General features: G+C 66.6%; 48 protein-coding genes (2 of these 48 cut by a window edge). 16 read left to right on the forward strand and 32 right to left on the reverse strand.

Annotated elements, in window-relative coordinates:
• On the forward strand, window positions 1-415 hold the 3' portion of the coding sequence (locus tag ACQ260_RS04310) for an oligosaccharide flippase family protein (RefSeq protein ID WP_432558152.1). The gene continues 1187 nt to the left of window position 1, outside the view; 415 of the gene's 1602 nt are visible here — the last part of the coding sequence; its start codon lies off the left edge, out of view; the stop codon is at window positions 413-415.
• Window positions 416-433: 18 nt separating this feature from the next.
• Here ACQ260_RS04310 and ACQ260_RS04315 read toward each other — a convergent pair whose 3' ends face one another.
• Entirely contained in the window at window positions 434-937 is a 504-nt protein-coding gene (locus ACQ260_RS04315; protein WP_432558153.1) for a serine O-acetyltransferase, read from the reverse strand.
• A 166-nt stretch (window positions 938-1103) separates the two neighbouring features.
• On the opposite strand from ACQ260_RS04315, the gene ACQ260_RS04320 reads away from it, so the two are divergent.
• The 4 genes from ACQ260_RS04320 to ACQ260_RS04335 all read left to right on the forward strand — a co-directional run bounded on the left by ACQ260_RS04320 (window position 1104) and on the right by ACQ260_RS04335 (window position 5582).
• Complete coding sequence (locus ACQ260_RS04320) at window positions 1104-1949, forward strand: glycosyltransferase family 2 protein (protein ID WP_432558154.1); 846 nt, start codon at window positions 1104-1106, stop codon at window positions 1947-1949.
• Window positions 1950-2051: 102 nt separating this feature from the next.
• Window positions 2052-3251: a glycosyltransferase family 4 protein gene (locus tag ACQ260_RS04325; RefSeq protein ID WP_432558155.1), complete on the forward strand. Its 1200-nt coding sequence runs from the start codon at window positions 2052-2054 to the stop codon at window positions 3249-3251.
• Between the two features lie 95 nt (window positions 3252-3346).
• Complete coding sequence (locus tag ACQ260_RS04330) at window positions 3347-4201, forward strand: hypothetical protein (RefSeq protein ID WP_432558156.1); 855 nt, start codon at window positions 3347-3349, stop codon at window positions 4199-4201.
• Window position 4202: 1 nt separating this feature from the next.
• Window positions 4203-5582 carry an O-antigen ligase family protein gene (locus ACQ260_RS04335; RefSeq protein WP_432558157.1) on the forward strand — a complete coding sequence of 460 codons (1380 nt, stop codon included), beginning with the start codon at window positions 4203-4205 and terminating at the stop codon, window positions 5580-5582.
• Between the two features lie 36 nt (window positions 5583-5618).
• Here ACQ260_RS04335 and ACQ260_RS04340 read toward each other — a convergent pair whose 3' ends face one another.
• The 6 genes from ACQ260_RS04340 to rfbF form a co-directional block, all read right to left on the reverse strand.
• Entirely contained in the window at window positions 5619-6272 is a 654-nt protein-coding gene (locus ACQ260_RS04340; protein ID WP_432558158.1) for a WbqC family protein, read from the reverse strand.
• The gene (locus ACQ260_RS04345) at window positions 6269-6889 is read right to left on the reverse strand and encodes a PIG-L deacetylase family protein (RefSeq protein ID WP_432558159.1); all 621 of its coding nucleotides are present in this window, start codon (window positions 6887-6889) and stop codon (window positions 6269-6271) included. Before ACQ260_RS04345 ends, ACQ260_RS04340 begins: the two co-directional genes overlap by 4 nt.
• A gap of 243 nt (window positions 6890-7132) precedes the next feature.
• Entirely contained in the window at window positions 7133-8437 is a 1305-nt protein-coding gene (locus ACQ260_RS04350; RefSeq protein WP_432558160.1) for an NAD(P)H-dependent oxidoreductase, read from the reverse strand.
• A complete protein-coding gene (gene rfbC, locus ACQ260_RS04355) occupies window positions 8434-8976 on the reverse strand; it encodes a dTDP-4-dehydrorhamnose 3,5-epimerase (protein WP_432558161.1) in 543 nt (180 codons plus the stop codon). Before rfbC ends, ACQ260_RS04350 begins: the two co-directional genes overlap by 4 nt.
• Window positions 8976-10103, reverse strand: coding sequence for a CDP-glucose 4,6-dehydratase (rfbG, locus tag ACQ260_RS04360; RefSeq protein WP_432558162.1), 1128 nt, complete (start codon window positions 10101-10103; stop codon window positions 8976-8978). The genes rfbC and rfbG overlap by 1 nt, the downstream gene beginning before the upstream one ends.
• Window positions 10104-10153: 50 nt before the next feature.
• A complete protein-coding gene (rfbF, locus tag ACQ260_RS04365; RefSeq protein WP_432558163.1) occupies window positions 10154-10936 on the reverse strand; it encodes a glucose-1-phosphate cytidylyltransferase in 783 nt (260 codons plus the stop codon).
• A gap of 148 nt (window positions 10937-11084) precedes the next feature.
• Between rfbF and ACQ260_RS04370 the strand changes: the two genes are divergently transcribed.
• The gene (locus ACQ260_RS04370; RefSeq protein ID WP_432558164.1) at window positions 11085-12053 is read left to right on the forward strand and encodes a glycosyltransferase family 2 protein; all 969 of its coding nucleotides are present in this window, start codon (window positions 11085-11087) and stop codon (window positions 12051-12053) included.
• An 80-nt stretch (window positions 12054-12133) separates the two neighbouring features.
• Window positions 12134-13846 carry a long-chain-fatty-acid--CoA ligase gene (locus ACQ260_RS04375; RefSeq protein WP_432558165.1) on the forward strand — a complete coding sequence of 571 codons (1713 nt, stop codon included), beginning with the start codon at window positions 12134-12136 and terminating at the stop codon, window positions 13844-13846.
• Window positions 13847-13873: 27 nt separating this feature from the next.
• Here ACQ260_RS04375 and ACQ260_RS04380 read toward each other — a convergent pair whose 3' ends face one another.
• From ACQ260_RS04380 to ACQ260_RS04420, 9 genes are all read right to left on the reverse strand, one after another.
• Window positions 13874-14932 carry an alpha/beta fold hydrolase gene (locus ACQ260_RS04380; protein WP_432558166.1) on the reverse strand — a complete coding sequence of 353 codons (1059 nt, stop codon included), beginning with the start codon at window positions 14930-14932 and terminating at the stop codon, window positions 13874-13876.
• Window positions 14933-14958: 26 nt separating this feature from the next.
• The gene (locus tag ACQ260_RS04385; protein ID WP_432558167.1) at window positions 14959-17082 is read right to left on the reverse strand and encodes a DEAD/DEAH box helicase; all 2124 of its coding nucleotides are present in this window, start codon (window positions 17080-17082) and stop codon (window positions 14959-14961) included.
• Entirely contained in the window at window positions 17073-17426 is a 354-nt protein-coding gene (locus ACQ260_RS04390; protein WP_432558168.1) for a type II toxin-antitoxin system RelE/ParE family toxin, read from the reverse strand. Before ACQ260_RS04390 ends, ACQ260_RS04385 begins: the two co-directional genes overlap by 10 nt.
• Entirely contained in the window at window positions 17426-17707 is a 282-nt protein-coding gene (locus ACQ260_RS04395) for a type II toxin-antitoxin system ParD family antitoxin (RefSeq protein ID WP_432558169.1), read from the reverse strand. Before ACQ260_RS04395 ends, ACQ260_RS04390 begins: the two co-directional genes overlap by 1 nt.
• Window positions 17708-17769: 62 nt before the next feature.
• Window positions 17770-19104, reverse strand: coding sequence for a BREX system ATP-binding protein BrxD (brxD, locus tag ACQ260_RS04400; RefSeq protein ID WP_432558170.1), 1335 nt, complete (start codon window positions 19102-19104; stop codon window positions 17770-17772).
• Entirely contained in the window at window positions 19101-19445 is a 345-nt protein-coding gene (locus tag ACQ260_RS04405) for a type II toxin-antitoxin system PemK/MazF family toxin (RefSeq protein WP_432558171.1), read from the reverse strand. Before ACQ260_RS04405 ends, brxD begins: the two co-directional genes overlap by 4 nt.
• A complete protein-coding gene (locus tag ACQ260_RS04410) occupies window positions 19439-19684 on the reverse strand; it encodes a hypothetical protein (protein ID WP_432558172.1) in 246 nt (81 codons plus the stop codon). Before ACQ260_RS04410 ends, ACQ260_RS04405 begins: the two co-directional genes overlap by 7 nt.
• A gap of 35 nt (window positions 19685-19719) precedes the next feature.
• Window positions 19720-22650 carry a BREX-2 system phosphatase PglZ gene (pglZ, locus tag ACQ260_RS04415; protein WP_432558173.1) on the reverse strand — a complete coding sequence of 977 codons (2931 nt, stop codon included), beginning with the start codon at window positions 22648-22650 and terminating at the stop codon, window positions 19720-19722.
• The gene (locus ACQ260_RS04420) at window positions 22647-26348 is read right to left on the reverse strand and encodes a DUF6079 family protein (protein WP_432558174.1); all 3702 of its coding nucleotides are present in this window, start codon (window positions 26346-26348) and stop codon (window positions 22647-22649) included. Before ACQ260_RS04420 ends, pglZ begins: the two co-directional genes overlap by 4 nt.
• A gap of 350 nt (window positions 26349-26698) precedes the next feature.
• Between ACQ260_RS04420 and ACQ260_RS04425 the strand changes: the two genes are divergently transcribed.
• A complete protein-coding gene (locus ACQ260_RS04425) occupies window positions 26699-28801 on the forward strand; it encodes a GmrSD restriction endonuclease domain-containing protein (protein WP_432558175.1) in 2103 nt (700 codons plus the stop codon).
• 30 nt (window positions 28802-28831) lie between these two features.
• Here ACQ260_RS04425 and pglX read toward each other — a convergent pair whose 3' ends face one another.
• Window positions 28832-32401, reverse strand: a complete 3570-nt coding sequence (gene pglX / locus ACQ260_RS04430) for a BREX-2 system adenine-specific DNA-methyltransferase PglX (RefSeq protein WP_432558176.1) — start codon at window positions 32399-32401, stop codon at window positions 28832-28834.
• Window positions 32402-32589: 188 nt separating this feature from the next.
• Between pglX and ACQ260_RS04435 the strand changes: the two genes are divergently transcribed.
• Entirely contained in the window at window positions 32590-34005 is a 1416-nt protein-coding gene (locus ACQ260_RS04435; RefSeq protein WP_432558177.1) for an HNH endonuclease signature motif containing protein, read from the forward strand.
• A 57-nt stretch (window positions 34006-34062) separates the two neighbouring features.
• On the opposite strand, the gene pglW is transcribed toward ACQ260_RS04435, so the two are convergent.
• Window positions 34063-38301, reverse strand: coding sequence for a BREX system serine/threonine kinase PglW (pglW, locus tag ACQ260_RS04440; protein ID WP_432558178.1), 4239 nt, complete (start codon window positions 38299-38301; stop codon window positions 34063-34065).
• Between the two features lie 362 nt (window positions 38302-38663).
• On the opposite strand from pglW, the gene ACQ260_RS04445 reads away from it, so the two are divergent.
• From ACQ260_RS04445 to ACQ260_RS04470, 6 genes are all read left to right on the forward strand, one after another.
• Entirely contained in the window at window positions 38664-40277 is a 1614-nt protein-coding gene (locus ACQ260_RS04445) for an ABC-F family ATP-binding cassette domain-containing protein (protein WP_432558179.1), read from the forward strand.
• Window positions 40278-40351: 74 nt separating this feature from the next.
• On the forward strand, window positions 40352-41269 hold the full coding sequence (locus ACQ260_RS04450) for a putative selenate ABC transporter substrate-binding protein (protein ID WP_432558180.1): 918 nt from the start codon (window positions 40352-40354) through the stop codon (window positions 41267-41269).
• Complete coding sequence (locus tag ACQ260_RS04455) at window positions 41269-42021, forward strand: phosphonate ABC transporter ATP-binding protein (protein ID WP_432558181.1); 753 nt, start codon at window positions 41269-41271, stop codon at window positions 42019-42021. The genes ACQ260_RS04450 and ACQ260_RS04455 overlap by 1 nt, the downstream gene beginning before the upstream one ends.
• Complete coding sequence (locus ACQ260_RS04460; RefSeq protein WP_432558182.1) at window positions 42018-43688, forward strand: PhnE/PtxC family ABC transporter permease; 1671 nt, start codon at window positions 42018-42020, stop codon at window positions 43686-43688. Before ACQ260_RS04455 ends, ACQ260_RS04460 begins: the two co-directional genes overlap by 4 nt.
• 120 nt (window positions 43689-43808) lie before the next feature.
• Entirely contained in the window at window positions 43809-45554 is a 1746-nt protein-coding gene (locus ACQ260_RS04465; RefSeq protein ID WP_432558183.1) for a hypothetical protein, read from the forward strand.
• 46 nt (window positions 45555-45600) lie between these two features.
• Window positions 45601-46296 (forward strand): histidine phosphatase family protein, encoded by a 696-nt coding sequence (locus ACQ260_RS04470; RefSeq protein WP_432558184.1) that lies wholly within the window; start codon window positions 45601-45603, stop codon window positions 46294-46296.
• 31 nt (window positions 46297-46327) lie between these two features.
• On the opposite strand, the gene ACQ260_RS04475 is transcribed toward ACQ260_RS04470, so the two are convergent.
• The 3 genes from ACQ260_RS04475 to ACQ260_RS04485 form a co-directional block, all read right to left on the reverse strand.
• On the reverse strand, window positions 46328-47146 hold the full coding sequence (locus ACQ260_RS04475) for a TIGR03560 family F420-dependent LLM class oxidoreductase (RefSeq protein ID WP_432558185.1): 819 nt from the start codon (window positions 47144-47146) through the stop codon (window positions 46328-46330).
• Between the two features lie 47 nt (window positions 47147-47193).
• Window positions 47194-47640 (reverse strand): nitroreductase family deazaflavin-dependent oxidoreductase, encoded by a 447-nt coding sequence (locus tag ACQ260_RS04480; protein WP_432558186.1) that lies wholly within the window; start codon window positions 47638-47640, stop codon window positions 47194-47196.
• A gap of 67 nt (window positions 47641-47707) precedes the next feature.
• Window positions 47708-48463 (reverse strand): alpha/beta hydrolase family protein, encoded by a 756-nt coding sequence (locus tag ACQ260_RS04485; protein ID WP_432558187.1) that lies wholly within the window; start codon window positions 48461-48463, stop codon window positions 47708-47710.
• 70 nt (window positions 48464-48533) lie between these two features.
• Between ACQ260_RS04485 and arfB the strand changes: the two genes are divergently transcribed.
• Entirely contained in the window at window positions 48534-48995 is a 462-nt protein-coding gene (gene arfB, locus ACQ260_RS04490; RefSeq protein ID WP_432558188.1) for an alternative ribosome rescue aminoacyl-tRNA hydrolase ArfB, read from the forward strand.
• 2 nt (window positions 48996-48997) lie between these two features.
• On the opposite strand, the gene ACQ260_RS04495 is transcribed toward arfB, so the two are convergent.
• The 11 genes from ACQ260_RS04495 to ACQ260_RS04545 form a co-directional block, all read right to left on the reverse strand.
• Window positions 48998-49642, reverse strand: coding sequence for a class I SAM-dependent methyltransferase (locus tag ACQ260_RS04495; RefSeq protein WP_432558189.1), 645 nt, complete (start codon window positions 49640-49642; stop codon window positions 48998-49000).
• Window positions 49643-49679: 37 nt separating this feature from the next.
• Window positions 49680-50882: a MalY/PatB family protein gene (locus ACQ260_RS04500; RefSeq protein ID WP_432558190.1), complete on the reverse strand. Its 1203-nt coding sequence runs from the start codon at window positions 50880-50882 to the stop codon at window positions 49680-49682.
• A gap of 59 nt (window positions 50883-50941) precedes the next feature.
• Window positions 50942-51784: an NmrA family NAD(P)-binding protein gene (locus ACQ260_RS04505; protein WP_432558191.1), complete on the reverse strand. Its 843-nt coding sequence runs from the start codon at window positions 51782-51784 to the stop codon at window positions 50942-50944.
• The gene (locus tag ACQ260_RS04510) at window positions 51781-52128 is read right to left on the reverse strand and encodes a DUF2200 domain-containing protein (RefSeq protein WP_432558192.1); all 348 of its coding nucleotides are present in this window, start codon (window positions 52126-52128) and stop codon (window positions 51781-51783) included. Before ACQ260_RS04510 ends, ACQ260_RS04505 begins: the two co-directional genes overlap by 4 nt.
• Before the next feature lie 69 nt (window positions 52129-52197).
• On the reverse strand, window positions 52198-52632 hold the full coding sequence (locus ACQ260_RS04515) for a VOC family protein (RefSeq protein WP_432558193.1): 435 nt from the start codon (window positions 52630-52632) through the stop codon (window positions 52198-52200).
• A 35-nt stretch (window positions 52633-52667) separates the two neighbouring features.
• Complete coding sequence (locus ACQ260_RS04520; RefSeq protein ID WP_432558194.1) at window positions 52668-53333, reverse strand: hypothetical protein; 666 nt, start codon at window positions 53331-53333, stop codon at window positions 52668-52670.
• Window positions 53334-53452: 119 nt separating this feature from the next.
• The gene (locus ACQ260_RS04525; RefSeq protein ID WP_432558195.1) at window positions 53453-54331 is read right to left on the reverse strand and encodes a hypothetical protein; all 879 of its coding nucleotides are present in this window, start codon (window positions 54329-54331) and stop codon (window positions 53453-53455) included.
• 2 nt (window positions 54332-54333) lie between these two features.
• Window positions 54334-55653, reverse strand: coding sequence for a hypothetical protein (locus ACQ260_RS04530; RefSeq protein ID WP_432558196.1), 1320 nt, complete (start codon window positions 55651-55653; stop codon window positions 54334-54336).
• Window positions 55653-56507, reverse strand: coding sequence for a protein phosphatase 2C domain-containing protein (locus ACQ260_RS04535; RefSeq protein ID WP_432558197.1), 855 nt, complete (start codon window positions 56505-56507; stop codon window positions 55653-55655). The genes ACQ260_RS04530 and ACQ260_RS04535 overlap by 1 nt, the downstream gene beginning before the upstream one ends.
• A 36-nt stretch (window positions 56508-56543) precedes the next feature.
• Entirely contained in the window at window positions 56544-57230 is a 687-nt protein-coding gene (locus ACQ260_RS04540) for a vWA domain-containing protein (protein ID WP_432558198.1), read from the reverse strand.
• Window positions 57231-57458: 228 nt separating this feature from the next.
• Window positions 57459-57671, reverse strand: the 3' portion of a protein-coding gene (locus ACQ260_RS04545) for a hypothetical protein (RefSeq protein WP_432558199.1). The gene runs 687 nt beyond the window's last position; 213 of the gene's 900 nt are visible here — the last part of the coding sequence; its start codon lies off the right edge, out of view; the stop codon is at window positions 57459-57461.

Here is a 57671-nt window from a genome sequence, read left to right on the forward strand (position 1 = left end):
CGGTCGCTCCGACGTGGCGATGAAATCGTCCGTCGTCAATGTGGTGGTGAACATCAGCCTGTCCCTGGCACTCATCGGGACATTCGGCGCACTCGGCTCTGTCGTGGCGACGCTCGTGGCATCGGTGGTTTCCGGCATCCTGACCGTCATCCTGGCCCAGCGGGTGCTCTCAACCCGCCTGGTGAATCCGATCGCCAAGGTCCCCTGGCTCATCGCCGCCGCGAGCGCGGGTTTGTCGTTCGCCCTGGCGTGGACCGTCGACCGATTCATCGTCGGGCCGATCGTTCCCGAAGGCCCCCTTGGTCTCGTCAGCATCGGTCTGTCGGCGGCGCCAGTCCTCGCGCTCTACGTCGTCGCTGCGCTGGGCCCGCAGCGGAGTCGCGAGCTCCTCGCTCGGATCAAGAACCGCGGCTGAAGCGGGATCGACGTCCGATCAACGACGCGACGTGCGGTTCTCCTCGACCTTGCGAGCCGGGATTCCCAGATAGGTCGAGTCCGGTTCGGTGTCGCGCGTCACGACCGCATTGGCCCCGATGCGGCAGCGATCCCCGATCTTGATGGGCCCCAGCAGTCGCGCACCCACCCCGATCAGGACGTCGTCACCGACGACCGGACCGTCCCGGTTGTCCTTCACGCCCATCGTGACGTGATGATAGATCGTGACACCGGATCCGATGGACACCGACGGATGCAGGATGATCCCACGCCCACCGTGTTCCAGCCGGACGCCGGGGCCGGCCCACACCTCGTGCGGCAACTCCGCACCCATGAGCGTCTGCACCCAGATCAGGTCGGCGATCAGCACGATTCGGCGCAACACCCAACACACAGGTCCCCGCGAATAGCGCAGCACCTGCCCGGCACGCCAGATGCTGACGGTGATCCGTTGGAACGGCTGATAGCACCGGGGAAAATCGGCGGCCAACAAGTCTCGCATCACGCGACGGGCCTCGCGCAAGTTTCGGGGACGGCCGGTCGGAGGGGGCGCCATCGGCATGGTTGGTGTCATCCTCCACGAGGTGGGCGGGCTCATTGCGCATGTCGGCCAGCGAGGGTCCTGCGCTAGGTTGAGCTTGGCATTTGACTGTGGAAAGGGCAACTGGATGACCGGCAGCATCGTGATTCCAGCACACAACGAAGAAACCCTCCTCCCCCGGTGCTTGGCCGCTTTGGCCGCGGAGGAAATCAAGGGGATCAACGTCGTCGTGGTGGTGAACGGGTCGACCGACCGCACGGCCGAGGTGGCTCGGCAGTGGTCCGAGGCAATACCGGGGCTCACCGTGATGGAAACCGAAGTCCCGGGCAAGGCGCACGCCCTTAATCTCGGCGACGCCCACGCCGAAGGGTTTCCGCGCCTTTATCTCGATGCTGACATCACCCTGACGCCAGGGGCGTTGCCCGCCCTGTTCTCTGCACTCAGGACGGACGAGGCTCTGGCAGCGGCCCCGTCGATCACGTTCGATATCGCAAAGTCCGACCCCATCGTGCGCGGCTTCTATGCGATCTACCGTCGCTTGCCGTATGTCAGCGAAGGCCTGATCGGGCTGGGCGTCTATGCCCTGTCCGAAAACGGGCGCCGCCGGTTCGATCAGTTCCCTGCCCTGACCGCCGATGACTTGTTTGTCCAGCGCCTTTTCACTCGCGCCGAACGGCGCACCACGCCTGGTCATTTCGTGGTGCGGGCTCCCCGCAGGTGGCGCGATCTTCTCCGAGTGCGCATCCGGACGGTGCAGGGCACGAAGGAACTCGAAGCCAGTTCCGGATTCGGTGATCTGGACCTCACCTCCACCACGGGTGGGACCGTGAAAGCACTGGGGCTCCTTGTGGCCCGAAATCCGGCCCTGATCCCGTCGGCTCTTGCCTATTTGGGCATTACGGTGCTCGCTCGCGTCAGCGCGTCCCGCCCGCAGAAGTGGTATCGGGATGAATCCAGTCGCACCCAGGCCTGACCGCAAACGACCGAACGACCCCACGGTGGCTCTCCCTCCGGAAGAAGGAAGCGAATGACAGTCCCTCCCCCAGTCGCATACTTGGTCAGTCAGTATCCGGCGGTGTCCCACATCTTCATCGAACGCGAGATCATAGGTCTGCGGGCGCTCGGTCAAGAGGTCGTCACCTTCAGCGCGCGCCGGCCACCGGAGAACCTGCCGAGCGAACTCATGCGCAGTGAAGCCGCGAGCACGATCGCCATCCAGGCGGACAAGGGTCAGGTTCTCCGTGACAACCTGAACACACTGCTCAAAAGCCCGGCTGGTTACCTGTCGTCTCTGCGACGGGCGTCAAGCACCGGCGAACGACGCGTTCGGTCGCGCGTCTGGCAGGTCTTCTATCTCGCCGAAGCAGCTCGCGTCTATCAGGAGATGCGCGAGCAGGGGATCCGACATCTTCATGCCCATTTCGCCAACAACGGCGCCGACATCGCGCGTCTCGTCGTGGAGCTCGGCCGCACGATCGACGGCCCGGATGCGGGATGGTCCTGGTCCTTCACCATGCACGGATCAAACGAGTTCGAAGCAGTCGAACGCTATGACCTCGCGGCCAAGGTCGCTGCTGCCGACGGAGTGGCGTGCATCTCCGACTTCACCCGCAGCCAACTCATGCGGTTCACGGATCCCGAGGAATGGGGGAAGCTCGCGTTGGTCCGCATGAGCGTCGATACGCAACGCTTCTCACCACCGGCTGCGGACCGCTCACCCACCGATCCGCTGCGCGTGCTGCAGGTGGGCCGTTTGGTGCCGGAGAAGGGCACTCCGATCCTGATCGATGCGCTCGCGGCGCTGGCCCGGGAGGGAATCGAGGTGGAAGCACGCCTCGTCGGCGATGGGCCCCTGCGGGATTCGCTCGCTGCCCGCGTCGCTGCCGCCGGACTGTCCGACCAGGTCGAGTTCGTGGGGGTGGTGGGTCAGGACCACATCCTCGAGCACTACCACTGGGCGAACGTCTTCTGCCTGCCCAGTTTCCAAGAGGGGCTCCCGGTCGTGCTCATGGAGGCCATGGCCACCGGCCTGCCTGTCGTCACGACTCGCATCGCGGGCATCGGTGAACTCGTTGTGGACGGTGACAACGGTCGCCTGCTCACCCCGGGACGCGTCGACCTTGTGCTCGACGCGCTGCGGGAATTGGCCACCGAACCAAGCCTCAGAGTTCGCATGGGCGATCGAGGACGAGCCACCGTTGCCTCGGAGTTCTCCCTCGATTCACATGCCCAACGCCAGTACGAATTCCTTCAGGCAGTGCGCAAGAATCCCTGACGGAACGACGACTAGATACCGATCAATGATCATGTCAGGATACCGAACGATCCACACTTGAAACCCAACGGCAGTAGGTAGCAAACGTGAAACGAATGAGCAATGCAGAGGTGCTGGAAGAACAGCCCCTCTACGAGCAGGTCACCGCCCCTTTGGCGGTTGCCCGCAAGCACTGGGTTCGCACCACCATAATTACCCTCGTTGGAGGATTGCTCGGTGGTCTGATCGGTTTGGTACTGCCGCCGTCGTACACAGCGGAGACTCGAGTCGCCGTTGGGGCTGGAGATCTGACCTCAGCGGCCATCGCCGGCTTCCCGACGGCTGCTGACAACTTGGCGTCGAACTACGCGCGCTATGTGAACAACACTGGAGTCGCCGCCAACACAGTCGCCCCGGGGGTCACGCTGAAGGCCTCCCAGATTCCTGATTCGAACGTGATTCGGATCGAAGCCGAGTCCCGCGACTCCGAGGAGGCGAAGGCCGGCGCCACGGCCGCCGCCAACGACTTGATCGACAAGGTCAGCAACGACAGCCAGAATCAACAGTTGCAGGAGACCAACACCAAGCTGGACGAGGCATCTGCCGCTTACGGAACCGCCTATTCCGAGTTCCAGGCTGCCCAGAACGATCTGACGCGCCTTCAGTCGCCGCCGGTCGCCCCGGCTGGACAGATCAACGAGGCTCGCGACCGGCTCGCACGTGCAAAGACTGCGGAAGGCGTCGCACAGGCACGGTTGTCGGGCTATCAGGTGAAGCTCACTCGCCTCATCTCAGAGCAGTCGCGGGCAGCCCAGCTCATCGTCGTCCGCGAGGTCGGTGATCCGAAGTCCAGCCGCGGCACTCGGATGCAACAGCTGGGACTCCTCGGTCTCGTCGGTGGCTTCATCGTCGCCCTGATTGCCGCACGGGCAGCCGAACGCCGCGCCGACGACGAGGCCACCGAGGTCTGACGTGCCGTCCGGTCGCTTCACCACACTCTGGATCCGCCAGAGGCTGGATGACGAAACCCGCACTCCGGCCTATGTCTGGCTGTTCTTGGCGGGTCTCACGCTCACCATCTTCTCCGGCAACTGGGCTGAGCTCGGGATGCCGACAGGTCTTGATCGGCCGCTGCTCCTTCTGAGCATCGTGTTGTTCGTTCTCGATCCGGTCAAAGAGCGGCTGCGGCTGAGGACCGTCTGGATCCTGATGGCGGTGACTGTGCTGTGGACTCTGCTGTCCTGGATTTCGACCGGCACCCTCGGGGAAAGCTATCCGCTGTTCATGCTGCTCGACCGCATCGTGATGCCCTTTCTGATGTTCGGGCTCGGCGCGCTCATCTTTTCGACAGAACATCGCCGGATGCTCCTCCTGCGGCTGAGCGCTCTGCTTGGCACCTATCTGGGCTTCACCGCCGTCATGGAACGGGTGGGTCTGGAAGCGCTGATCTTCCCTCGCTATATCAACATGCTCCACGCGACAGCATTGGACGGCGCCGAATGGCGCGCGTTCGGTCCGTTTGGCAGCGCCGAGGCCCTGGGCATGGTGGCGGCACTCACCTTTTTCCTATCGTGCTTCTTGTTCACACGCTCGGAAGGTGTGTGGCGTTGGGTTGCTGTTGCCGGCGCTGCCCTGAGTCCGCTCGCCAACGTGCTGTCGTTGACCCGATCAGCCTGGCTCGGATTGGTCATGGGCCTTGTCGCCAGCATCATTCTCGTGCCGGCACTGCGTCGTTGGATTCCGGTCTTCGTGGGGGGAATCGCCGTCGCCATCGTCGGGGTCTTCGTGGCCCTGCCCAACCTCACCGCTGAACTCACAGATCGAATGTTCCGGGGCGACTCCCTCGCGGATCGCGCCAACACCAACGCTGCCGCAATGAGAATCATCGAGGCCGAACCTCTGACCGGGATCGGCTGGGGCCAGTTCTTGTCCGAGAACGTTCTGTGGGTCCGGCAGGCTGACACCTATCCAGTGACCCAGGTCAACATCGAGGTCCACAACGTCCTTCTGTCCCGCGCCGCTGAAACCGGCGTCCTGGGTGCTGTTCTGTGGATCCTGGTCATTCTGTTCGGACCGGTCATGGTCCTGCTGAGCCGTGCACGTCTCGCAGAAATGCAGGCTTGGAAGGTCGTGGGATGGTGCGCTCTGCTCATTCTCATCGTTCCCACGATGACCAGCCCGAACCCCTATCCCACACCGAACTACCTCATCTGGTTGATCTGCGGCATCGCGGGCCGGGGCGTCCTGGTCAGGCTGCCAGGACTCATGGACCCTCGGGCTTCGAACAGGGCATTCCAATCGCGGCCGAAGCCGGCCCAGAGCCTGTCCGCGTCGGCTCCGCATTCGGCGTAGCGCCCGGGACACAGCGCGTGTCCCGGGCTGCCCGCCTTAGCGATCGTCGTCTGACGCCGCGCGCCTGACATCGGCAGCAGGATCATCGGAGTCCAGCAGGACGCTGACGATCGAGTCGCCCGTCGACATTTTGTGATCGGACCATTCCAATGCGAGTCCAGCCGCAGCGAACCGATCTTCGGCGTCATCACCCATATACGCCACGGCACCCGTGCCTGACAGATAGGACGTCGCGCCGACCATCACGCACTGCTCGATCACCCGCTCCCGGCCCTTCTCCTTCGGCGGTTCCGTGATGACGAGTGGGGTTGTGATGTCGAGCAACGGCCGCACTACCTCGATCAGGCTGACGTTCACGTCCACCAGCGACTCGCCGGCACAGCTGGCGATCGCCTCGAGCAACTGTTCACCGCGTGACTTCCAATGCTTTGCGCCCACATAACGGCCACGGATGGCGCTGATGAGCCGGTCCTGCCAACCGGGCTGAACCTCGACCGCGCTGATAGGCACCAGTGACGGTTTACCCACCAACTGATGAGACACCCACGAGTCACGCATCTTGACCCGGCGCTGATAGCCGTGCTTCTGGAACTGATCATGCACAGCAAGCACGAACTTGTCGGACTGGGCCATCTTGAACCAGAACCCCGAATACGGCAACAGATCCGGTTGGTGCACCGCGACCCTCATGACCGGATCTGCCTAACCAGCGAGTACTGCTCAGCAAACGGCAAACGACGAACGCTCCCGGCAGCCGCAGACAATTCCTTCACGAAGTTCATGGGGTGGCTCTCCCCAGGGATCTCCGACGAGTACGCCTTACAGGCCGCCGCCTTCAACTCCGCTTGCTCCTCGGTCAACGACTCATACACGTTCCAGCGCAACTCATGAGCATAGAGGTTCACGTCATAGACCTGGATGTCATAGACCATCACCACGGGCGGGAACCAGTGATCGACGCTCATCGAGATCCGGCAGGCGCGGAGCCCGGCCTCATAGACAGAAATGTGATCCTGGTGCAGCGACGGATAGGGCAGATAGACCTCATGCGGCATCAGCTCCGCAAACTTCCGGTCCAAGGCGTCGACGAGGGCCACTGCGGATGCCGCGACATCGCCATCCTTGAAGCCGAGGTTCTCGTAGTTCTTCACCCGCAGGGTTTCCATTGCTTTGCGATGTTCGCTCCTCCGCGTCTCATCGCCCGCAGCGATCGTCAAGACCGTGCACTCATCCGGATATTTGGCCAACAAGCCACCACACCCCAAGGACTCATCGTCCATGTGTGGCGCCAAGATAACTCTCCGCACAACTCTCCCGAGATTCGATCAGTCAACTGGTTCCGGCAAGGGATGACCGCTCGATAGTACTCGTCATCCGGCTCTGGACAGACCCGCGCTCATGGCTGCCGTCGTGACCGAAGGAACAGGAACGAGCGACCCACCGCCGCGCAGGGCGGCGGTGGGTCCGTAGGTCGCGCCCTTTCCCAGGAGTCCGTGGCAGCGCACGTCCTCAAGCGGCTCGCCGGTCCTCTCAGGCAGCGGCCTTGTTCGTCAGATTGCTCCGCCGAACATCGCGTCCTGTTCGGCACGCAGCTGCACCGAAAGCTGATCGGACGGCAGGGTGACGTCGGCGTACGAAATCACCTCGTCGACCGCAATGTCGCGATTGACGACCGCGCCGGTCGCCAAGCCCACCGGCAGCATGTTCTCCGCGCGCTGGCGCGCGGCGGGTCGGCACTCGCCGTAATAGGCGTATCCGCCGATGCCGTCCAGCGTTTCCCCGGCCTTCAGATCCTTCTTCGCCACCGTGACGACCTCGACCCGCGGTCCGTCCGGGAGCGGCCGGATGGTCGCATCGCCCAGCAGGACGGCCCGGGCGATCGTCGTCGGGACCTCGAAGTGACAGAGGTGATAGGGGGTGTAGAAGCTGTATAGCGGACCCTGGCCCAACTTGTAGTAGGACAGGAAATGCTGCTGCTTGGGGTCGTCATGGGTGCCCAGCACGAACACGCCCGGGCCTGGCTTGGCCTTCACGACGTAGTCGACGGCGCCACCCATGGCGCGGAGCTCGTCCACGTCGTACTGCGACGTCAGCTCGTCGACGTGCCCCTCGAAGTCGCGGCCGAGGCACCCGTTCTCGTGCACGGACAGGCCCGCCGCGTTGGCCACCAGCGCCTGCTCGATCGAGACCTTCGTCCCGTCGGCGAAGCTCGTGACCATGTGGACGTTCTGCCCCCACTGCTTGGCGAAGCCCTCCTGGGTGGTCGGGTTTCGGAAGCGGTCCTGCAGGCCCTTGATGTTGCCGGCCAACAAAGGAGTGACACCGAGCCCGCGCACGAAGCGGATCAGATTCATCTCGACGCCCGGCTGGTCGCCGTCGATGCCCGTATAGACGATGCCGGCGCTCTCGGCCTTCCGCGACAGAATGGAGCCGAGGGTGGCGTCCACCTCGGCGTTCATCAGCACCAGGTGCTTGCCGTTGTCGATGGTGGACAGAGCGACATGAGCACCGAACTCCACCGAGCCGCTGCAGTCGATGACGGCGTCGATCCCGTCGGCGGCCGTCAGGTCGGCATAGCTTCCGGTCACGGCGACCGAGCCTGCCGCGATAGCCTTGTCGATCGCCCGGGTCGAATCGCAGTCGACGATCTCGTTGGGCGCATAACCCGCGTACGCGAGCGATTCGCGCGCCTGCTCCGGTTTGCGGGCATAGACGGCGGCGACGACCATCCCGGTCATGGTGTTTCGGATGTGATTCATCATGCCGCGCGCCATGAACCCGGGTCCGATCACGCCGAGGCGGACCGGATTGCCGTCCTTGTGACGCTGCTGCAACAGGGTGTCGGTGATGATCATCGGATCGGCTTCCCATCCCAGTCCGGCCAGCTGCGGTCCTTCTCGGAGATCACGACCACGTCGGCCGGCCATTCCAGCCCGAAGGCCGGGTCGTCATAGCGCTGACCCTTTTCGCCCTGGGGCGCATAGGGCCCGGACACCTGATACGTGACCTCGGTGTCGTCGGTGAGCGTGAGATATCCGTGCGCGCAGTAGGGAGGGATCCACAGCGCCCGGCGGTTGTCGGCGCTCAGCTCGACCATGACGTTCTTGCCGAACGTTGGGCTGTCCTCCCGCAGATCGAGGCAGCAATCCACGATCGTCCCGCGGATGCAGCGCACGAGCTTGCCCTCGGCATGCGGCTCGATCTGGCGGTGCATGCCGCGCAGCGTGCCGGCCTTGTGGTTGAAGGACATGTTGGCCTGCGCGACGAACGGGTCGATGCCTCGTTCCTCGAATTCGGTGCGATCGAACGTGCGGGCGAAGAAGCCGCGGTCATCGCCGATCTGCTGAAGGTCGACGATCCAGCAGCCGTCCACGGCGGTCGGGGTGAACTGCATCAGCTCTCTGCTTTCGAGTGAATGGGGTCGGATGACTGGGGTGCGCCGAGGAACTCACGGACCTGGCCGAGCGTGACCTCGGTCATGTCCTGATCGCCGGCAATCCACTTCTGGTACCACACCAACGTCTTGTCGAGCATTTCTTCCTTGCTCGCCCACGTGGGGCTCCAGTCGAGGGTCTGGCGGAACTTGCCGCTGTCCAGGGAGAGCAGGGTCGATTCCTTGAACGTCCGTCCCTCCGAGCCGTCGATGATGCTCAACGGCGTGCGGGCCGCGAAGAAGTCGGTGAGCTCGCGCGTCCGCATGACGCTCTCGTCGTTGGGTCCGATGTTGTACGCCCCCACCAGACTGGGGTCATCCCACTGCCTGGCGGCCAGCACCACATAGGCATAGAGCGCATCGAGGACATGCTCATAAGGCCGAATGCTGTCGAAATTGCGGATCACGACAGGCTCGTCCGCGGCCAGCGCGCGGGCCATGTCGGGGATGATCCGGTTCAGCGCGAAGTCGCCGCCGCCGATGACGTTCCCGGCACGAGCAGTGGAGAGCAACTTGGCATCGGGCGCGTCCGGGTCGTCGAAATAGGAGACCCGATAGGAGAAGGACACCAGTTCGGCGCAGGATTTGCTCGAGCTGTAGGGGTCCTCACCCATCAGCGGGTCATCCTCGACGTAGGGCTCTTCCTTTTCGACGTTGTGATAGCACTTATCGGTCGTGACGTTGACGACCGACACCTTGTTGTCCAGCGCCCTGACTCCATCGAGGAGGTTCACGACGCCCATCACATTGCTGGAGAACGTCAGATAGGGGTCCTCGTGGCCGACGCTCACAATGGGCTGGGCAGCCATGTGGAAGATCACATCCGGACGCGTTTCCCGGACCACGTCGACAAGCGCACGGTCCCGGATGTCCAGGATCTGACTTTCGATGCCCAGGCCGGTCATGTCCAGCATGGGGAACAGAAGTCCGTCATCTGCATGCAGACCGAGACCAACGGTCTTGGCTCCCAACTCCGCGAGGAGAAGTGCCAGCCAGCTGCCCTTGAAGCCATGAATGCCGGTGAGGAGGACGGTCTTGTCCTTGTAGAAGTCCCGGAGATAGCTGACTTCCTCGGCCTTGGATCTCATCGTTTACCCCTGCTTGTGGCTGTTCGGTGTGACGCGGTTGTCCTGACCGGTCACTCCCAGTCCCAGTTCTTCCACGGGGCATCACCGGAGGCCCACAGTTTCTCGAGTTTGTTCTTGTCGTTCAAGGTGTCCATCGGCTGCCAGAAGCCCTCATGTTTCCAGGCGTTCAGCTGACCGTCCAGGGCCAGCTGCTGCAACGGCTCCTGCTCCCAGACGGTGGAGTCGTCCGCGATGTAATCGATCACGCCGGGCTCCAGCACGAAGAACCCACAGTTGATCCAGGCGCCGTCCCCCTCGGGCTTCTCCCGGAAGTGTTCGATCGTCGTCTCGCTCGCACCGAGGGTGATCGCACCGAAGCGTCCCGGCGGCTGGGTCACCGTCATGGTGGCCAGCTTGCCCTGCGCCTCGTGGAACGCGATCGACCCCGGGATGTCGATGCTCCCGACACCGTCGCCATAGGTGAAGCAGAAGGGCTCGTCGTCGAGGAAGGGCCGCACTCGCTTCAACCGGCCGCCCGTCATCGTTTCGGGTCCGGTGTCGACGACAGTCACCTTCCACGGCAGCGTGCTGCGCTTGTGGATGATCTGCTCACCGGTCGCGAGGTCGAAAGTGATGTCGGCGTACCGCGTCGAATAGCTCGCGAACCAGTCCTTGATCACGGACGCCTTGTAGCCGGCGCACACGACGAAGTCCGTGATTCCGTGCGCGGCATAGGTGGCCATGATGTGCCAGAGGATCGGTCGGTCGCCGATCTCCACCATCGGTTTCGGCTTCGTCCCGGTCTCTTCGCTCAGCCGTGTCCCCAGGCCACCGGCCAAGATGACTGCCTTCATCGATACCTCCTGGCGCAGCTTAGCGCCCACGCAGTGTGCTGGTCCCGTCCGGCGGCACGTCAGCTCAAGCCGCCCTCGATCGCTACTATGCTCCATTTTGTATTGCCGAGGCCCGTCGCGTTCCGGCGGGCGGTTTGCAGGAGTGAAAATGGCCACAGTGACTGTCGTGACCACGACGTTCAAGCGTCCGGATTATCTGCGGAAAGCACTCGAGTCCCTGGTGAGCCAGACGTTCACCGACTTCAAGTGCTTGATCTGCGACAACGCCAATGAGCCGGAAGCTGCGGAGCTCGTGGCAGGTTTCAACGACGATCGATTCGAATACATCGGCCGCCCGGAGAATCTGGGCCTGGTCGGCAATGCCCTCGCCGGCTTCCGCGCCGTGACGAGCGAGTTCGTCGTCAAACTCGACGATGACGACGAGTTCGATGACCGATTCCTGGAACTCGCGATCGGGGCTTTGCGGGAACACCCGACAGCCGTGCTGAGCTTCGGCGATATCCGATACGTCGGCCCCGACGGCGATTTCCTGCCGAATTATCATGCGCATCAAAAGGGCTTCCGGGACGCGATCCCCCATGGTTATCTGCGCCCGTTCGTCGATTATGTGCTCAATGGCGGAGTCTCCCTCAACGCCGCGGTGCTCCGGACCGACTCGGTCGACTGGGACAACCTGAACATTGAGACGGCCAGCGCCTACGACCTCCACGTGCTGATGGAGGCGGCCGGCGACGCCACCGCTGCCGTCTTCGTCCCCGACGCGGTCGTGCGTTATCGGATCCACCCTGACTCGGACACCTCGCGGCGTCTGGCCAGCCAGCTCCGGGGCAGGATCATTTCGATCGACCACGCAGCGGCCTCGGCGAAGGCGTACGACAAGGACCTGCTCGAGCGCCACCGCGTCGAGGCATCTGTGCAACTCGTGCGGGACCTCGTCCGCATCGGGGAACAGGACGACGCGCGGAAGATCCTTCGCCCCTCCCTGGGTGCCGCCGTCCGGCCCGACCTCCTCCGTCTTGCCGTGCTGACCGCGATCCCCGGCAAGATCGCCGGCCGCCTCGCGGACTGGCGCCTGCGTCGCTACAAGGACACGCTCCCGAGCGATCCGAACCTCTGAGACATCGGTTGCTCCGGCTGACGACCGCCGCAGGGTGACGCGGGTCGGCGGCCGGTGTCCACTGGACATAACCTGACGTCATGAGCGCCACTGATCCTGACGTCACTGAGTCCGATGGCCAACCGCCCGCCTGGGTAGCCCGTTATCAGCCGGGCGTACCGGCCGAGATCGAGCTGCCCACCGAGTCTCTTTTCGATCTGCTCGTTCGCTCGGTGGCCGAGGCCGGCCCGTCGACAGCGCTGACGTTCTTCGGTCGACAGACGACGTACGCAGACCTGGGTGCCCAGGTCATGCGTGCGGCGGAGGGCCTGCGGCGTTTTGGCGTACGCGAAGGGGATCGCGTCGCGATCATGCTGCCCAACTGTCCGCAGCATGTCATCGCCTTCTATGCCGCACTGCGCTTGGGGGCGATCGTGGTCGAGCACAATCCGCTCGCCACGGCCAGCGAACTGGACACCTTGTTCGCGGATCACGGTGCGAAAATCGCGATCGCCTGGGACGTCGCGGTGCCGAAGCTGCAGGGCTTCACGAAGGCGCCGGCCTTGGCGCACATCGTTGCGGTGAATCTCCTCGAGGAGTTCCCGGTCACGATGCAGGTCGCGTTGCGGTTGCCGGTGAGGAAGCTGCGGGACACGCGAGCCGGGCTGACCGCGCCGACCACCGGCACGATCGCGTGGAAGAAGCTGCTGGATGGGCCGCCGGTTGACCCGTCCGTGCCACGACCGCGGGTCGAGGACGTGGCGGTGATCCAGTACACCTCCGGCACCACCGGCCAGCCCAAGGGCGCGATCCTCACGCATCTCAACCTCTATGCCAATGCGCTCCAGGGCGCGGCGTGGATGAAGGACGCCGAATACCGCAAGGAGGTGTTCTTCGCGGTGCTGCCGATGTTCCACGCGTTCGGGATGACGCTCTATCTGACCTATGGCGTGCTCAAGCAGGCGAACATCGTGCTGTTCCCGAAGTTCGATGTCGACATGATCCTGAAGGCCGCGAAGAAGACCCCGCCGACGGTCTATTGCGCGGTGCCGCCGATCTATCGCAAGACCGCCGAGGTCGCGAAGGAGCGCGGGATCTCGCTGAAGTCGGCGAAGTTCTGCATTTCCGGAGCCATGGCGCTCACCGACGACATCGTCGAGCTGTGGGAATCGGTTTCGGGTGGGCTGCTCGTGGAGGGCTACGGCATGACCGAGTCGTCACCGGTGGCCCTGGGCAATCCGTTCTGGCCGACGCGCCGGACCGGCACGATCGGCGTACCCTTCCCCTCCACCCACATGAAGGTCACCGATCCGGAGGACCCGACCCGCGAGGTGGCCCAGGGCGAGCCGGGCGAGCTGCAGATCCGTGGTCCGCAGGTGTTCCAGGGGTACTGGAACAACCCCGACGAGACCGCGACTACTCTGCTGCCGGGCGGTTGGTTGCGGACGGGCGACATTGTGACGGTGGATGCGGAGGGGTACGCGACCATCGTCGATCGGGCCAAGGAGATCATCATCACCGGTGGCTTCAACGTGTCGCCGTCGGAGGTCGAGGGCGTGATCCGGCGCGTGCCGGGGATCGACGATGTCGCGGTGGTCGGTCATCGCCGGCCCGATGGTGCCGAGGTGATCGTCGCGGTCGTCGAGGCGGAGGACTTCGACGAGGCCGGGGTCCGGGATCACTGCCGGCGTGAGCTGAGTGCCTACAAGGTGCCGAAGAGGGTCATCCGGTCCGACGGTGAACTCCCCCGGTCCATGCTCGGCAAGGTCCTGCGCAAGCAGGTGCGGGAGAAGCTGCCGAGCGATCTGGACTGACCCTGCTGCCGCATGAGCTCGGAATCGTCAGAGACCGGTTCGCGCCCTGAGCTCGTCGACGAAACGAACATAGGCCTCCGGATCCTCATCATGGAACCCGTGACCGGTCTCGACCTTGTGGAAGATGACCTCCGGGATCAGATCCCGTGCGCGTTGGGCGTCGGCCTCACCCATCGCAGCCATCAACGTCCCGTCGGTGTCATAGGCGACCTTGGTGTGCACGAGGGTGGCCGGCACCTCGAGGGATGACAGCGCAGCAGCCTGATCCCAGCCATCGTCCCAGGTGCCCCGATAGAAGGCGTCCCCGAAGTGTGGGTCATAGGTGTTGGCGGTGCGGAGGACCTCGTTCCCCATGGGCGGGAAGGCCCACAACCGGATGCCTTCCCCGGGATGGCGTGCGTGATAGTCGCGGCCCATGTCCTTGAACCAGTCGGCGCTGTCGCCGAAGAACTTCCACATCCGCTGCCGCTCGAATGAATAGAGCACCCAATCGCTGTCGCCGCCGGCGATGAACTCGTGTGCGGTCGTGGCGAGATCCAGATAATTCCAGGTCTGCTCCGCCTCCGGCAGCGTGGTGGTGAAGAACGGCGGATCCTCCAGCAGCACACCGCGCACGCTGGCGTCGTTGGCGGCCAGCCAGGCCGCAATGTGCCCGCCCGAGGAATGGCCCGAGACAATCACGGGTTCCTTGACGACCGCCGCCAGGAATCGGCTCAAAACCTGTCCTTGACCGGCAGCGGTATAGGTCTCCGGCGCGCGCGAGGATCCGCCGTGGCCGAGGACATCGATCGCGAAGACGTGATAGCGCTTGGTCAGCTCGGGCAGCACAGGCGCATAGTTCTTCCAGTCCACCGCCTGGCCATGAATCAACAGCAGCGCCGGCCCGTTGTCGGGACCCTCGCCATAGGTGACCGTGTGGCCGTCGATGCTCGTGGACCGCTCGACGACACCGGCCTTGGTCACCGCTGCCATTCGACGCTCGAAATATGTGGTGTTCCTCCAGCGCCAACCGAAGCCGGCACCAATCCCACCGAGCAGGACGAACCCGAGGATCGCAGCGATGATGGTCAAAACGCGTTTCAGCATTCTGTCTCCCGGGGTCTCGTCCCAGCCTAGCGAGCGTCTGAGGCCTGAACCGTTTGCTTCGCGATCTGGGCAGCCCCCACACGGTCCGCGTTGCGTTCCGCCAATGCAGCGACCGCCAGTTCGGTCGGGAGCAACTCTGCGAACTTCAGACCGCGCACAGCGTCCTCGGTCACACCCGGCGTGACCCCTTCAAGCTCCGGCCCGAACCGCCGCCGCGCATCCCACAAGGCCCGAATCACCGCGCCGGCGGTCGCGTCGCCGCGGAGGTGGATATGCCGATTCGTGTACGCCTCATCGTCCAGCAACTCCGGCGCCACCTCTGCCAGCGCCGCGACCAGCACCGCGTTCGCGTGCGCCCCTGCCCAGGTCCACCAGCGTGGACCAGTTGATTCCTGCACGATCACCGTTGCTTCGTCGGCCACCCGGTGAGCATGCTCCTCGCGAACCGACGCGAGCGCCGCCGACGCCCGGCGCGTCAGGCGCACTCCCTCACCCGGATCCGCGCCCAGCAGCACCCGCCGCGCGGCGTTCGCGACGGCGTACGACTCGCTCACCGGACCGCTGACCCACCGGATTTCGCCGGCGGATTCGGCGGGTTCGACGTACGCACGCTTGCGCTTCCAATCGGTATAGGTGACCCGCCACGGCCGCCCGCCCAACAGGATGACCCGCGGTCCGTCGACCTTGCGAGTCAACATGAGTGGATCGATCTGACCGATTTCCGAGCGTCCGTGAAGGACGACGAACTGCGGCGGTGCGGTGAACACGGCAACCAGATCGCGATAATGGATCCGCCCATAACGGCGCTCGGCCTCCTCGCCCACGAACAGCAGATCGCCGTCGCGATCGAGGAACCCCTCGGCCTCCAGCCAGCCGACGACCTCGGCGGCCGGCCCCCAGCCCAGAGCGTCGCCCCGGGCGCTCAGCTCATCAGCTCCGATCGCACCTTCCTGCAGCACGGTCCCCAAGAGCTGCTGCGCGAGCACGTGCACCGGCGCCGATGGTGGAATCACCGGTTCGACATAGCCCTCCGACCACAACAGCAGCACCCCTGCCGCCCGCAGGAAGTCGTCGGACTCCACGCCCAGAAACAACATGTTTCGTGCCGTTCCTGGTCGTCGGCCCGTCCGTCCCAGTCGCTGCAGCATCGACGCAACGCTGCGCGTGGAGCCGAGCTGGATGACCCGATCGAGGTCGCCGACGTCGATGCCGAGCTCGAGCGTGGAGGTGGAGACGATGACGCAATCGCGGGAGTACGCGAACGCAGTCTCCGCCGCCCGCCGCTCCTCGATCGACAACGACGAATGCGACAGATAGGTCTCCACCTCACGCTCACGCAGAGCCGTTGCCAGCCCCTCGACCTGCCGGCGGGACTCGCAGAAGACCAACCGCTTCTCACCCTGGTGCAGGCCGGCGATGACCGTGGCCGCGCCGGCCACTGAGCCCACGTGGTCGAGATGGAGCTCAGGATCGCCCGCGCCGGCCACCGGCGGATTCACGACCATCCCTGCGCGGCCCCAGTCCCGCGCCGAGCCCTGCAACCAGCCCAGCAACTCCTCGGGATTGCCCACGGTCGCGGACAGCCCGATGCGCTGAATCGGCCGGCCGGTGAGCGCGGTGAGCCGGTCGAGCACACCCTGCAGGTGCCAGCCTCGATCGTCGCCGGCGAACGCGTGGACCTCGTCGACCACGATCGCGCGCACGTCCGCGAACGTCTCCTCCGGGGTGACCTTCACCGAGATCAGCATCGCCTCGAGCGACTCGGGCGTGGTGAGCAGGATGTCGGGGCGTTCGCGCAGCAGCCTGGCGCGTTGGCCGGCGGTAGTGTCGCCGTGGCGCACGCCGACGGTGCGACCCAGCCAGCCCGCGTACTCCTTCACCCGCGGCGCCAAGTTGTTCAGCAGCGCCCGAAGCGGGGTCACGTAGAGAACCGACGTCCCGTCCCAGCGTTCGGCGTGCATCCGAGTGAGCAGCGGGAACAGCGCCGCCTCCGTCTTCCCGCCCGCGGTCGGGGCGAGCAGCAGCGCATCATCGCCGGCCAGCAGGGGCCTGATCGCCTGCTCCTGCAGCGGCCTGAGGCCCGGCCAGCCGAGCGAGTTCACGACGTGGTGTTGCACCACCGGATTGAGGAGATCGAACGTCACTGCCACGTCCCAGAGTCCACGTGTCGGCGCAACTCCATGGCGTCATGGAGAACCCGACCGACAACCAAGAGGTCTCCGTCCCATCTGCAGATCAGGAAATGCCGCGGGCTGCGGACTTTGCCCGGTGCGCGACTGCGGCTCCGAGCCAGGTGCCAGGAAAAGACACCGTCGCCGAGTTCAGGCCGAGGGGTGACCCCCGGTCCCGTCGGACGAGAGGCCGCGTCACGAATGGCTGTGGCAATCAGCACCGCATAACGGCGGCGAGCTTCCGCGCCGAACTCGTCCTGCGTCCAAGCCAGGATGGAGGCGATATCGTCCTGCGCTGCATGCGAGATGCGATAGAGGGCCATCAGTCAGCGGTGCCTGCACCGCCCGGGCCCAGCCCCTGGATGAACGTGTCCAAATCGTCGTCAGCAACGTCCGTGTAGCGTCCTGCAGCAACGTCAGCCCATCCGCTCTCGGCGGATTTTCGCAGCGCCGTGAGCTTGGCGGCATCCTCTGCTTCCTGACGTTGCAAGAGTCGCAGGCCTTCCCGCAACACCTCGCTGGCGTTCTGATAGCGACCCGACGTCACGAGTGCCTCGACGAACTCGTGCTGGTGCTGGGTCAGGACAACATTTCTCGTAGCCATCGCGATCACCTCATTGGCATATTATGCCAATGCTGTCGAATGTGCCCCTGTTGATCGGGGGCTCACAACTCGATCTCGTCAGGATCGGTACGCGAAGTCCCTGCGCCGCCCGTTAGCTGTGCGGCCGCACGCTCGGCGTCGGTCAACTCCTCGCTCACGATCGTCGGCGCATAATGCCTCACTGGATCGAAGTCGGCGAACTGGTCGACACGATCGAGCACGTCGCCGACGAGCTTCTTCACAAAAATGCGGGGCGCCACCCCGACCCGTCCGCCGAGACCGCCGGCCACCGCGTCCGCCAGCAGCCCGAGATAGTCATCATCGACGGTCCCCCGGATCCGGCTCGGGTCAGCAGCGCCGCCGGCGTACAGATCCCTGACCCGGGACCCCAAGTCGACCAGTCGCCCGCGATCGAATCCGGGCAGGCGGACCTGAACCGCCCGAGGATTGTCGAAACGCATGTCCGTGGAGAAGTCGGTCGCAAGACGTTGCGCCAACGGGGCCAGCCGCCCGACGCCGGCGCGTCCGTCAAAGAACGCCGGCGTCCCCGTGATCACCAAATAGAGCCCCGGAAACCGCCCGGCATCGATTTCGTCGATCAGTTGGCGCAGGGCGTTCAAGGCCTTGTCGCGGACGTCTCCGCGGACCCGCTGCAGCGTCTCGACCTCGTCGAGGACGATCAGCAGCCCCGGGTGCCCGGCGTCCCGCAGCACCAACAGGAGTCCCTGCAGGAAGGCCATCGCACCGAAGTGATCGAGGTCGCCCTTGACGCCGACGGCGCGCTTCGCGGCCGCCGCGACATGGGGCTGCCCGCCGAGCCAGGCCGCAAGAGCGTCGGCCGTCGCCGTCTCACCCGCCGTTCCGGCGGCGCGATAGCCGCGGAGGGCTTGGGCGAAAGCGGGGGTACGCGCGGAGACCTGCGCCAACCGGCCCTCGAGCAGCGCATCAGTCGCAGCGCCGAGCGTCTCCCCGGTCAGGGACGATTCCTGCGCGAGCGCCTCGTCCTCGAGCGTGAACAGCCACGAGTCCAGCACCGACCGAAATGCGCTGGGCGGAACCGAACTGGTGCGGAGCGATTCGGTGACTCGGCGATAGACCGTCTCGAGCCGATGCAGCGGTGTCTGGGTTTCGCTGATCTGAACCTCGGCGGTCGCGAACCCCCGCCGGAGGGCACGCTCGGCGAGGTGGCGGGTGAAAAAGGTCTTGCCGCTGCCGTACTCACCCCGCACCGCCTTGAACACCGACCCACCCTGCGCGACGGTGTCGAGCTCAGCGTCGAGTGCCGCTGAGAACCGATCGAGCCCGACCGCCAGAAGGTCAAGTCCGTTGCTGGGCACGGTGCCACGACGCAGGGCGTCGATGACCTCACGGCGTCTGCGTGGTGATACGTCGGTCACAGTCCAAGCACCCCTCGAAGGCCCTCGTCGATCTTGACCATGAGGTGCTGAGGCACGATCCCGACTGGGTGTGGATCGAGAGCGCGACGATCGATGGTGACGATGGCGGTGACGTTCGCCACGGAATCCTTCGGCAGCCCGGAGGCGATCGCGGGCAAGAACACGTTTCCTGGCATGCCCGCCAAAGCAGTGTTGGTCGTCAGCACGAGAACGATCGAGGTAGCCAGCCGACTGCGGTTGAAGGCGTCAGCTTGGATAATCACGACGGGGCGCCGTTTGGCAGGCGCGCTGCCGGCGGGCTCCCCAAGATCACACCAGTGGATGTCTCCTCGGTTCACCATTCGTCGTCGCCTGCGACTAGCACCCGTCGGCTGGCAGCGAGGGCGAACTGGATCGATTCGTCACGGTTGACGGCGTCGACCACGGCATCGATGGCGGCCGTCACATCGGCCGACTCCAGCTCGTCGGCAAGTCGTTCGGCGGCCAGCGCATAGAACTGTGACCGGTTCATGCCATGGCTCTTCGCCACGCGTTCGACTCGAGCGTGGGTCTCGTCCGGGACCGAGATGGCAGTCTTCATGAGATCGAGTATAACTCGGTATAACCAACCGCTCCTCAACTCAGCGCAAACTGCTCGGTCAGCAAGCCGGGATCCAGCACGAGCATACCCTGATCCTGCCGGATGACCGGATAGCCCTCGACGTTGAGGAGCTTCTGCAGTTGGGAGATGGCGCCTTGGGCGCGAACGTCTGGAATCCCGAGTACGCCGGCGACCGCGGTCGCGGCGAGTCGCGTGCCGGGTGCGGTCATCAGCTCATCGATGAGCCTGGCACAGCGTTCATCATCGAGGGTGATGCGTCCGGAGATCGCTCGTTGGGCCTTCCAGACGGGTCCGCTGACGATCACGTGGCCCGGTCCGGTGAGCGCATCCTGAGCCGGTTTGACCGTGGTCCGCCTCGGACCGGCCGTGGCCCGCCTTGGACCGACCGGTGCCTGCTTAGGACCGGCCGGGGCCATCGTGGGGCTGGTCGGGGTCAGCGTGGGACTGGGAGTCGCCGGCAACGCATGGGAGTGATTCCACCACTCCGGACGCTGGGACGGTGCCTCGACATAGGGGAACGGCCGCTCCTCCTCACCCGCGAGCGGATCCCCCGACGTGTTCGGCACTGCACCGGGCCACAGCAGCACGATCGGCACGACGGCCTCGGCCGCTGCACCGCCACCGTGATATCCCGCGCGCAGGTCCGAATAGCGCACCGTGTCATCCACCGCCAGGACTACCGGCGACCCGCCGAGGACGCGGGGTCCGCCGACGAGGACCTCACCGTCGCGCACGCCCTCGCCCATGTGTCGGCTCCGCGCGCTCGTCGCATCACCGGGCTGCTTCGCCCCCTGGCGACGCTCGAGCACATGACCGTGATCGCTCGTGAGCACCACCGCGCGGCCGACGTCGGCGGCTTCCTCGAGCAGCGCAGCCAAGTGTTTGACCGAGTCGAGCCGCCAGTCGATCCCTTCCGGGTCACTGCGGTCGAGGGCGTCGTCGATGGTGTTGAGGACGCAGGTCACCAGCCGCACCGAGCTGTCCCCGAGGGCATCGCGAACGGGATGGGCGAGGCGGTGCCCGTCGGGCACGCGGTCCAGTTCCGCCTTGTGGAAGATCTGGGCCGGCCCCGCGCCGAGCGCGGTGACGACGGCGGGGTGCTCCTTCTTCTCGGTCTGCTGGTTGCCCGACGTCAGCCGGCCGCACAGCAGCGATGTCCGGCTGTGCTCGGTCAGCGTGGGCAACACCGCGAGTCCTGCCAGCCGGCGGGCGACCCCGCGTGGGAGTGCCTCCACCCAACCGCGTCCCTCAGCGAGGACGTCCTCGATGATCTCCGCGGCGACCCGGGCGGTCATGCCGTCGAGGACGATGAGCAACGTCGGCGTGGTCCTGGCGACCAGTGCGATGACCTCACGGAGCACGTGCTCGAGTGGCAGGACGGGGTCCCCGTCACCGGTCAACGGACCATCCTGGCCGTCACCGGTCTGGGTGATCCGGGCGAGTTCGGCGGCGAACGCGCGGTCAGCCGCAGCCCGCCGCGCACGTGCCTCGCCGACCACCGCGGCGAGCGCGGTCGACAATTCCAGATCCGCTGCCCCGCCTGCGGCATCGTGGATCGCCGAGTCGACCCAGGCATCTTGGTGAAGATGCTGCCGACACAACTCCGCAAACGAGGCCTGACCAGTCGTGGATGGCTGCTGAAGCGTGGTGGGCGCCAACGCCAACCAACGGTGCAATCGCACGGCAGCCTCACTCGGCGCGAATGCCGCAGGCCGCTGCCGAGCCGGCGCCAGCCGCACCAACGCGTGCATGGTGACGGCCTGCCAGGCGGTGTCGACGGTGAGTGCTGACTGCGCCGTTGTCTTTTGACCCGCCCCATGGGTCAAAAGGTGACCGCCGTGCACCCCCTCGCTGCGCAACGCCTCGGCCAGATCCCGGAACCGCTGCTTCAAACCTGTCGGCAGCAACACCGACTGCGCGGCGACAGCCGCAGCGCCGACGTCACTGAGCAGGCGATCCGCTTCGGTCAACAGCGTGGAGCCGATCGCCCAGGTGGCGTTGGACTCGAGCAGGTCCCCGGCAACGGTCATCGCGATAGCGCCGAGGGCATCCGCAGCACCGGGCTTCGCGTACGCCATCCCCTGGGTCTCGACGAACCGCTCCCAGGCCGCGCTCGCACCGGCATCAGTGCTGCGGGCCTCGCGCAAATGGTGCGCCGCCACGCCGAGCGGGACCAGCCGTGCCGGACGGGCTTCGTGCAACTCGGCGCGCACTACGTCGGCGGCCGCGCCACATCTGCCGGCCAGCCAGTCGAGCAGCGACTCGACGAGAGGATCTCCACCCAGGCGACGCAGTTGAGCGAGCGCGTTGACCGCACCGAGGGGACCCGAATCTCTCCGAGACGATTCCTCGCGACCAGTGCTCGATCGAGCGCTCCCCGACGCAGCCCAACGGAGCACAGCGACACCGTCGATGGTCCCGTCGTGCATCCCGAGCACTCGACGAGCCAACGCGGCGCCGACGTGGTCAAGGGTCAGCAGACCAGCCGGCGCAGCGGGCCACTCCGAGCCCTCCTCGAGCACACTCAGCAGCCCCTGCGCGACAACGCGCCCCTGCGGCAACTTCGACAAACTCCGATCGATGCCGGTCGCGCCGAAAGCTTCCTTCACCCCCAGCCATGGATCGATCTGCCGCAGCCGCTGCCCGATCAGGTGACCGATGATCCCTGCCCCGAGGTCGGTCTCGTCGCGGTCGGTGACGAGAACGAGCCAGTCATCTCCCGTGCGGTCCACCAGCGCCTCGCGGGCGGCCAGCGCGGAGACGCAGGGCACCACCTGGACGTTGACCTCGTCACCAGCCACGATGTGCCGGAAGACGCCTTTGAGCTTGGGGTCGGGTTGGCCGCGGAGACCGAGTACGCGGGGTTCGCCGGCAGCCAGGCCATGCCCTTTGCTCACGACTTGGTCGATCTCGGCCCGGATGGCAGGCGTGGACACTCCGCTCACGTGATCCGCCACCACACCTGGAATTCGTCATCGGGATGGCTCTCCATGTGGTCCACCAGCTTCTGCAGCTTGCTGCGACCGTGTCGCCCACGAACGACGAATGTGTGGTCGGGCCGTTGGTCGTCCGGAGTGTCCGGGGTTGGGGGCGTCGGTGGGGTGGGCGGCGTCACTGGGGTGGGAACCCTTGTGAGCCACTCGAGCAATTGGTCTCCAGCAACCTTGAGTGCGGGCTGGAGCTTGTCCGCGAACTCCTCGGCTTTGGCAGCTCGAATCAGCGGCTCGATGATGGCCCTCAGGGCAGGCTGGGCTATGCCTTTCATGCCGGCTTGCACGAGTTTCCACTGCACGCTGTCGATCGCAGCCGTGACGGCAACTGCCGACGCGAACGAGGTTCCGAGCACCTGTTCGGTTTGGTCGAGCTCTGCCCCGGCGAGAGCGTTCACCAACGCAAGGCCCTGCTCGGCAGCGAGCTGGCGCGCCAGCTCCTCCACTGCGACGGCCGATGCGAGCCGTGGGAAATCCCCGCCGAGCTTCAACTCCTCGCCCAGCTTCCGGAGTGCCGTGACGAGTCCCTTGGCTGCAGGCAACCCCTCGCGTGCAGCACTGCGCACCCCCTCCGCCAACTCATTCATCGATTGCGGGGTGAGATGCGGATTCCCGCTGACCCCGAAGATGCGACCAGCCCGGTCGACTGCGGTTCCCCAGTCTTCGCGGCTCGGCAGCTTCTGCGGTCGGAGTTCCATCGACGGATGCGCGGCGCCCAGCGCTGGCGCGGGCACCGCGGAACCGTGGTGATGCCAGGCCCGCTGACGCAGCAGGGCCCACGCATGGATAACGAGGTCCTCCATGGGACGGGTCAGGCCTCGAGCAGGGGTCAGCGCCCGGATCACGTGCTGCAACTCCCCGACTGTGACGGGAGCGCTGCCCTCGTCGCGACCGAGGACGCCAAGACCGCGGGTCAGCTCGGTCCCCCATGACCCGAAGTGACCGTCTCCGAACAGGAAGTGTGTCTCGGCGGCATGACCGACTTCGAGCGCATTCGCGACCCTGCGGACGGCCCCTCGATCGCCTTCGAGGGTGACCCGCCGGTCGGGATCCTCGAGCGCCCGCTGCAGATGCGCGAGCACCGCACGCAACTCCCCCAGGCCGACCTCGTGGTCCTCGGGCTCGAACTGCGGGTGCCCGGGCCAGGTGGCGCTGAACGCCTTGTCGACGGCGTTCCGATAGGCGGTCTTGAATCCCACGCCCTCCGGCTCGCCGGGGTCGAGGGCGGGGTCGAGGCTGACGAGGAGTTGGGGTGAGCGTCCCCCTTCGAGGAGTACGCCGGGCTGGGTGCCCGTGATGCCATAGGCCTGCCGCAGGTTCTGGATCACCGTGTTCCGCAGCCCGTCGCGCTGCGTCATCAGCATGGCCCGGGCTTGGGCGCGGTCGTTTTCGGCCAGGTGGTTGGAGTGGTCGTCCCAGCGGTCGTCGCGAGCGAGCACCCAGTCGAGGACGACGAGCCGACGCAGCTCGCGATGCTTCTCTTCGGCGAGGAAGTGCGGCACCCACACCAGCGTCTGCGCGGTCTGTCCGCGGCTCACGAGCCGGTCGAGTCGCTGCTGGTCTTCGCCCGGCGAGTGGCCGACAAGGTCGAACGGATGGTCGATGATGAGCCGCCAGGCGTCGGTCTCGGCGGGTTTGAAGTGGTCGTCATAGAGCCAGTCGGTGTCGCGGACGTTGCCGAACAGCACCTCGACGGTCCGCCCGGTCCCCCGCCAGATGACCTTGTCGCGATAGGTGCCGAGCGCGTCCGGGGCGAGGTGGCCAAGCCCGAGCTCGGCGAGGACGAGTTCGGTGACGAGATTGCGCTGTCGCTGATCGGAGTCGCTGGCCTTGGCCTTGTCAATGATCGACTCATAGTCGACCTCCGCGACCTGGACCCGGATGATCGCGTCACGGGTCTCGCCGTCGACGTGGATCTCCGGCACAAGCTGCGCCCAGGTCCGCACCTTGCTGAGCACCGTGTTCGCCTCGCCACCGGGCAGCGGGCTGCGGATGGAGCCGTGGTTGAGCGACGCGAGCCGTGACGCCGTGAGGTCCTTGAGGGCGGGCACGTCGGGTGCGACCGCCGCCAGCAGCGACGTCTTGGCCAGGCGCTCGTCGTTGCGATAGGCCCGTGTCTCCGCCCCGGGATCATCGAGCGCTGCTGCGGTGAGATTGTGCTGGCTGAGCAGCATCGGCTGGATCTTCTCTTTGAACAGCCGGTGGGCGGCCTTGAACTGGTTGGCACGACCGGTGTCGTTCACCACACCTTGGGCACCGGTGATGATGAGGTCGTACGCATCCCCCACCGGGATCACATCGGCAACGGTCAGGGTGTCGCGGCGCTCGACGAGGAGCTGCTGCATGACTTTCAGCGCGGTGCGCTCGCGCTGCATGACGCTGGCGAGGGATTTGAGGGTGGAGATGAGCGCGGGTGAGAACGGGTACGTCAACCGGAACGCCGCCTCGTCCGAGCCGCGGTGGTCGTCATCGGTGTTGATGCCGTCGAGGAGGACGCTCCACACCTGGGGGCTGCGGTCGAGCTGCTCGAACGCTTCAGCAAGCACTGCGCTCGCGTGCTCGTCCTTGGGCGCGAGGAGTCGCTTGCTCGCCACGTACGGCAAGTTGTCATCACCCAACCGGATCTTGCCGAAGCGGCCTTCCTGATAGCGGAAGCCCTGCTCGACGGACTCCTGTTCCGCGCCGTCGGCGCCAGAGTCTGCGAACCACTTCTGCAGGTCGAGCTGGCGGGCGATGATCGACACCAGAGGGATCGCGCGCCGGCCGGTGGCGGACTCGACCAACTTGGTCAGCTTCTGCACCTCTCGGCCGAACCAGTCGCGCTCCTGGACCCGGAACGCCAGCCAGAGGACAAGCTCGTCAAGGAAGAGGACAACAGCGTCGTATCCCAGCGACTTCGCGTGTTCCGCAATCACCGCGAGGCCGTCTTCAAGGCCGATCCAGTCAGAGCCGCCGGTGAACGCGCCGAAGTACGCCGCCACCAAGTCCCCGACGAGTTGCTGTCGGTTACCTGTGCGGGGCGCGGCAGCGACGGCCGCCGCATAGGCGTCCGCATCCCAGGTCCCGACCTCGGACACCTGGGCCCAAGGATCGTCATCGACGTCCCCGTTGAGGCCGGCGAAGAAGGCGTCGTCACCCATGCGCTCGCGCAAAGCGGCCGCGTCGGCGAGCAGCGCGTCGGTCCGATGGAGCGCCGGCAGGCGTACGCCGGGATGCATCTGCTGGATCTGCCGCAGATAGCCCGAAAAGATCGCCTGCTCGAAGCTCTCACTGTCGAGCATGTGGAACGCCAGCGGAAGGATCTGCTTGCCCGCCAGGTCGGCATCGTGCCGATCGACCACCGGCATCAGTTCGGCCTTGGCGCGGGCATCGGGATCGTGGCGCAGCAGGGCGTGGAGCACCGCCATGAAGTGGGACTTACCAGAGCCGAAGGAGCCCGTCAGGAATGCGCCCTTGCTCTGGTCGGCACGGAGCGCTTCACCGACCAAACCGAGCGCGGCATCGAACGCGTCGACGAGCTCGTCGGTGACGACGTACGCATCCAGCGCCTGCTTGGCCCCGTCCTCCCCGACCGAATCGGTCAACCGCAGGACGTAGTCGTTCGCACCCGCATGCAGCGGGATGTCGATGACGTCAGCGAGCCTCGTCGCCATGCCTCCCCCTCAGCCTGGATTCCCTTGACCTGATCCTAGTGATCGGCATCTCGGAGACCGGGGGTGCCGCTGGCCGTGGGCGATTTCACTCCCCGGATGCCGTGCTCGAGGTAAGCGCGGAGTTCGGCCAAGGATGAGCGCACCTGACGCAAACGGAGGCCGACTCCGAGATCGTGGCGTCTCATCCATCATCTCTTGCCGACTCTGAACTCTTGCGGGGTACCTGCGGGTGTGGCAGAGACGCCAAGTGGTCGGCCCGTTCCAATGGTGAACATGGGGCCGCGACGGGTCTGACGCACTCAACGTGGGAAACTCGAAGCTCTACGCTCTGGAGATCACGGGGGCCAACCATGGCAGCAATTTTCAAGACCGTTTCCTGGCCCGTTGACATGCTCGTCAATGGCATCAGCAATGGCTCGATCCAGCTCCCGGATTTGCAGCGACCCTTTGTCTGGCCCGCTACCAAAGTCCGCGACCTGTTCGACTCGATGTACCGCGGCTACCCAGTGGGTGTACTCATGTTCTGGGACGTGGCGGCCGAGGGTGAGACCCGCAGCATCGCGGTTGACGCGAAGCTGGGCGCCACCCATCAGATCATCGACGGTCAGCAGCGTCTGACGAGTTTGTTCGCTGCGATGCAGGGTCACCCGGTGCGCGACAACGCTTACCGGGAGCGAAAGATCATGATCTCCTTCAACCCGTTCAGTGAGAGATTCGAGGTGCGTACGCCCGCTCTTGCCAAGTCGGTGCAATGGGTGGAGGACATTTCATCCTGCTTCGCGAATCCGTTACGCGCCGCGAAGTCGTTCCTGCGGCGTTTGGAAACGGCTGGCCAGGAGCTAACAGAGGATGACGAAGAACGTATCACCAACGTTTTTATCAAGCTCAGCGAGCTCAAGAACTACCTGTTCGACGTCGTCCACATCCAAAAAGAAGCGGACAAACGGCTGGTCGCTGACATCTTCGTTCGGATCAATTCCGAGGGTGTCCGGCTGAAGGCCTACGACTACATACTCACTTGGCTAAGCGTTTTCTGGCCCGCCGGCCGCGAGGCCATCGAAGACTTCGCCCGCAACTCACGCATATCCCCGCAAAGAGCTTCCGAGATATCAGGCCAGCCGGTGAGGTGGACGGCCCTGAATCCATACATGGCCGTCGAGAACGGTCACTTGGTCCGCGCGATGGTCGCCATTGGGCAGGGGCGCGGACGCCTCCAGGACGCCTACGCAGCACTGGAGGCCAAGGATCCCAAGACTGGATTCGTGGACTCCGGCCGTCAAGAAGCGGAACTGAACAAGTTGAAAACCGCACTCCCGATTGTGACGGACCGGGTCAGCTGGACCGAGTACGTCCGGGCGATCCAGACCGCTGGCTTCCGGTCGGCGCAGAACGTCACTTCGACGATGAACATCGTCTACAGCTACGTGATATTCCTGCTCGGTCGGACCACCTATCGTGTTCCTTTGACCGACCTTCGCACACTCATTGCACGCTGGCTGTTCATGTCGCAGTTGACGGCTCGCTACACAGGCTCGTCGGAATCGCAGATACAGAAGGATCTAGATCGGATTCAGACGGTGCCGGCCGGGGACGCTGAGGGTTTCACCCGTCAACTGAACGAAATCATTGGCGCACAGCTCACCCCCGACTTCTGGCGCTACAGCATGCCCCAACAGCTGATCACCTCTGGTCCCAGTCTCTCCCCGCACTACCAGTGTTATCTCGCGGCACTGAACATCCTCGACGCCCCGATGTTCATGCTGGAGTCGCGGGTCAGAGACTGGATGGACCCTTCACAGCCTGCGATCAAGGGCACGGAGGGACACCACCTGTTCCCCCGCGATTACCTGCAAAAGGTGCTGGGCATCACAGACATCAAGCGCATCAACCAGGCGGCCAACTTCGCACCCACCGACTGGAGCACCAACATCGCGATCTCGAACAAGGCGCCGGCGGACTACTGGTCCGAACTTGCTGCAACTCGAGTTCCCGACCAAGCCTGGCTGGATCGGCAAATGTACTGCCACGCTCTACCGGCGGGGTGGGAACAGATGGAGTACGAGGAGTTTCTCTCTGCCCGCCGCTCGCTGATGGCTCGAGTCACCCGAGACGCCTATCATCAGCTGACGCATGGCCATACCCAACCTGTTGAACTCAGCAGTTCGGCTGTGGAGGTCGTGCAGGAGCCCACGCTCGGCGAGTTGCTTGAGCGCGAGATCCTGCGACCGGGCGACCTGCTGGACCCCGTGGATCCTGAGTGGGAAATCGATGCCGTGATCCGTGAGGACGGCACGTTGGTCATCGACGGAACAGAAGAATTCGATTCCTTGGATGAAGCGGCAAAGCATCTCGAAGTCACGAACATGTCGGGTATCGCCTTCTGGGCATTGGAGAGTGGCGATGATCTTGTCCCGCTGCACGAGTTGCTCTCTGCAGGCCGCGCTCCCGCCTGACGGGGCGGGATCATTGTCCATGCGGGGCCATTACCGCCTGCTTCGCCGACCGCGGGCCGTTGCGGCTGGGCGCCAGTCGGCAAGTTGAGCAACCGTACGCCCAACCTCCTGAGCCGAGGACCGCAGGAAGTCAGCCGTAAAACTGGCTTTGTTCACATTGAAGTCCGGATCGGTCTCGTTGTGCCACTGCTCCACCCAGGGCTGGAGCTCGGCCATCCCGGCCACCAGTGGTGCCAGCACGTCCACCTCGGCACCCTCCGCTTGCCGTGCGGAATAGAGCACTCCCAACGCCAACGCCTGCTGGAAGTGATCCCAACCGGCCCACCCGAGCAGGGCCGAGGTGTCCCCCGCGCGGTTGGCATCCGGATAGAGGATGAACCGCTCCTTCGGCACGTCCAGCTTCCCTCGCGCCTGCCACCAACTGGCCTTGCGGAAGTCCGCGGACGTGTACTTCGGCGGCACCGGGATCTCCCCCACCTTCTCGCCGGCATCCTCGCGGCGTTGCAGGTCCCACGTGTGCTGCCAGGCCGCAAACTTCCGCAGCCCGGACTCCTTGAGTCGGTATGCCGCCAGGTACGGCACCGCCTCGTCCACCATCAGCTTTGCCAGCGAATCCGACAAGCGTACGTCCGGCCGGCCCTCCCACAGTTGGATCACCGACACAAGGTCAGGGTCCTTGCTGACCTGATCGGACAGTTGAGCGACCGAGCGCGGCATGGGGCGGTTGTCGCGATCGAACCAGTACGCCGGATCCTCCAGCCGGTCCAGAATCCAGCGACGCAGCGCTCGGTCCTGTTGCTTCTCCCACGGTTCCGTAGCCCACCGCCGCTTGTACTCCGGCCGCTCCAACAACCCGATGAACTTGTCCGACTCGATCAGGTCGATCCGCGCCTGGACAATCTCCCGGTATGCCTCCGGCCATCCCGCGGGAATCTCCGTGATCGGCGTCGACCCATGCCGCTCGAACCACGCCGTCTCCTCCGTGCCGGCCGCGACCTGGCGCGCCAGCACGATCTCGAACGCCCGCTCCCCGAGCTGTACCTCCGGCGGATCGGCACACAACGGCGGTTCGGCCAGCAGGCCATACAGCCCGTACGCCTCCCAGTCCAACTCCTCCTGCAACCCGATCATCCGGCGCCGATTCGACTCTGCCGTCGCCCGCGCCTCCGCCAACGACGTAAGCGTGGGCAGGGGTTCCAACCCTGCTGGCAAGGCCGCCCCAGCCTCAGCCGCCAGCCGGTCCAACTCCCGCGCACGCCCCAGCGGCAGTTCTGCTGGCAACGGGAAATCCTTCAGCGTCGTCCCCGTGAACTCATAGAAGTCCTCCCAAGGCGCCAACGTCTGCCGAGCGCCCCGGTTGTCGACAGTGCTGCCCTTGTTGTGGCTGTTCTGCTTGAGCCAGAAACACGCGGTGGACGAGTTGAGTACGCCGAGCAGCGCCAAATGGTCTTCCTCGGTCGCATTTGCAGGCAGCTTGATCACCGGCGCTGTGCGGATAAAAATTCTGCTGCCGCGGTCCCAGACGAAATGGTTGTGCGTCGCTACGAACGCAAAGGTGATGGAGTTCGGCACCCGATATCGATCTCTGAAGAGCATGGAGTATTCGAACCATTCGAGCCCACGTTCCAACTGCGTGGCTCCGTATGCCACTCGCCTCGATAACGAGGCTTTGTGCGGCCACAGCAATCGTTTTGCTTGGGAAGACAACAGTGGCGTGAGGTCACCTGGGCTATAGGGAAAGAGCCCCGTTACATCACTGGATGTCGTCCAGTCTCTTACATGCTCACCTTGAACGATCTCTTGGCCAAGACTGGGAGTGACTCCGTGTCGATGCAGTGTTCCGTGACCAACAAAGTATGCCTCGTCTTCCCGAGTGACCGCACCAAAGCCAATCGCATCCACCAGTGAACTGAGATCCCCAGTTCGGGCGCGATCGATCTGGTCCAATAGCTCGAGGGAGCCACCCCCAGTCAGGCTCCATGGATGGTTTGCGAGTTGCTCGCGATAGACCATCCGAACTGAGACGAACTCGCCGTCGTAGGCTCCATCCCCCACATGGTTCACAATCTCCTGCCACACCAAGCCCAACGCAGGATCAGCAGGCTGCCCGGGTTCACCACGAATCCCAAGCACACATTGCACCGATGTTTCTGTTGGACGATGGTTCCGGCCCACCAGAACAAGTGTCGGGGTGCCATGCCCCGGGATGTAGGCACCTGAGGTATCCACCAACAACTGAAGACCTCGGTTCGACAGAAACTCTTCAATCAGCTTCGTCCCAAACTGCCGCTTCATGAATGAGTTGCTGGTGATCTGGCCAACCCAGCCGGAGGTTGATGGCTTCGAGAAGCTCGGTCCTCTCCCCGCAGCCGATGAAGCTTCGCCTCGCTTAGACTGTTTAGCGAGTTGGAAGAAGCGCTCCATGAAGGGGACTGTCAAAGAATAAGTCCCTTTGCAGGTCGGATAGAGCAACCGATACTGCTGGTTGAGCGCCTTGTCCTTGACTGTGATGTACGGCGGATTGCCCACGACCACGTCATACGTTCCGGGGCCCAGGAGCTCATACAGCTTCTTTTCGTCTTCCAGCGAGGTCGAGAAGAGGTGTTCGTCATCACCACCGATTTCAAGAGTGGGCTCGTTCCAATGGAGGAGCGAATCGCCAGCCGCGAGGTTCAACTCGAACTCGGGTGCGTTCTCCAGCGACTTCAGCCCGAGCACCTTGAGAGCGGCAACAATCAGGCGGAACCGCGCGATCGCTACGGCAAACGGGTTGATATCCACGCCATGAACTGAGGCGAGGGCTCGGCGTACCCGCTCGTCAACCGCCATGTCCGGGGACTCGACTTCCCAGGCCGCCATGAAACGATCGAAGGCCCCGAGCAGGAAGTGGCCCGAACCGCAGGTGGGGTCGATGAGCCGGAAGCCCTCCAGCGGCCGCTCCTCCATCGCCGGGGTGAGGGTGCGGTCGAGGATGAACTCCTCGACGAAGACGGGGGTCTGGAGGAGTGCATAGGTCTTCTTGGCGTGCTCGGAGAGGTCTTGGTACAGGTCGCCGAGAAACCGTGTGGACAGTTCGGGATCAGCGAAATCGAACCGCAAGTCCCCGTCTTCATCAGCCGCGCGCCAAAAGCGCAGAATCTCCGTTGCCATGTCACCGGAAATGCCGAGTTGGCGCAAGGGTGCGAAGTCATCAACCAGCCCGCTCGTGGCTGGCACATCCTTCAGGTGCCGAACGGCCTGCCAGAGCCATTCGCGGGAGGTCTCGGTGGGATACGTGCGGAAATAGGCCAACTCCGCATCCAACGCTTCCTGCCGCCGCGCCTTGGGTCCAGCGATCCATACCGGACCGAGCAGTCCGTTGTCCTCACAGAACCGCACGAACACGGTCGTCAGCACCCACGAGACCGCGACCTGAGTGATCTTGTCGTCGCGGAAGGTCTCCCACGCTCCGGCAGTCCGACCCGTCTTCAGCGCGCCACGATGTTCCTCCCGCCACCGTCCATCGACCGCAGGGTCGTCAGCGAGCCGCACGCGCAGGTCGTCCTCGACCCGCAGCACCAGCTTCTTGAGCTCCGCAGTCAAGCCCGCGTGCGCTGTCATCGAAGGCCCCTCCTCATGACGCTCTGATCAATCCACTCCTGCGGACTCCTTTGTTGCCACCAGACCTAGCGGGTCCGGGATCGGAGAACAATGCTCTCGACGGTTTCGTTGCAGGGAAGAGACGCGCGCGGTCGACGAACTCATTTTGAGCAACCATGATTGTCTGACCCGCCTGGTTGAGTTGAGTCATGGAAAGCATGTCGAACAGCCTCGACCAGGCGGTGCCGGTCATCGCCGAGGTCCTGCCCGAGCTGCTCGCCCAGACCGCCAAAGGTTCCCTCCCACCCGGCCTGACCGGGCAGAATCCAGGCTTGGTCTCGCTCGGCAACAAGAGCCTTGTCGAGCTGGTGACCCACACCGATCGCCTCGTGTCCCTGGCCGAAGCAGCCCGCGCATCGGTTCTGCGTGAAGTCGAGGCCCGGGACGCCACTGTCGAGATAGCCGGCTGCTCCCCCTCGGAGTGGCTGCGCCGCGAGCACGGCCACACCACTCATCGCGCCCGCTCGATCGTTAAGGACGCGGTCAGAATCGGGGCGTTCCCCGCCCTGGTCACCGCGCACGAAACGGGCAAAGTCTCCACCGCCCAAGCCGTGGCCATCGCCAAGACCCTGGAAGAGCTGCCTGACGACCTCGACGCGACCGACCTCGAGGATGCCGCGGCGTTGCTGATCGGGTTCGCCGCCGAGCACGACCCGGCCGACCTCGCCCGCCTGGGCTGGCGACTTCTTGAAACGGTCGCACCCGACCGGGCCGACGAGATCCTCGCCGACCAGCTCGATCGCGAAGAGAAGCGGGCCGCCGCCAAACGTGGTCTCAGGCTCTTCGCCGACCATCATGGCTCGTGGATCCTTCGTGGTCAGTTCACCGCCGTGGAGGGCGAGGAACTGTCCGCGCTCCTGACCGCCTATAGCGAGTCCCGCTGGCGCACGGCGATGGACGACCCCTACCCGAACAGCCCCAAGGACAAGGCCACACTCCTCGCAGACTCCCTGCTGGACATCGTGCGTGCCCACCAAACTAACGGCGAAGCCCCCACCCACGGCGGCGACCGCCCCCGCGTGACCCTCATCCTCGGCCTGGGCGCGCTGCTCACAGGGTTGGGGGAGATGGCGCTCACCGGTGGCTCGCTGATCTCCGCCGAAGAAGCACGCCGACTGGCCTGTGACTGTGATTTGATCCCCGCGGTCCTCGACGCAGCTGGCGTGCCACTCGATGTGGGCCGACAAAAGCGCCTGGTCACCCCGGAGATCCGCGCAGCCCTCACCGTCCGCGACCGCGGCTGTGCCTTCCCCGGCTGCGACAAGCCACCCGCCGTCTGCGAAGCGCACCACATCATCCCCTGGTGGTGCGGCGGTGAGACCTGCCTAGACAACTTGGTCCTGCTTTGCCCCCACCATCACCGACGGGTCGAGCCCGGCCGTGGCTGGACCCCCGGTTCGGACGACCCCCACCGCTGGGCAGTCCGCCTCGGCAGTGACCGCATGCCCGAAGTCATCCCGCCGGCCGGATGGGACCCCGCCAGGCGACCACGTCGACACACACGCTTCACCACCAGCCGCCTCAACCAACCAACCACGAGCAGGAACACCCCCCTCCGGCGCTGAGAATCAGACGCAACCCCGTGATCCGGACCAGCGATCCCGGATGGGTTCAAAGCAGGCTCAAACGACGCCTCGCTTAGCCCACCCGGCGAGTTCCGCCCATCGCGCGCTCAGCCACGCACGGTCAACGGGAACGAATTGGTTCGGCGAGGCCTGGACCGGCCGGCCATCGAGCAATGGCCCTTGCGCGGTCGCGAGTTGCGGCACCACCAGCCACACGGCGTTGGCACGGCTGCGGCCGAGGTCGCTCCATCGGGTGAACCCACCTGCGTGGCCATAGCGGGTCAGCGGCTCAGCATCAATGAGCACAACGGGCCCGGCTGCCTCGACATCCGCAACGATCGCGTCGATCTCGTCCAGCGTGGCCTCGCAGGCCCGCCCGGCAAGGTTGCGCAGCCCGGTCGCCTCCCTGGTGTCCGGCAGGGCGGCATCGGCCCGCTGGATCTCCGCCCAGTCGATGGGCTTGCGAAGTTGGTTGTTCGCCGCGCGCAGCCGCTCCAGGAACAGGGCGGTGACGTTGACCGCGCGAGCCGCGTGCTGCGCCGTCAGCACGGTGACGAGCCGCTGGTGCTGATCGGCGGGCACGCCCAACACCAGGAACGACCGGCTCTTGCGCGAGTCCGCCAACCGCTGGCCGACCACGCCGTTCACCGACAGGGGCGCCAGGTCAACCGGGAGCTCGGTCTCGCGGCGGGTGCCGAGGCCGGTTTCCTTGTCGGTGAGCGGACGGGATCCCCACGTGCGCTTCTCGGCGTTCCATTCCAGGTCCAGGCCCGACGCCGCGACGATCTCGTCTAGGTCCCCCAGCGGCAACCGCGGCAGCGCCGGGAATCGTGCGGCCACCCGGTCGACCAGTTCCTTGGACGACAGCCGCTGGCTGGGCGCGACCGACCCCAGCGCCAACTCCAGCGCTCGGGCCCGGGCCAACTCCCGCGTATGCAGGTCACCCAGCGCCGACGCCACCGCTGAGGTCGAGCACCCCGCGGCGAGCACGGGCAGACGGGTCCCTTCGAGACGGCCTTCGGCCTCCTCAGGGAACGTCACGCGACGGGCCTCCGCAGAGATGAGAGCTGCCAACTCCGCGTACGCCCGATCAGCCGGGACCAACGCCTCCGACGGGGCGCCTGCCTCGCGGACCAACTGATCCGCCCGCGCTCCCAACGCCTCCGCCAGATCGAGCAGCGCCGGGTCGAGCGCAGCCAGGTGCATCACGCCCCTGCGCCGCCGCCAGTCGAGGACCAGCTCTTCTTGGTCGAGGGCGGCGAGGCGGCGTTGGCGGTCGTGGAGGAGGCGGAGTACGCCGCGAGCGAGCGGTCGGGACGCCTCCATCATGATGTCGGTGTGCTCTCCGGCAGCCGGGTCGGCTGGAGCCTCGGCCGGCATGGCGGCGATCAGCGCGTCGGCAAGCTCATGGAGAGTGGCCACCCCGCCGAGTTCGCGCACCCGCGCGAGCACGAACGTGTCCAGCTGATTGAGCAACTCGAGCGCCGGTCCCTCCGCCCAGGCGTCGTGCAAATCGTTGATGATCTGACTCACACGCGGACCGGTGAGGCTGACCGCCTCGGCCAGGACGGCGTGAGTGACGAACGGATCGATCGCCGGATCCTCGCCGAGCAGCATGTGCAGGACCTGGCTCCGGCTTCGGCTGCGTCCGCCGCCCGCGGACCTAATCAGCGTGTGCGCGATGTCGGCCAGGCTGGGCAGCACCGAGGATTCGGTCGCCGAAAGCGTGCCGCTCCCGAGTCGCGTACGCCACTGCCGCGCCCGGTCGACCACCTCATCGCGGGTCGAATTGGCACCCGACAACTGCCGGAACCGAATCGGATGCACCGCGGTGAGATCGCCGACGGTCTTGAGCCGCAGCGGCTCGAGCAGGGACAGCGCCCGAGCGGAGAGACCGGACCTGGTGAGCGGGGTGGTGAGGGTTACTTTGTCGGCGAGCTCGTCGCCGGAGTCCGCATGCGTCGTGGCCGTGCGGTCCAACGCCCGACGCCAGGCCTCCCGCATCTCGCCGGCCGACCGGTGCCGCGCCTTCGCATCGCGGGCAAGCGCGCGGGTGAAGAAGCGCTGGAAGCTGTCCGCGACCGCCTTGTCGAACATGCCGCGATGGAGCGTGACCTCGTCGTTGATGGTGTTGGGATGGGCGGACCCATCGCCATATTGCGGCACCTGACCCGTCGCCATCTCGAACAGCACAACCGCGGCCGCATAGCGCTCGGCCGCTTGGTCGAAACGGTCTCGCTCCCCGCCGAGGAACGGATCGAGATAGGGAGCCGTGCCGGCCGTGATCGCTCCGGCCGAGGCCCGGGACAAGGAAAAGTCGAACAGCACCAGGTGCTGGGCGCCGTCACGTTTGACGACGCCCAGGTTGCTGGGCTTGATGTCGCGGTGATCGACGCCCGCGCGGTCGAGCTCGACGAGAACGTCGAGGAGATCGGTGCCCCAGCGCTCCAGGAGGTCCAGGGACAGGCGCTCGCGTTCGGCGAGGTGCTCGGCGAGGGTCTGTTCACCCGCCAGCGACAGCAGGAGCGCTTGGCGCTTGCCGACCGTGACGGACTCGACGAGCTTGACCAGACGCGGGCTGTCCAGTGACTTGAGGGATTCGAGGACCTCGGCTTCATCGCGCAGGCGCGCGTCGGCGGAGTCGTCGAGAGCGACCTTGAGGACGCGCTTGGCCCGCGGATTGCGCTCGTCGCGGACCTGCAGACCGACGGCGGTCGAGCCGGCGCCGAGGCGGCGCTCGACCGTGAAGCGGTTGTCGAGGACATCCCCGGCCCGGGCGGTCAACGGATCGAGCGCGTGATCGGTGGTCTGGGTGAGCGACTCCTCGACCCGGTCGAGCTGGGTGAGAAAGTCCCCGACGTCGCCCGTGCGCTGGGCGGGGCTGGGGTGGGTGGCGCGGAGGATCAGTGCCCGCAGATCGCTCGGCGCCTGGGGCAGGTCGACGGCGAGGTCGAGGCCTTGCTGGGTGCGCAGCCGTTCGCGGAGCGCACTGGCCGAGGGCGCGGGGGCCTTGCCGGTGAGGAGGTAGTACGCGGTCGCGCCAAGCCCGAACAGGTCCAATCGGATCCGGTTCGCCGTGGGCGACCAGCCCTCCTCCGGGGCTCGATAGGGAGCGGTGGGATCACCCGCGGGGCGCGTGTGCGCGGCGTACAGACTCGTCACCCCCGCCCCCTGGGTGCCCAACGCGGTCGCGGTCCCGGCCGACTGCCAATCCCCGATCGCAACTTTGGGGGGCGCCTTCATTTCCGCATCGCTCGTGACCCAGAGCGCCTGCGGGTTGAGGCCACGGTGGGCCACCTGGTTGCGATGCGCATAGTGCACCGCCTCCGCGACCTGGCGGATCAGCCCCAGCCGCTGGTCGAGCGAGAGGCTCTCGTTGCGACCGGCGAGCCAGAGGTCGAGCCGCTCGGAGTCGTCGGCGGGATAGACCAAGCCAAGGCCGAGTTCGCTGTCGACCAGGTCGTCCGGCCGCAGCAGACCGTCGTGCTTGAGGGTCGCCAGCTTGGCGTACTCGTTTTCCACCATCCGGCGGACTTCAGCCGCGGACTGCACGCCCGGGCTCGCGCTGTGGAAGCGGATGCGGGCGGAGCGCTGGTGGGCGACTTGGTGGGACGCCAGCCAGTCCTCCCAGGTGTCGCCTTCGGCGATCCGCTCCTGGAGGTTCCAGGAACCGGCGGCAGGTTCCCGACGCTGGACGAGACCGAGACGTTGCTGCAGCAGGCCGACCACGAACTTGTGGTGCTTGATCTCGCGGTGATCCGGCAGCTCAAGCACCAGATCGCTGATCGGGGCGAGGCCGGAGTGGTGCTCGTGACCGTCGAGGCCATAGATCCCGAGCGCGGCCGTGCCGGTGAGGTGGCTGCGCAGGCCGGGGTGGTGGAGGAACACGGACTCCTGAACCCAGGGAACGGCCCGCAGCGGCTCGGTCGGGTCCTGTCCGCGCTCGCGACACCACTCACGGACGGCGTCCTTGAGCTTGCTCGCGAACCGCTGCGCCTTGCGGCGAGCCAGGAGAAGCGGTGAGTCCTCGACCCGGTGGCCGGTTCGGTGCCAGCGGAGGTCGTCACCGTGGAGGTCGCCGGAATAGTACTTGAGCTCGATCAGATGCAGTCTGCGCCGACCCAGGACGAGCGCATCGCACTCGTGCCAGCGGCCCGAGGAGTCCTTGAACTCGAAGTTCGTCCAGACGTGGAAGGGATCGACGTCCGGGATCAGCTTGCGAAGCAGCTCGAGGCCGGCCTGCTCGTGCTCATGCGCGGAGGGAGTGACCTCGATCCAGCGCTCGTCGCTGAGCACGGCCTCATCCTCCTTGCCCGCTCGGAGACCCGTTGTCGGACTTGGATCCTAGTGTCGACGCAGCGACATGTGCAGGGGGTTGGGCAAGGGCTGGACAGTCGGGCACACCGCTGTCGCATGGACGACACCAGACACCCAGCGACGGCATCCCTCAGGTCGACGCAACAGCACTATCGCGCCGCTGGTCGGATCCCGCTAGAAACAACTTGCCCAGGACCACCGGCAGATCTAGCGTGGATGAGTCGCATTGTCGGACGTGGGAGGTGCGTCGTGCTCACAGCGATCGCCATTTCGGTTCATCGCTGACTTCACCGACGCCTGCGGGCCCGGGGTCAGCGCCACCAGCTGACGATCGGAGCCTCATGCCCGCCCAGTCCCCCATCATCCAATTCAACGATGCGTCGTTTGCCTGGCCCGACGGCGCGCCCGTCCTCGACCACACGACCGCAACGTTCGGCGCGGGCCGCACCGGCCTGGTCGGTGACAACGGCACCGGCAAGACCACCGTCCTGCGCCTCATCACCGGGGAGTTGTCCCCCACGACCGGATCGGTGGCGGTCCGCGGCGCGGTCGGCTATCTGCCGCAGCGCCTGATTCTCGACGTCGGAGTCCGCGTCGCCGATCTCCTCGGCATAGCCGCGCAGGTCGATGCGGTGCGGGCGGTTGAGAAGGGGGAGGTACGCCAGCACCTCTTCGACACCATCGGCGACGACTGGGACATCGAGCCCCGCGCACACGCTGCGCTGTCCGCGATCGGCCTCAAGGGAATCGCCCTCGACCGGCGGGTCGGCACCCTGTCCGGCGGTGAGGCGATGGCGGTCGCGCTGACCGGGCTCCAACTGGCCGACACCCCGATCGTCCTGCTCGACGAGCCGACCAACAACCTCGACCGGGCTGCCCGCGAGCGCATCCACGCCGCCATCACCGGGTGGCGCGGGACGCTCGTCGTGGTCAGCCACGACCTCGATCTGCTGGATCGGATGGACTCCACCGTCGAGCTCCGGCGCGCCCGGCTGACCGTCTTCGGCGGCGGCTACACGGAGTTCATCACCGCTCTGGAACAGGAACAGACAGCCGCGCGCCAAGCCCTGCGTACTGCCGAACAAGCCCTCAAGAAGGAACAGCACCAACGCCGGGAAGCCGAGGTGAAGCTCGCCCGCCGGACGCGGTACGCCAACACCGACTTCGAGAACAAGCGCAAACCCAAGATCGTGATGAACACCCGCCGGTTCGAGGCCGAGGTCTCGGCCGGCAAGCTCCGCGACAACCTCGATGCCCGCGTCGAGGCCGCCGGCGATCTGCTGGCCGAACAGCAGGACCGCGTTCGTGACGATGAGCGGGTGCGGATCACGCTCCCCGACCCGGGCGTACCCTCCACCCGCCGGATCCTCGAGCTCCACCATCCGGATGGCACCCACCTCATCGCCGGCCCGGAACGGGTCGCGCTGACCGGACCCAACGGGGTCGGCAAGACGCTGCTGGTCGAGACACTGTTCACCGGCGCCCGCGACCGCCCGACCTTCGCGGTCCCGCGCACGGATCGCATCGGCTATCTGCCCCAGCGGCTGGACGGCCTCGACGACACCGCATCGGTCCTGGAGAACGTTCGATCCGCTGCCCCGGGTCGGCCACCCGCCGAGATCCGCGCCCAGTTGGCCCGGTTCCTGCTGCGCGGCGACAGCGTCGCGCGAGCGGTCGGCACACTGTCCGGTGGTGAGCGGTTCCGGGTTGCCCTGGCGCGGCTGCTGCTCGCGGACCCGCCGCATCAGTTGCTCGTGCTCGACGAACCCACGAACAACCTCGACCTGACCACCGCCCGGGCTCTGATCGACGCGCTGGATTCCTATCGCGGCGCCCTGCTGGTCGTCAGCCACGACCAGCGGTTCCTCGACGAGCTCGGCATCGACCGGACGTTCACCCTGCACCCCGACGGCGCACTTCGCGAAACGTTTCGAAATCACCAAGTGGGCCGATGATCGGCACTGAACGCCGTCAGATAGGTTCCCCGGCGAACGCCGCGACCGCGTGCTTGTCTCGCAGAGAGGTCTCCATGAAACACCCGTTGATCGCCCTTGCCCTCGTTGTTCTCCTGGCCGTGGCCGGTTGTGGTGGTGGCGGCACCGCTGGAGACTCAGACGCCTCGTCCGGCACCGAACGGACCTTGTCCATCAGCGCGATCCCCGACCAGGACCCCGCGAAGCTCACCGCGCGCGAACAGGCGTTGGCGGCCTATCTGGCCGAGGAACTGGACATCGACGTGGAGTTCGTCCCGGTGACCGACTATGCGGCGTCGGTGAGCCTGTTCCGCGCCGGCGACCTCGACATGGTCTTCTATGGGGGTCTCACCGGCGTCCAGGCTCGGCTGCAGACACCGGGCGCGGTGCTGCTGGCCCAGCGCGACATCGATGCGGAGTTCCGCAGCGTGTTCATCGCCAACGCCGACGCGGGCATTGAGCCGGTCACCGAGACCGCGGGACTGACGGCTTACAAGGGCAAGCGCTTCACGTTCGGCAGCGAGTCGTCGACGTCTGGGCGGTTGATGCCGGACTACTTCCTGCGCGAGGCCGGCATCAGCGAGTCGGACTTCACCGGTCAGCCGGGGTTCTCCGGCTCCCATGACCAGACCATCGACCTGGTCCAGGCGGGCTCTTATGACGGTGGTGCGCTCAACCTCCAGGTCTGGACTGCGCGCAAGGAAGCCGGCACTGTCGATCTCGACCGGGTGAAGGAGATCTTCATCACGCCGACCTATCACGACTACCACTGGATTGCCGGTCCGGAGCTCGACGCTGATTTCGGGGCGGGCTTCACCGAGAAACTGCGCATGGCGTTGCTGGCTCTCGACGGTTCCAGCCCGCAGGAAGTTGAGGTCCTCGAGATGTACGGTGCCGAGAGCATCATTCCGACCGAGGCATCGAACTACGACCAGATCGAGAAGATCGCGCGCGAGTTGAAGCTCGTCTCCTGATGACCGGCGTCGTGGTCCGGTTGGGCAGTGTGTCGGTGGCGTACGCGGGGCGGCCGGCCCTGACCGACATCGATCTGACCGTGCAGGCGGGTGAGCGGGTGGCGCTCGTGGGCCCCAGTGGGGCGGGCAAGTCCACCCTGCTCGCCGTCTGCGCGGGTTCGCTGCAGCCGGACGCCGGCGATGTGGAAGTGCTCGGCCAACCGCTGGCACGGCTCGACGCCGCCGCACTGCGCGATCTGCGTCGTCGGATCGGCTTGATCCACCAACGGCTGCACCTCGTCGGCCGGCTGCGGGTGGTGCACAACGTCAACGCCGGCCATCTCGGGCGTTGGAATTCCTGGCAGGCCATCTCCTCTTTGATTCGCCCCCGGCAGCTCGACACCGCCCGGATCGCGCTGGGCCGCACCGGAATTGCCGACAAACTCCTCGCCCGGACCGACCAGCTGTCCGGCGGCGAACAGCAGCGTGTCGCCCTGGCCAGGGTGCTGGTCCAGGACCCGGATCTGGTCCTCGCGGACGAACCAGTCGCCAGCCTCGACCCCGCCCGCGGGGACGAGGTCATGCGGCTGTTGTGCGAGACCGTGGCCACCCGCGACCGGGCGCTCCTGGTGAGCCTGCACGACTTCGAGCTCGCTGTGCGCCGGTGCGATCGTGTGATCGGCATTCAGCAGGGACGCATCCTGTTCGACAGGCCCTCCGCGGAGGTCGACAGCGGGCTTCGCGACGCGCTGTACGCACTCGATCGGACATGACCGAGTCGGCCATCGCCTCGTTGGAGGCCACGCGCCCAGCGGGTTCGCTCAAACCCGCCGACGGCCCGACCCGGGATCCCCGAAGCCGATCGCAGCGCCGGCGCGCGCGCCTCGGGGGAAAAGCCTGGCTGGTCCTCTGGGCACTGGCACTGCTGTGGTCCGGCGCCGCCTTCCTCGACACCCAGCACGGCGTCCTGAATCGTGACGGCTGGCCGGCCCTGGCCGAGTTCTGGGTCCACGCGGTGCGGCCCGACCTCTCGTCGCAGTTCCTGCGGACGACCGTCGACGCGGCAGTCACCACCCTCGCCTTCGGCGTCCTCGGCACGCTGCTCTCGGTCGTCATCGGGATCGCGTTCGCCCCACTCATGAGCCAGACCTGGTGGGCGCCCGGATCACACTCCCGGGCGTCCCGAGGGCTTCGCACGGCCGGGCTGCTGCTGACGCGGATCACAGCGGCCGTGCCGCGCGGTGTGCACGAAGCCGTCTGGGGCCTGCTGCTCCTCAGCGTCCTCGGCCGGGACCCGTTGGTCGGCGTCCTCGCGATCGCCATCCCCTTCGGCGCAATCACCGCCAAGGTCTATTCCGAGTTGCTCGATGAGGCCGACCTTGGCCCCTATCAGGTCCTGCGTGCAGCCGGTGCCGGGCGAGCCTCGGCGTTGTTGTACGGCGTACTCCCAGGACTGCTCCCCACCGCCACATCCTATGCCTTCTATCGCTTCGAATGCTCAATCCGCTCGGCAGTCATCCTGGGCATGATCGGCGCCGGCGGGCTGGGGCTGCAGCTGAGCCTGAGCTTTCAGGGATTGCAGTACGCCGAGATGTGGACGTCGATCTATGCCCTGGTGCTGCTGGGGGCCGTCATCGACCGGTGGGGGGCCTCGCTGCGGCAGAGCGCCGGCGGCCGGAGGTGGAAGCTGTCCGGGGTCCTGCTCGCGCTTCTCACCATCGCGTCGGTGTGGCACCTCAGCCCCGATCTCTCCCGCTGGTTCTCCGGCCGCACGGGCGCCCTGCTCGGCCGCCTGATCGACGACCTGGTTCCGCCGCGCCTGCCGCAGCGTGGCTGGGCGGACATCGCCGCACGCTCCGTCGAGACCCTGCAGATGTCCGTGGTGGCCATCAGTTTCGCCGCGGTGCTCGGGCTGCTTCTCTGCCCCTTGGCGGCCCGGGGCGGCACATCGCCGGTGCGGCGGGCAGTCGGGTGGCTCGCCCGGCAGTTGCTGCTGCTCACCCGCGCGGTACCGCCCCCGGTGTGGGCACTGCTGGTCCTCTTCGTCATCTATCCCGGCCCGTTGCCGGGCGCGCTGGCGTTGGGCATCTATACGTTCGGGATCCTCGGGCGCCTGTTCGCCGAGGTCATGGAGGATCTGGACCGCCGGCCCCGGGATGCCCTCAGCGCGATCGGAGCGACTCCGTGGGCAACGTTTGCGTACGCCACCGTTCCCGGCGCCTCGGGCCAGCTCATCTCCTACAGCCTGTATCGGTGGGAGGTGACCGCGCGCGAAACTGTCATCGTGGGCCTCGTCGGCGCCGGGGGCCTGGGTCGGCTGCTTGAGCAGCAACGGGTCGCCTTCGACTATCCCGGGATGGCCGGCACCGTGCTCGCCCTGGTGGTCGTCTGCGTCGTGGTCGACCTGATCAGTGTGGCCGTCCGCACGTCGCTGCGGTGATTTCGGCGTTCCGGCCAGAGCCGGTGCCGCCGCGCTCGTGCGACACCCTGGCCAACGGAACACGACTCTCGTCCCAGGCGTCACCCGCGAGACAATGGAGGGTGAACGCCAGAGACAAGGTTGAGGTGGATTCCGATCAAGCAGAAGACAGCGACCAGGTCGGCGACCTGGGCTGAGACGACGTCACCCGCCTGGGCGGACGAACCGACGAAACTCCAGACCGCGGCCACCCCGGAGGCCGGGGTTCTGGACGACACCACCGAGCTCACCCCGGTCGCAGAGGCCGCTCCGGTCCGGGCGCGCGAGGGCCTCCTCCTGCGGGGGCGCTATCGGCTGGAGGAGCTCCTGGTGCAGCGCCCGGACACGCAGACGTGGCGTGCCATCGACGTCCTGCTCGCGCGCCCCGTCCGGGTCCACCTGCTGCCCGCCGATCAGCCGAACGATGCTCTGCTCGCGGCGGCCAAGCGGGCTGCCGTCGCCACTGACTTCCGTGTCCTGCGGGTCCTTGATGCCACGATTCCCGCGGACCCCGGCGTGGTCGACGAGAGTTGGCTGGGGCCTTTCATCGTGTGTGAGTACGCCCCCGGCCAGTCCCTCGAGGACCTCCTCGCCGGCGGGACGTTGAGCACCCTGGAGGCCGCCTGGCTTGTCCGCGAGGTCGCCGATGCCCTGAGCGGGATGCACGCGCGCGGGCTCCATCACCAGCGCCTCTCCCCCGCCACCGTCGTGGTCACCACGGCCGGGCATGTCAAAATCGTCGGGTTCCTGGTGGAGGCGGAACTGGTCCCGGGGCACGAAACGCTCCGCGACCCGGAAGCTGCTGACGTCCTGGCGCTCGGCCGCCTTCTCTATGCCGCGCTGGTGGGCCGCTGGCCGGGTGGCTCCTGGCACGGGTTGCCGGCCGCACCCACCGACTCCGCGGGGCAGATCCGGCCGCTCCGGGATGTGCAGGCCAGCGTACCGCCGTCCCTCGACCAGATCTGCGATCGCATCCTGAGCCCGTCGCCGCGGGATGGGGCGACTCGGTTGCGGACCGCCGCCGAAGTCTCCGCCGCACTCTCGCGCGTCCTGGGGACCGCCGACGCCGCCGAGGATCTCGAACAGCGCGTCCGCATCTCGGTGGCCGCGAATGCCGACCCGACGCTGGTGAATCGGATTCCGCAGTCGTACGCCCCCACCGCGCATCTCAAGCCCGCCCACGTCGACGCCTGGAATGCGGAGCAGACCGCGAACACCCCGGTGCCGAGGACGCAATCCACGCGGCCGAGGCGGGCGGTGCCGTGGCGCCGGATCCTGGCAGCCGTCGTGGTGCTGGCCGTGATCGGTGTCCTCACCGCGGTCGGGCTCCGCCTCAGCCACTGGGCTGCGCCGGGTGCCCCTGCGGGGACCGCAGCCACCGGTCCTGCCACCCAATGGCCCGTGGTGGCCGCGCACGATTTCGACCCCGAGGGCAACGGCGAGGAGCACCCGAACCAGGTGTCTCTGGCCTTCGACGGCGACCCAGCGACCTCGTGGACGACCATGAACTATTTCGAGGCGGAGATCGGCAACAAGACAGGCGTGGGTCTGGTGTTCGATCTCGGTGAGGTACGCGACCTCAGCCGGGTCGAACTGGACCTGGATGCTGCTGGGACGACTGTGGAGGTCCGTGTCCCGGCCGCTGGAGCCGACGGCGCGGCCACGTCACCGCCGGGGAGCACCGGCGAGTGGCGCGCGGTCGGGACGGCGGAGCGTACCCCCATGGCCACGACCATCAGCCTCGTCGAACCAGTCGAGACCCGCTATGTCCTCATCTTCTTCACCGAACTCCCGGCGGTGGGTTCCGCGTTCACCGGCGGCATCGCCGAGGCACGGTTCTGGAGCTGAGTCCACGGGGATGGGCCCGGTGTCCCGCGGCACTACGCTGCCTGGCATGCGACTGCTGCTGATCCGCCACGGCGAGACCACCGCGAACGTGGCGGGTGCTCTGGACACAGCCCCGCCGGGCAAACCGCTGACCGAGTTGGGCGAACGCCAGGCACTGGCCGCAGGCGAGGTGCTCGAAGCGGAAGGGATCGAGGCGCTCTATTGCTCCGATGCGCTCCGAGCGCAACAGACCGCGGACCACATGGCACACGTCTTGGGTCACCGAGCCACCGTCATCGGCGGCCTCCGCGAGGTGCAGGCCGGTGAGGTCGAGGACCGGACGGACCACGACTCGATCGAGGTCTATCTGAAGACCGTCATCGCGTGGGCCACGGGCGATCTCGACGCCCGCATGCCGGGCGCGGAGGACGGGCACGAGTTCTTTGCCCGATATGACGCGTCGATCCAACAGATCCTCGCGGGTGGGCACGAGGTCGCGGCACTGGTCAGCCACGGCGCCGCAATCCGCGTGTGGACCGCCTTGCGCGCGACCGTCGCCGACGGCATTGACACCCGGGCCGACTTCAACAACACCTCCTGCCTGACGTTGGAGTCCAACGGCGCGGGATGGGATCTGGTCGACTGGAAGTCCGACCCGCTCGGCGGCGCTCACCTGCTCGACGTCAGCGCCCTCGACCGCACGAACGAACCGCCGGCCGAGGAGCTCGCGCATCTCAATGAGGACGTCGACCGGAACGCGTGACGACGCGGCCCCACGTGTCAACACCAGACAGTCAGACCGCCGACAGGACGTGCTCGGCGAACCGCTCGATCGCCGGGCGTCCCTCGCCGGGCCAGCCGCAATACAGATAATCGATGCCGTTGGCGATATGCTCATCGACCTTCCGGCGGATCGTGTCCGGGTCGGGATCGAGGCTGAGCGAGGTCACGCGCTTGATCGACGACACATCGCGGCCCTCCTTGTCGCACAGTTCCTTGAGCAGGTCCAGACGCTGCTTCATCGGCTCGGGCTGGGCGTGCCAATAGTCCGCATAGCGCGCGACGAGGGGCATCGTGCGCTTGGGCCCGGCGCCGCCGATCCAGATCGGCGGGTGGGGGCGCTGGACGGTCGGTGGGTACATCCGCGCGTCCTGCAGGCTCACCCGCTTGCCGTCATAGGAGACGGTCTCGCCGGTCGACAACCGGGTGAGGATCTCGAGCTGGTCCTCGAGCAGATCGAAGCGCTTGCCGGTGGTGAGGAAATCGAAACCGAGTTGGGTGTGCTCGGCCTCGTACCAACCGTTGCCGAGCCCGACCTCGAGCCGGCCGTTGCTGGCGTGGTCGATCGTGTTGACCTGATGGGCGAACAGGGACGGGTGGCGATAGGTGACGCCGGTGACCATCAGCCCGAGGCGCACCGTCGAGGTCGCGGTCGCCAAGGCGGCGAGCGTCGTCATCCCCTCGAAGGCCTCACCGGGCGGATCGCCATACATGGCCACGAAATGGTCGAAGCCCCAGACGCCGGTGAACCCGAGGCTCTCGGCGAACCGGGCCCGGTCGATCACCTCGGCAAAGGACACACGCTGCTGGGCAATATCGAGTCCGAACTTCATGAACTCACGCTAGCGCCTGCGCATCCACCTCCCGAGGGCAGGCGTGGTCAGCCGACCGGCTCACACACGAACACCGGAATGATGCGGCCGGCGTTGCCGGCCTTCTGCTCGTACTCCGCATACGGCGGGTAGGCCGCCACGCAGCGCTCCCACCATTCGTCCCGTTCGGCTCCGGAGATCTCGCGCGCGACAAAGTCACTTGCCTCGGTGCCGTCCTGGATCATGACTTCGGGGTTGGCTTTGATGGAGTGGTACCAGTCCGGATGTTTCGGCGCGCCGCCCTTGGAGGCGACCGCGGCATATGCGCCCTCGTGCTCGACCCGCATCAACGGAAGCCGACGCAGCAGCCCGGACTTGGCCCCACGCACGGTGAACAACACGATCGACATGCCGTTCAGGTCCACTGCGCGGGTGTCCCCCGCCGCCAGCACCTCGTCGACCTGATCCTTCTGCCAGCCCGGCAGCAAGTCTGCGTACTCCCCTTGTAAAGGCATCCCCTCATCGAACCCGAGGCATGCACCGAACACAACCCCGACCCCGGCGGCCGCGAGCAGAGCCAGGTCAGCCCCGCGGACGGGAGCGGGCGAGCAGCGCGGCGATCTCATCTATGTAGGCGTTCGTGTTCTCCCACAGAATCGAGTTGTGGTTGCCGTTGTCGAAGATCCGCAGCCGGGCATCGCCGCCGGCCCACTGCTTCAGTCGCTGGGCGTGGCTGACGTCAACCAGCCCATCAACGCGCGTGTGCAGGATCAGCGTCGGACCCCGATAACCGCCGATCTTCGCCTGATGATCCACGCGCGACTGCATCGCCTCGATCTCCTCCGGGGAACCGCCCAGCTCCTCGGGCGACACGCGCAGCAGGAGGCGCTCGAGCGGGTCGGCGATCGCGCTCTCCAGGATCAGGCCAGCGATCTTCGGGAACCGGCTGACGGCCTCGAGGGCAAAGAACGACCCCACCGACCGTCCCATGACCACGACCTTCTCGGGCGGCCCGGCGGCATCGATGATCGCACCGACATCGTCGAGCATCGCCCCGAGGAGGGGTTGGCCGGTGGAGCCGCCATAACCTCGATATTCCGCGAGCAGCAGGTCCCATCCGAGCATGCCGAGAATCTTGTCCAATGTGCCCTGCCAATCGGCGACGACCTCACCGTTGCCGTGGAAGAAGACGACCGTGAACCCGTCCGGATCGACTCGATGGACGCCGCAGGCCAACACCGCGTCATCGACATTGACGTCCAGTCGTGAGGTGGGTGCTCGGCCGCCGGGAAAGAAGTAACGCTCCGCAATGAGCGGGTGATTGATCAGGTCCGCCATCCGCCGATTCTAGAGTCGCCGCGATCCGAAGCAGGTCGCGGGCGTCGGAGCAACAGCGCACACTGGGTGCATGACCGCACCCGGACGAGATCTCGTCATCCGCCCGGGTCCAGGCGTACCCAAAGGACTCACCATCCCCGCCACCGAACTCGACGAGCGGTTCAGCCGCTCGGCCGGCCCTGGCGGTCAAGGGGTGAACACCACCGACAGCCGGGTGGAGCTGTTGTTCGAGCCGGGCACGTCGACCGCGTTCACCGACACCCAACGAGCGCGGGTGCTGGCCGCGCTGGCCGACCGGCTCGTGCACGGCCGGATCTCGATCGTGGCATCCGAGCGCCGTGCGCAACTGCGCAACCGGGTGATCGCCCGGGAGCGGCTCGCCGACCTCGTGCGCCGTGCTCTCGCCCCGGACCCGCCGAAGCGCCGGCCGACGAAGCCGACGCGGGGATCGCAGGCCCGGCGGCTGGCCGCGAAGAAGCGGCGGAGTGAGGTGAAGAGCGGGCGGGGAAGGGTGCGCGGCAGTGAGCACTGACCTCAGCGCAGGCCGGCGGCTCCGGACACGAACCACGACCATGGCTGCACCGGCGGGACCCTGAACGCGTCACGGGCATCCAGCGTCGACGTGTCGAAGCCGGCGCCCGCCAGGAGCGCGACCATGTCGCGGTCGATGTGACACCCACCGGATACCCGCCCCCACACCGGCTGCGCGGCGCGTTGGAACCGCCGAACCGACTGCTTTGGGGACAGGGAGTGCTCCACGAGCCGGAAGCGGCCGTCCGGTCGAAGAACGCGTCGGGCCTCGGTCAAGGCGCTCTCGATGTCGGGGATGCTGCACAGGGTCCAGGTGGCGACCACGGTGTCGACCGAGTTGTCCGGAAGGTCGATGAGCGCGGCGTCGTCCCCGACCCGGGTCACGGGACGGCCGAATCGTGCGATGTCGGACTGGGCGAGGCGCCAGGCAACGTCGGACGGATCGATCGCGAGCACCTCGCTGACGTCGTCGCCATAGAAGCGAAGGTTCCGGCCCGATCCGAAGCCGAGTTCCAGGACCGTTCCGCGGGCCGCCCCGATCGCGGCCGCACGCCAGCCCCCCACTATTCGATCGGACAGGACGATGTCGACCGCCCGCGGCAGTCCGCGGTCGACCCAGAACTGTTCGACGCGTTCACGAGCTGACATGGGGCCTCCATCTTCTGGGCTGCGCGGGCTCTGGCGGTCAGGCATCGGGGGATTCCGCGCGAGCAAGGACGCCACCCATGCGCTCGACGGCCTCGGTGAGCACGTCGAGCCGCGTGGCGAAGTTGAGCCTGACGTGGTTCTCTCCGCCCGACCCGAAGGCCTCGCCGGCGTTCAGGCCCACTCGACCATGGTCCAGGAATGCCTTGGCCGGGCCGGCCGACAGGCGGACGTTCCCCGGGATCGCGACGGCAGCCGGATCCGCCAGCGGGGTGCGGGAGCAGTCGAGCCACGCCAGGAAGGTCCCCTCCGGGATCCGATAGCCGATCGCCGGCGCGTGCTCGGCCAACAGGTCCGCCACCAGGCGCCGCCGCCGATCCAGGGCGGCGTTGAGCGCGTCGAGCCAGTCGCCCGACTCGGCGTACGCCGCCGCATGCGCCAGCACCGCCACATGGCTCGCGCCGTGCGACACGATCTCGGGCATCCGCGCGAGGTCCGCGACCGCATCGGGCCCGGCCACCACGAGGGCGGCCTTGAGACCCGCCAGATTCCAGGCCTTGGATGCCGACGTGACCATGAAGCCCCGCGGGTCGACCGACAGATAGGGCGTGAACGTCGCGCCCGGGAAGACCAGCGGCGCGTGAATCTCGTCGGACACGACCCGCACGGAGTGCCGCGCGGCGATCGCCGCTGCGGTCTCGAGCTCGGCGCGCGTGTGGACGGTTCCGGTGGGGTTGTGGGGGTTGGAGAGGAGGAGTACGCCGCCGCGGCCGTCAGCACAGGCCCGCTCGAGGGTCTCGGGGTCCAGCCGGCCGGTGTCGGTCAACCGGGCCTCGATCACACGGCGACCGGCGTGGACGCTGAACGCATGGAACGGCGGATAGACCGGCGCGGTCACCACTACCGCGTCGCCCGGCTCGGTGAGCAACCCGATGACCTCGGTGACGCCGACCATCACGTCGGCAACCGGATAGCAGCGTTCCGGGCGGACGCCGTCGAAGCCCCAGCGTGCGCGGGCGAAGGACCCGAGCGCCTCTGCGTACGCATCCCCGCCCGGATAGCCCGTGTCCCCCGACTCCATCGCCCGGCTCACCGCCCGTCGGATCGGCTCGGCGGGAATGACGTCCATCTCCGCCACCCACAGCGGCAGGACATCCGCCGGGAACGCACGCCACTTCATCGAGGTGCGGGCGCGCAACCTGTCGAGCGGCACTTCTTCGAGTGGGTCGGGCAGCGCTGTCATGGTTCCGATCCTGCCTCAGTCGTGCCGGTTCGGGCCATGGGCTCGTGGCGGCCAGCGGCTCACGACCAGGCCGCCCGCTCGCGGCGCGCGAAATCAGCGAGGTCGATCGGGGCCCGACCGAGCACGGTCTCCACGTCGTCGGTGAGTCCGGCGGCCAGGCCGAGACGCGCGCTGGTGTAGATCGCGGTGGTCACGGCCACCATGGGCCACGGCATGTCCAGATGGCGACGAGCATGGCGCACATAACGAGCCACCGATGGTTCGCGATAGCGGATCGGTCGGCCGAGTTCGGCCGACAGCACCTCGACGACTTGGTGATAGTCGAGTGCGCGCGAACCGGTCACCGTCCAGGCACGCTCGGCATGGGCGCCCGGATTCAGCAGGGCGGCCGCGGCCACGGCGCCGACGTCCTCGGCATCGACGAAGGCGGTGCGGCCGGTCCCCGCGGGGACGACGAGTTCATCGCGGTCGCGGATGTCGCTCCCATGGGGTGTCAGCAGGTTCTGGTGGAAGAAGGAGGCGCGCACGAACGTCCAGGACATCCCTGACTCCGCGAGCCAGCGCTCGACGAGCGCGTGCGGCGCGCCGCGGAGCTTCTCCACGCCCTGGAGCGACAGGAACACCACGTGTTCGACCCCAGCGTCCCGGGCCGCGGCCATGGCCGGCAACAAGTCTCGGCGGACATTGCCGATAGCCGGTGGGCGAACGAGGAACAGGGCCCGCACACCGTCGAAGGCGGCCGGCCAGGTGGCGGGCTCGGTGAAGTCGAGGGCCACCTGATGGCGATCGCCATCGCCGTCGGGCCGGCGGGCGGCCAGGCGTACCCGCTCGCCGGCAGCCACGAGCTCGCGCGCGACGATACGACCGACCCGACCCGTGGCGCCCGTCACCAAAATCGTCACGATTGGCCCCGCAGCACCTTCTCCATCGCCTTGCCCTTGGCGAGTTCGTCGACGAGTTTGTCGAGATAGCGGATCTTCTGCATCAACGGGTCGTCGATCTGTTCGACCCGTACGCCGCAGACGACCCCGGTGATCGCGGACGACTTCGGGTTGAGGTGGGCATCGTCGAAGAAGTTCTCGAACGTCGTCTCCGCCGTGAGGTGCTGATCGAGAGCCTCCGCGTCGAACCCGGTCAGCCACTCGATCACCTGGTCCAACTCCGCCTTCGTCCTGCCCTTCTTTTCCACCTTCGCGAGATAGAGCGGATAGACCGATGCGAAGCTCGTGGTGAAGATGCGGCTCATGAGCGGAGCGTAGTCGGTGTCGCTCGGTCAGGTTTCCCACGCCCGCCCGCCGCGCGCCAACGCGGACGCCTAGGCGCTCTGCGGGTCCCACGCGCGTGTGCTCAGCACCAGCAGATAGCCGTCGGGGTCGCGGATGGTCAGGCCCCATTGATCCCAATACGGGTTCCGCGCGGCCACTCGTTGACCACCGTGCGTCAGCAACCGCTCCACCCATGGCGCAGGAACCTCCGCCCCCAGATAGAAGACCAGCAGGTCCTCGGCACTCGGTGGATGCTCAGCAAGGGTTCTCGGGTCCTCGACAAGCTCGAGATGCCACCTCGCTCCCGGCGCGCCCACCATGAGAAGCGCATGTTCGGCGCCGCCTCCCGGCTGGACACGCCAGAGGACCTTGAGGCCCGCTCCCTCGACCCAGAACTCCTCGGCCGCCCGCAAGTCAGCACTCGGGCGCGCGATGCGCACAGCGACATCTGACAGCCCGCCGCCCGTTGCGACGACGTCGCTCATGTCTCCACCCGTCTCGTCCTTCCCCGCAGGCCAGCTCAGCCCGCGCTCACACGCCGGGCCGCGAGCAGGTCCATGCCGGTGACAGCGCAGGCGGCGGCTGCCGCGATGGGGACGGCGAATGCTCCCAGCTCGGCGGCCTCACCCCCGATGACCGCGCTCACCACGACGGCACCGAGGACCAGGGCCAAGGCGCCCAACCGCAGCCAGTCGCGCCCCGGGTGCAGCCGATCCCGCCACAGATCGCGGATCGCGGCGATCACCGGCTTGGCGAGGAACGCCAGCACCGCGACTGCCAACACGATGGCGCCGTCAACGGGACCCACCTGGTCCCGGGGGACGATGGCGGGCACGAACCGCCACAACGAGAACAGCGCGAAGAACGCCACGACCAGCGCCACGCCGCCGGCCGCGACACCGACGACCGCGCCCAGCAGATCCCGCCCACGCAGCGCGCGGCCGTGGACGAGCCACGCCAGAAGGGCACCGCCGACCACGCCCACCAGCATGGCCAGCATGCCCAGACCCTCGACCCAGGCAGGCATCATCGCCGCTCCGGGATCCCCACCCGACGTCACCCACGCCGCAATTGCCTGCAGCCCGATGCCGATGAGGAAGATGACTGCTGCGAACAGAAACGCGTCCACAGCGAGGTGATAGCGGTTGCGACTCGCAACGACGGGCCGCTCCAACGTGCCAGACATGTCCATGCCTCCACGCAACCGTCGCCCCAGGCGGTTGCCTGCACCAGATTCTCCCACCGTCGACCGCACCGCACAAGGAGTGCAGCCGGGCTGAATCAGCCTGCCCGAACGATGACGACTCAAGTGAGGAGGGCCAGCCATTCACGGATCGCCGGTCGTGACCCTGTTGGGCCCGCGGCTGCGCGCCGGAGGAGAAACTCGAGCCCCTCGCGCTGCTCGGCGTCGAGCCCGCACTCCTCGGGAACAGCGATCGACGAAGCCTCTTCCGGAAATCCGGCGGAAACGTTGTTGACCACGATCAGGCGATGAACCAGCAGTGCATATTTATAGCGATCGAGATCGAATCCCAGCGGCAATTCCGACGACCGGTGCGGGTCATTCCAATCCGGCGTATTCGCGAGATCCTTCGCCGGAATCACCCGTGTCGAAATGTGGTGCACGCCATCCATGTCCATGACCAGCAATTCGAGCGGATCGGTGGCGTACCTCATGTTTTTCAACGACAAGTCCCCATAGATCAGATCGTCTGCATGGAGGGTGTCGAGGAACTGACCGACGAGGCGCACCAACTCGACCCGCTCCCCCGCCGACAGCACGCGGAGCGGATAGAACGCCTTCCCCGCCTCCGGCTCGAGCGCGAACTCCAATGTCGCCTCCTGCATGGCCGGGCCATAAGGAGTGTGGATCTCGGCGCGAAATCGGTCGGGCATGCGGGGCATGACATACCCCTCCACCGATTCCCCCGGACCCAGCACGTGGACGGGCCACAGCGCGGTTATCCCGTGCTCGGCCAGCGACGGACCGAGTCGATGCCCGGCCTCGACCAGCTCGACAAAGCTCTCGCGGGCGTCGGCGATCGGGGTGTAGTAATGCTTGTAGACATAGCCCTCATGCCGCGGCAGTTCATAGACCGCGCCCTGGCCACCGCCACGGCCCAGCATGGCGCCGACGCGCAGTTGGGTCGCCAGCCTCACGCGGGGCGAGATCGGTGATTCCACGATCAGTCCTGCGGGGGTTCAACGGGCCTCCACCGGCGGTTGCCGGTGCTCCCCGCGCTCGCGCTGGGCGGCGGATCCGCTGCGCCCGAGACTTCCGGAGTCGTCGACTGTTGGGAGCCTGACGCCCGCCCCTTCGCCGCCCCCGCGGTCTCCCCGAGCGCAGCCTCGGCCAGCGCCTTCTCCGCCAGCGCCTTCTCGGTCGGCACCTCGTCGGCGCCCTCGGCCCAGGCCCGCGCCTTGCGCAGGACTCGCCGCAACCAGCTTTCCTGGCCGGCGCGTGACGTCCTATGAGCGGTCGAGGTGATCGACCCGGCCGGCGTGCCTGTGCCGGAAGCTGTGGGCGCAGACGCGACGGCAGCGGTGTCATCCGCTGCGGTCACCGAACGCCACCGCCGGGCCCCGGGCACGGCCACGGTCGACGGACCGGTCGCATGCGGCCAGACGAACCCCGGTTGTGGGACGGGTCTGGGCGCGACCCTGACTTGCTGGACCGCCCGGCCCTGGAGCGCCTGCCGCCATTCGGTAGCTGTCGGCCGCGTCCCGGTCGGTCCGGCGGCCTGCACGAGCAGTCGGTCGAGCGCCTCCGTGATCACCGGCGGCAGGTCAGGGATCGCGTGACCGGCGTCGGCCGACGGACGCGCGTTCAGGTCTCCGGTCAACACGCGGCAGACCATCAACGCAAGCTTGTAGCAATCGCGGTCCTGGTCGGGTGGCGTGCCCGGTAGTGCCGCCGGATCCTCCCAATCGGGGCTGTCGAGCTGCTTGGACACCGGCTCGCCGGCCGGCGGCTTGATGCCGTCGCAGTCGAGCAGCATCACACGCGGCTCGGGATCCGCGGTCCATTGCACGTTGGACCACGAGAGATCACCGAACACCATGCGCCGGTGATGCAGCTGTTGCAGGATGCCGGCGAGCAGCGCGAGGAGGCGTACCCTCACCTCCTGCCCCGGCAACGACACCGCGCCCCACATCGGGGCCGCCGGGGCAGCCAGATAGCTGAAACTGGCGGGCTGGCCGACCAGGTTGCCCTCGGACATGAAGAACTCGTCCGGGATCAACGGCATGAGGAAACCGACCACCTGCGAGCCGTCGGAAACGGTCTCGGTCGGCCACGTCGCCCAGTGGGTGATCGGCTCGCCCTCGATGCGCAGCCGGGTGGCCTCGGCCGCCAAGTCCCGGAGCACGTCCACCCGAAGGGCAGGCAGTTGGTCGGCGCGATAGCGCTTGAGTGCCTGTCCGGGAAGGTCGGGCAGCAGGAACACCTGGGCCTGCCCGCCCTCACCGAGCTTCCTGCCGATGTTGAGGTCGGCCAGCTGGACCATCAGCGGTCTCCGAACTCCACGAGCAACAGAGTGCGGTCGTCGTCATAGGTCTTGACGGCGGCGTCGAGGTAGTACAGCAGTTCCGACGGCGAGAGCGGCCGGTCCGCCCAGCGTCCACCGATTGCTTCGGCGAACTCCGGCACATCCTCGAGCAGGTTGCCTGCCCCGTCGGTGGCGAGGGCGAGGACGTCCCCGGGCTGGGCGTCGACGTGCCAGACGGTGGCCCGCGCGTGCTGGGGCAGCGGGTCGACGACGTTGGAGAGCGTCGCCTCGTCCTGGCCGGTGCCGGCGATGGGGGTCCAGGTGCCGTTGCGGAGGAGGTACGCCGGCGAGTCGCCTATCTGCCCAACCGCCACCCGCCAGCGGCTGGTGCCGTCCTCGGCCGCGACCGGATCCCGCTGGATCGCGGCGAACGTGAGAGTCGTGCTGAGGCTCACCGCTGCCACACCGCGCGCGTCGGCAGTCGCCTCGAGCGAGGCGCTGATCTCCTGGCAGTCGAACTCGGCGGCCTGCAGGCTGACCAGGTCGCCGACCTTGGGCCAGGCTGCGACGAAGCGGGCAGCCACGGCCGACCCGAGATGCGAATCCGGCTGCGATCCCAGTCCGTCAGCCACTGCACACACGAGCAGATCGTCGATCTCGCCCACCGCGAGCTGGTCCTGCCGCACCGCGCCCTCCCACCGATGGCTGTGACCACGGACGGACACTCCCCGCACGGTCAGGCCGGGGAGGTCCGCCCATTCGACGGCCGTGTCGGGCACGTGCGCGCACGGGTCAACGGGTTGCTGGGTGACCCGCTGGGGAATCGGCAGCAGACGGCCGAGTTCGCCGAAGGAGGCAAAACGTGACGACACAGTGAGATCCGTTCGTGGTGATCCGTTCGGGGGTGATCAGAGCTGCTCGGCAGGCAGCGGCTCATAGCCCGCCGGCACCTGCTGAAATCCCTCGACCTCGACCGGCATGACCGGGGACAGCGCATCGCCCTTGCCCGAGCCCGAGTTGACGATCGACCGGGTGAGCACGGTGGCGAACTCCGCGAGCGCCTGCGCCGGCGAGAGGCTGCCGTCAGCGATGAACGCACGCGTGCGACCAACCATCCCGATCACCGTCGGATCGGCCGCGCCGAACCCGAAGGCGATCATGTTCGGGTGCCGGGCCCAGGACGGGTCGACAAGGTCGGCGAGCGCCTCCTGCCACGTGGACTCGGTGTCAGTCGGCTGCCCATCGGACAGGAAGAACACCGAGGGACGGAAGACGCGGTGGCCCGCCGCCTTGAGCGCGTCCACGTCGCTGTCGATCTCGCTGCGGAGCAGCTTGAAGGCGGAGGCGTAGCTCGTGGCGCCCGACTCCTGGAGCTCCGGAAGCTGGGTGATCTGCGACAGGTCCACGAGCGGTTGGAGCACCTGGGCGGTGTCGCTGAAGGTGATGATGCTGAAGCGCGTCTTGTCGGACACGACCGGGTTGGTGCCGATCTCCTTGTGCAGGTCCGGGAGCGCCTTGTTCATGGCCTCCAGGGGCGGGCCCTGCATCGAGTACGACTCGTCGCACACCAGATAGAACGGGAGAATATTTGCCATTGCTTTTCAAATCCTTGACGTGAGGGAATGCGCCGCGGCGACACTCTAGGTCACAGCTTTTGCAGGACAACGCGTGATTCACGGGCTGGTCGGGGTCCTCAACGCGGGCAGCACCGGGCCCGAAAAGAGCATTATCAATTCCGGCGAATTGCTGGAGAACAGTGGGCAACACGCAACGAATAGACTTGACTTTCTTTGCGTACGGCCGCACAAGGCCCATTCGGCGCCCTACTCGCCGCCCTCATCCAACGCCAAGCCGGAGATCCGCTCGAGCGAGGCCCTGACCTGGGTGAGCTCCGAGATTTGGTGCTGCAGGGCGCCCGTGTGCAGCCCGAGGGCCTTTCCGACGGCGTTGGTCCCGTGGAGCAGCAGGCCGGCCGAGTCCTCGAGCCTCCGTGTCGCGTCCTCCAGCAGCTGGAGGGACTGCTGGGTCGCCTGCTG

Origin of the sequence: Ammonicoccus luteus (genome assembly GCF_050880385.1) — a bacterium.
Lineage (GTDB): Bacteria > Actinomycetota > Actinomycetes > Propionibacteriales > Propionibacteriaceae > Enemella.

Bases quoted from the DNA above. Each gene is read 5' to 3' on its own strand.
- ACQ260_RS04480 (WP_432558186.1), bottom strand. From the start codon at position 47,640: ATGCCTTTACAAGGGGAGTACGCAGACTTGCTGCCGGGCTGGCAGAAG.
- ACQ260_RS04445 (WP_432558179.1), top strand. From the start codon at position 38,664: ATGCCCGCCCAGTCCCCCATCATCCAATTCAACGATGCGTCGTTTGCC.
- ACQ260_RS04370 (WP_432558164.1), top strand. From the start codon at position 11,085: ATGGCCACAGTGACTGTCGTGACCACGACGTTCAAGCGTCCGGATTAT.
- ACQ260_RS04515 (WP_432558193.1), bottom strand. From the start codon at position 52,632: ATGAGCGACGTCGTCGCAACGGGCGGCGGGCTGTCAGATGTCGCTGTG.
- ACQ260_RS04495 (WP_432558189.1), bottom strand. From the start codon at position 49,642: ATGTCAGCTCGTGAACGCGTCGAACAGTTCTGGGTCGACCGCGGACTG.
- ACQ260_RS04320 (WP_432558154.1), top strand. From the start codon at position 1,104: ATGACCGGCAGCATCGTGATTCCAGCACACAACGAAGAAACCCTCCTC.
- ACQ260_RS04425 (WP_432558175.1), top strand. From the start codon at position 26,699: ATGGCAGCAATTTTCAAGACCGTTTCCTGGCCCGTTGACATGCTCGTC.
- ACQ260_RS04350 (WP_432558160.1), bottom strand. From the start codon at position 8,437: ATGATCATCACCGACACCCTGTTGCAGCAGCGTCACAAGGACGGCAAT.
- rfbG (WP_432558162.1), bottom strand. From the start codon at position 10,103: ATGAGATCCAAGGCCGAGGAAGTCAGCTATCTCCGGGACTTCTACAAG.
- ACQ260_RS04510 (WP_432558192.1), bottom strand. From the start codon at position 52,128: ATGAGCCGCATCTTCACCACGAGCTTCGCATCGGTCTATCCGCTCTAT.
- ACQ260_RS04420 (WP_432558174.1), bottom strand. From the start codon at position 26,348: ATGGCGACGAGGCTCGCTGACGTCATCGACATCCCGCTGCATGCGGGT.
- ACQ260_RS04485 (WP_432558187.1), bottom strand. From the start codon at position 48,463: ATGGCGGACCTGATCAATCACCCGCTCATTGCGGAGCGTTACTTCTTT.
- ACQ260_RS04380 (WP_432558166.1), bottom strand. From the start codon at position 14,932: ATGCTGAAACGCGTTTTGACCATCATCGCTGCGATCCTCGGGTTCGTC.
- rfbF (WP_432558163.1), bottom strand. From the start codon at position 10,936: ATGAAGGCAGTCATCTTGGCCGGTGGCCTGGGGACACGGCTGAGCGAA.
- ACQ260_RS04435 (WP_432558177.1), top strand. From the start codon at position 32,590: ATGGAAAGCATGTCGAACAGCCTCGACCAGGCGGTGCCGGTCATCGCC.
- ACQ260_RS04530 (WP_432558196.1), bottom strand. From the start codon at position 55,653: ATGGTCCAGCTGGCCGACCTCAACATCGGCAGGAAGCTCGGTGAGGGC.
- ACQ260_RS04455 (WP_432558181.1), top strand. From the start codon at position 41,269: ATGACCGGCGTCGTGGTCCGGTTGGGCAGTGTGTCGGTGGCGTACGCG.
- pglX (WP_432558176.1), bottom strand. From the start codon at position 32,401: ATGACAGCGCACGCGGGCTTGACTGCGGAGCTCAAGAAGCTGGTGCTG.
- ACQ260_RS04330 (WP_432558156.1), top strand. From the start codon at position 3,347: ATGAGCAATGCAGAGGTGCTGGAAGAACAGCCCCTCTACGAGCAGGTC.
- ACQ260_RS04340 (WP_432558158.1), bottom strand. From the start codon at position 6,272: ATGAGGGTCGCGGTGCACCAACCGGATCTGTTGCCGTATTCGGGGTTC.
- ACQ260_RS04470 (WP_432558184.1), top strand. From the start codon at position 45,601: ATGCGACTGCTGCTGATCCGCCACGGCGAGACCACCGCGAACGTGGCG.
- ACQ260_RS04520 (WP_432558194.1), bottom strand. From the start codon at position 53,333: ATGTCTGGCACGTTGGAGCGGCCCGTCGTTGCGAGTCGCAACCGCTAT.
- ACQ260_RS04540 (WP_432558198.1), bottom strand. From the start codon at position 57,230: ATGGCAAATATTCTCCCGTTCTATCTGGTGTGCGACGAGTCGTACTCG.
- ACQ260_RS04500 (WP_432558190.1), bottom strand. From the start codon at position 50,882: ATGACAGCGCTGCCCGACCCACTCGAAGAAGTGCCGCTCGACAGGTTG.
- ACQ260_RS04395 (WP_432558169.1), bottom strand. From the start codon at position 17,707: ATGGCTACGAGAAATGTTGTCCTGACCCAGCACCAGCACGAGTTCGTC.
- arfB (WP_432558188.1), top strand. From the start codon at position 48,534: ATGACCGCACCCGGACGAGATCTCGTCATCCGCCCGGGTCCAGGCGTA.
- ACQ260_RS04475 (WP_432558185.1), bottom strand. From the start codon at position 47,146: ATGAAGTTCGGACTCGATATTGCCCAGCAGCGTGTGTCCTTTGCCGAG.
- ACQ260_RS04450 (WP_432558180.1), top strand. From the start codon at position 40,352: ATGAAACACCCGTTGATCGCCCTTGCCCTCGTTGTTCTCCTGGCCGTG.
- ACQ260_RS04460 (WP_432558182.1), top strand. From the start codon at position 42,018: ATGACCGAGTCGGCCATCGCCTCGTTGGAGGCCACGCGCCCAGCGGGT.
- ACQ260_RS04315 (WP_432558153.1), bottom strand. From the start codon at position 937: ATGCGAGACTTGTTGGCCGCCGATTTTCCCCGGTGCTATCAGCCGTTC.
- ACQ260_RS04390 (WP_432558168.1), bottom strand. From the start codon at position 17,426: ATGGCCCTCTATCGCATCTCGCATGCAGCGCAGGACGATATCGCCTCC.
- ACQ260_RS04405 (WP_432558171.1), bottom strand. From the start codon at position 19,445: ATGGTGAACCGAGGAGACATCCACTGGTGTGATCTTGGGGAGCCCGCC.
- ACQ260_RS04410 (WP_432558172.1), bottom strand. From the start codon at position 19,684: ATGAAGACTGCCATCTCGGTCCCGGACGAGACCCACGCTCGAGTCGAA.
- ACQ260_RS04375 (WP_432558165.1), top strand. From the start codon at position 12,134: ATGAGCGCCACTGATCCTGACGTCACTGAGTCCGATGGCCAACCGCCC.
- rfbC (WP_432558161.1), bottom strand. From the start codon at position 8,976: ATGCAGTTCACCCCGACCGCCGTGGACGGCTGCTGGATCGTCGACCTT.